Origin of the sequence: Thermomonas fusca, from assembly GCF_005862345.1 — a bacterium.
GTDB lineage: Bacteria > Pseudomonadota > Gammaproteobacteria > Xanthomonadales > Xanthomonadaceae > Thermomonas > Thermomonas fusca.
The window spans coordinates 669483-726942 of sequence record NZ_SROY01000002.1 but is presented as its reverse complement, the minus strand read 5'-3'; the positions used below and the strand labels follow the sequence as shown (position 1 = coordinate 726942).

At 67.7% G+C, this 57460-nt stretch carries 50 protein-coding genes (2 of these 50 only partly in view); 12 read left to right on the top strand and 38 right to left on the bottom strand.

Annotated features, from left to right (window positions below; all coding sequences use genetic code 11):
* From guaB to ndk, 12 genes are all read right to left on the bottom strand, one after another.
* A protein-coding gene (gene guaB, locus E5S66_RS07540) for an IMP dehydrogenase (RefSeq protein WP_138348626.1) crosses the window boundary here: on the bottom strand, positions 1-1405 show its 5' portion. The gene continues 56 nt to the left of window position 1, outside the view; only the first 1405 of its 1461 coding nucleotides appear in the window; its start codon is at positions 1403-1405; its stop codon lies off the left edge, out of view.
* 195 nt (positions 1406-1600) lie between these two features.
* Positions 1601-2467, bottom strand: a complete 867-nt coding sequence (gene folD / locus E5S66_RS07535; RefSeq protein WP_138348625.1) for a bifunctional methylenetetrahydrofolate dehydrogenase/methenyltetrahydrofolate cyclohydrolase FolD — start codon at positions 2465-2467, stop codon at positions 1601-1603.
* 56 nt (positions 2468-2523) lie between these two features.
* On the bottom strand, positions 2524-3570 hold the full coding sequence (locus tag E5S66_RS07530) for a DUF2272 domain-containing protein (RefSeq protein ID WP_138348624.1): 1047 nt from the start codon (positions 3568-3570) through the stop codon (positions 2524-2526).
* Positions 3570-4700 carry a molybdopterin-synthase adenylyltransferase MoeB gene (moeB, locus tag E5S66_RS07525; RefSeq protein ID WP_138348623.1) on the bottom strand — a complete coding sequence of 377 codons (1131 nt, stop codon included), beginning with the start codon at positions 4698-4700 and terminating at the stop codon, positions 3570-3572. The genes E5S66_RS07530 and moeB overlap by 1 nt, the downstream gene beginning before the upstream one ends.
* A gap of 46 nt (positions 4701-4746) precedes the next feature.
* Positions 4747-5322: a molybdenum cofactor guanylyltransferase gene (gene mobA / locus E5S66_RS07520; RefSeq protein WP_138348622.1), complete on the bottom strand. Its 576-nt coding sequence runs from the start codon at positions 5320-5322 to the stop codon at positions 4747-4749.
* A complete protein-coding gene (der, locus tag E5S66_RS07515) occupies positions 5322-6722 on the bottom strand; it encodes a ribosome biogenesis GTPase Der (RefSeq protein WP_138348621.1) in 1401 nt (466 codons plus the stop codon). Before der ends, mobA begins: the two co-directional genes overlap by 1 nt.
* A gap of 137 nt (positions 6723-6859) precedes the next feature.
* Entirely contained in the window at positions 6860-8038 is a 1179-nt protein-coding gene (gene bamB, locus E5S66_RS07510; protein ID WP_138348620.1) for an outer membrane protein assembly factor BamB, read from the bottom strand.
* Positions 8038-8682 carry a YfgM family protein gene (locus E5S66_RS07505; protein WP_028838265.1) on the bottom strand — a complete coding sequence of 215 codons (645 nt, stop codon included), beginning with the start codon at positions 8680-8682 and terminating at the stop codon, positions 8038-8040. The genes bamB and E5S66_RS07505 overlap by 1 nt, the downstream gene beginning before the upstream one ends.
* Positions 8683-8754: 72 nt before the next feature.
* Positions 8755-9582, bottom strand: a complete 828-nt coding sequence (locus tag E5S66_RS07500; protein WP_138348619.1) for a helix-turn-helix domain-containing protein — start codon at positions 9580-9582, stop codon at positions 8755-8757.
* The gene (locus tag E5S66_RS07495) at positions 9579-10388 is read right to left on the bottom strand and encodes a tetratricopeptide repeat protein (RefSeq protein WP_138348618.1); all 810 of its coding nucleotides are present in this window, start codon (positions 10386-10388) and stop codon (positions 9579-9581) included. The genes E5S66_RS07500 and E5S66_RS07495 overlap by 4 nt, the downstream gene beginning before the upstream one ends.
* Positions 10378-11640, bottom strand: coding sequence for a dual-specificity RNA methyltransferase RlmN (rlmN, locus tag E5S66_RS07490; protein ID WP_138348617.1), 1263 nt, complete (start codon positions 11638-11640; stop codon positions 10378-10380). Before rlmN ends, E5S66_RS07495 begins: the two co-directional genes overlap by 11 nt.
* Before the next feature lie 9 nt (positions 11641-11649).
* The gene (gene ndk / locus E5S66_RS07485; protein WP_028838269.1) at positions 11650-12075 is read right to left on the bottom strand and encodes a nucleoside-diphosphate kinase; all 426 of its coding nucleotides are present in this window, start codon (positions 12073-12075) and stop codon (positions 11650-11652) included.
* 217 nt (positions 12076-12292) lie between these two features.
* Between ndk and E5S66_RS07480 the strand changes: the two genes are divergently transcribed.
* The 3 genes from E5S66_RS07480 to E5S66_RS07470 all read left to right on the top strand — a co-directional run bounded on the left by E5S66_RS07480 (position 12293) and on the right by E5S66_RS07470 (position 16631).
* Positions 12293-12919, top strand: a complete 627-nt coding sequence (locus tag E5S66_RS07480; RefSeq protein WP_138348616.1) for a TetR/AcrR family transcriptional regulator — start codon at positions 12293-12295, stop codon at positions 12917-12919.
* Between the two features lie 21 nt (positions 12920-12940).
* Complete coding sequence (locus E5S66_RS07475; protein ID WP_138348615.1) at positions 12941-15313, top strand: 3-hydroxyacyl-CoA dehydrogenase/enoyl-CoA hydratase family protein; 2373 nt, start codon at positions 12941-12943, stop codon at positions 15311-15313.
* 109 nt (positions 15314-15422) lie between these two features.
* Positions 15423-16631, top strand: coding sequence for an acetyl-CoA C-acyltransferase (locus tag E5S66_RS07470; protein ID WP_138348614.1), 1209 nt, complete (start codon positions 15423-15425; stop codon positions 16629-16631).
* Between the two features lie 72 nt (positions 16632-16703).
* On the opposite strand, the gene galU is transcribed toward E5S66_RS07470, so the two are convergent.
* From galU to cmk, 8 genes are all read right to left on the bottom strand, one after another.
* Entirely contained in the window at positions 16704-17615 is a 912-nt protein-coding gene (gene galU, locus E5S66_RS07465) for a UTP--glucose-1-phosphate uridylyltransferase GalU (protein WP_138348613.1), read from the bottom strand.
* 23 nt (positions 17616-17638) lie between these two features.
* Complete coding sequence (locus tag E5S66_RS07460) at positions 17639-19546, bottom strand: polysaccharide biosynthesis protein (RefSeq protein WP_138348612.1); 1908 nt, start codon at positions 19544-19546, stop codon at positions 17639-17641.
* Complete coding sequence (locus E5S66_RS07455) at positions 19546-20433, bottom strand: MraY family glycosyltransferase (RefSeq protein ID WP_212745328.1); 888 nt, start codon at positions 20431-20433, stop codon at positions 19546-19548. The genes E5S66_RS07460 and E5S66_RS07455 overlap by 1 nt, the downstream gene beginning before the upstream one ends.
* Positions 20434-20518: 85 nt before the next feature.
* The gene (gene lapB / locus E5S66_RS07450; RefSeq protein ID WP_138348610.1) at positions 20519-21697 is read right to left on the bottom strand and encodes a lipopolysaccharide assembly protein LapB; all 1179 of its coding nucleotides are present in this window, start codon (positions 21695-21697) and stop codon (positions 20519-20521) included.
* Between the two features lie 2 nt (positions 21698-21699).
* Positions 21700-21963, bottom strand: coding sequence for a lipopolysaccharide assembly protein LapA domain-containing protein (locus E5S66_RS07445; RefSeq protein WP_051246408.1), 264 nt, complete (start codon positions 21961-21963; stop codon positions 21700-21702).
* Positions 21964-22037: 74 nt separating this feature from the next.
* The gene (locus E5S66_RS07440; RefSeq protein ID WP_138348609.1) at positions 22038-22340 is read right to left on the bottom strand and encodes an integration host factor subunit beta; all 303 of its coding nucleotides are present in this window, start codon (positions 22338-22340) and stop codon (positions 22038-22040) included.
* A 77-nt stretch (positions 22341-22417) separates the two neighbouring features.
* The gene (rpsA, locus tag E5S66_RS07435; RefSeq protein WP_038052365.1) at positions 22418-24118 is read right to left on the bottom strand and encodes a 30S ribosomal protein S1; all 1701 of its coding nucleotides are present in this window, start codon (positions 24116-24118) and stop codon (positions 22418-22420) included.
* A gap of 166 nt (positions 24119-24284) precedes the next feature.
* The gene (cmk, locus tag E5S66_RS07430; RefSeq protein ID WP_138348722.1) at positions 24285-24965 is read right to left on the bottom strand and encodes a (d)CMP kinase; all 681 of its coding nucleotides are present in this window, start codon (positions 24963-24965) and stop codon (positions 24285-24287) included.
* A 136-nt stretch (positions 24966-25101) separates the two neighbouring features.
* Here cmk and ykgO point away from each other — a divergent pair, with 136 nt between their 5' ends.
* The 5 genes from ykgO to E5S66_RS07405 all read left to right on the top strand — a co-directional run bounded on the left by ykgO (position 25102) and on the right by E5S66_RS07405 (position 28863).
* Positions 25102-25227 (top strand): type B 50S ribosomal protein L36, encoded by a 126-nt coding sequence (gene ykgO, locus E5S66_RS07425; RefSeq protein WP_010342887.1) that lies wholly within the window; start codon positions 25102-25104, stop codon positions 25225-25227.
* Positions 25228-25342: 115 nt separating this feature from the next.
* A complete protein-coding gene (locus tag E5S66_RS07420; protein ID WP_138348608.1) occupies positions 25343-25672 on the top strand; it encodes a hypothetical protein in 330 nt (109 codons plus the stop codon).
* 50 nt (positions 25673-25722) lie between these two features.
* Entirely contained in the window at positions 25723-26769 is a 1047-nt protein-coding gene (locus E5S66_RS07415; protein ID WP_138348607.1) for an agmatine deiminase family protein, read from the top strand.
* A complete protein-coding gene (locus E5S66_RS07410) occupies positions 26769-27656 on the top strand; it encodes a carbon-nitrogen hydrolase (RefSeq protein WP_138348606.1) in 888 nt (295 codons plus the stop codon). Before E5S66_RS07415 ends, E5S66_RS07410 begins: the two co-directional genes overlap by 1 nt.
* Positions 27649-28863 carry a TraB/GumN family protein gene (locus E5S66_RS07405; RefSeq protein ID WP_138348605.1) on the top strand — a complete coding sequence of 405 codons (1215 nt, stop codon included), beginning with the start codon at positions 27649-27651 and terminating at the stop codon, positions 28861-28863. Before E5S66_RS07410 ends, E5S66_RS07405 begins: the two co-directional genes overlap by 8 nt.
* Before the next feature lie 6 nt (positions 28864-28869).
* Here E5S66_RS07405 and E5S66_RS07400 read toward each other — a convergent pair whose 3' ends face one another.
* From E5S66_RS07400 to E5S66_RS07385, 4 genes are all read right to left on the bottom strand, one after another.
* Entirely contained in the window at positions 28870-31575 is a 2706-nt protein-coding gene (locus E5S66_RS07400) for a bifunctional acetate--CoA ligase family protein/GNAT family N-acetyltransferase (protein ID WP_138348604.1), read from the bottom strand.
* Positions 31576-31680: 105 nt separating this feature from the next.
* A complete protein-coding gene (locus E5S66_RS07395; protein WP_138348603.1) occupies positions 31681-34752 on the bottom strand; it encodes an efflux RND transporter permease subunit in 3072 nt (1023 codons plus the stop codon).
* A gap of 4 nt (positions 34753-34756) precedes the next feature.
* Positions 34757-38254, bottom strand: a complete 3498-nt coding sequence (locus E5S66_RS07390; protein WP_425472182.1) for an efflux RND transporter permease subunit — start codon at positions 38252-38254, stop codon at positions 34757-34759.
* On the bottom strand, positions 38251-39396 hold the full coding sequence (locus tag E5S66_RS07385; RefSeq protein ID WP_138348602.1) for an efflux RND transporter periplasmic adaptor subunit: 1146 nt from the start codon (positions 39394-39396) through the stop codon (positions 38251-38253). Before E5S66_RS07385 ends, E5S66_RS07390 begins: the two co-directional genes overlap by 4 nt.
* 241 nt (positions 39397-39637) lie before the next feature.
* Here E5S66_RS07385 and E5S66_RS07380 point away from each other — a divergent pair, with 241 nt between their 5' ends.
* From E5S66_RS07380 to E5S66_RS07370, 3 genes are all read left to right on the top strand, one after another.
* Complete coding sequence (locus E5S66_RS07380; RefSeq protein WP_028838288.1) at positions 39638-40054, top strand: c-type cytochrome; 417 nt, start codon at positions 39638-39640, stop codon at positions 40052-40054.
* A gap of 8 nt (positions 40055-40062) precedes the next feature.
* A complete protein-coding gene (locus E5S66_RS07375; RefSeq protein WP_138348601.1) occupies positions 40063-40494 on the top strand; it encodes a c-type cytochrome in 432 nt (143 codons plus the stop codon).
* A 130-nt stretch (positions 40495-40624) separates the two neighbouring features.
* Positions 40625-40888 carry a DUF6522 family protein gene (locus tag E5S66_RS07370; protein ID WP_138348600.1) on the top strand — a complete coding sequence of 88 codons (264 nt, stop codon included), beginning with the start codon at positions 40625-40627 and terminating at the stop codon, positions 40886-40888.
* Between the two features lie 120 nt (positions 40889-41008).
* Here E5S66_RS07370 and nuoN read toward each other — a convergent pair whose 3' ends face one another.
* The 14 genes from nuoN to E5S66_RS07300 are packed head-to-tail and all read right to left on the bottom strand — an operon-like array spanning position 41009 to position 55799.
* Positions 41009-42472 carry an NADH-quinone oxidoreductase subunit NuoN gene (nuoN, locus tag E5S66_RS07365; RefSeq protein ID WP_138348599.1) on the bottom strand — a complete coding sequence of 488 codons (1464 nt, stop codon included), beginning with the start codon at positions 42470-42472 and terminating at the stop codon, positions 41009-41011.
* 4 nt (positions 42473-42476) lie between these two features.
* Positions 42477-43988, bottom strand: a complete 1512-nt coding sequence (locus E5S66_RS07360) for an NADH-quinone oxidoreductase subunit M (protein ID WP_138348598.1) — start codon at positions 43986-43988, stop codon at positions 42477-42479.
* Positions 43989-44019: 31 nt separating this feature from the next.
* Positions 44020-46092: an NADH-quinone oxidoreductase subunit L gene (nuoL, locus tag E5S66_RS07355; RefSeq protein WP_138348597.1), complete on the bottom strand. Its 2073-nt coding sequence runs from the start codon at positions 46090-46092 to the stop codon at positions 44020-44022.
* 4 nt (positions 46093-46096) lie between these two features.
* The gene (gene nuoK, locus E5S66_RS07350; RefSeq protein WP_028838294.1) at positions 46097-46408 is read right to left on the bottom strand and encodes an NADH-quinone oxidoreductase subunit NuoK; all 312 of its coding nucleotides are present in this window, start codon (positions 46406-46408) and stop codon (positions 46097-46099) included.
* Between the two features lie 8 nt (positions 46409-46416).
* Entirely contained in the window at positions 46417-47088 is a 672-nt protein-coding gene (locus E5S66_RS07345; protein WP_138348596.1) for an NADH-quinone oxidoreductase subunit J, read from the bottom strand.
* Complete coding sequence (gene nuoI / locus E5S66_RS07340; RefSeq protein WP_028838296.1) at positions 47072-47563, bottom strand: NADH-quinone oxidoreductase subunit NuoI; 492 nt, start codon at positions 47561-47563, stop codon at positions 47072-47074. The genes E5S66_RS07345 and nuoI overlap by 17 nt, the downstream gene beginning before the upstream one ends.
* Entirely contained in the window at positions 47560-48678 is a 1119-nt protein-coding gene (nuoH, locus tag E5S66_RS07335) for an NADH-quinone oxidoreductase subunit NuoH (RefSeq protein ID WP_138348595.1), read from the bottom strand. The genes nuoI and nuoH overlap by 4 nt, the downstream gene beginning before the upstream one ends.
* A complete protein-coding gene (nuoG, locus tag E5S66_RS07330; RefSeq protein ID WP_138348594.1) occupies positions 48675-50909 on the bottom strand; it encodes an NADH-quinone oxidoreductase subunit NuoG in 2235 nt (744 codons plus the stop codon). Before nuoG ends, nuoH begins: the two co-directional genes overlap by 4 nt.
* Positions 50906-52273 (bottom strand): NADH-quinone oxidoreductase subunit NuoF, encoded by a 1368-nt coding sequence (gene nuoF, locus E5S66_RS07325; protein WP_138348593.1) that lies wholly within the window; start codon positions 52271-52273, stop codon positions 50906-50908. Before nuoF ends, nuoG begins: the two co-directional genes overlap by 4 nt.
* Positions 52273-52800 carry an NADH-quinone oxidoreductase subunit NuoE gene (gene nuoE, locus E5S66_RS07320; protein ID WP_138348592.1) on the bottom strand — a complete coding sequence of 176 codons (528 nt, stop codon included), beginning with the start codon at positions 52798-52800 and terminating at the stop codon, positions 52273-52275. Before nuoE ends, nuoF begins: the two co-directional genes overlap by 1 nt.
* Positions 52797-54107, bottom strand: a complete 1311-nt coding sequence (locus E5S66_RS07315) for an NADH-quinone oxidoreductase subunit D (RefSeq protein WP_028838301.1) — start codon at positions 54105-54107, stop codon at positions 52797-52799. Before E5S66_RS07315 ends, nuoE begins: the two co-directional genes overlap by 4 nt.
* On the bottom strand, positions 54104-54859 hold the full coding sequence (locus E5S66_RS07310) for an NADH-quinone oxidoreductase subunit C (protein WP_138348591.1): 756 nt from the start codon (positions 54857-54859) through the stop codon (positions 54104-54106). The genes E5S66_RS07315 and E5S66_RS07310 overlap by 4 nt, the downstream gene beginning before the upstream one ends.
* Positions 54856-55446 (bottom strand): NuoB/complex I 20 kDa subunit family protein, encoded by a 591-nt coding sequence (locus tag E5S66_RS07305; RefSeq protein WP_051246416.1) that lies wholly within the window; start codon positions 55444-55446, stop codon positions 54856-54858. The genes E5S66_RS07310 and E5S66_RS07305 overlap by 4 nt, the downstream gene beginning before the upstream one ends.
* Positions 55443-55799 (bottom strand): NADH-quinone oxidoreductase subunit A, encoded by a 357-nt coding sequence (locus tag E5S66_RS07300; protein WP_028838303.1) that lies wholly within the window; start codon positions 55797-55799, stop codon positions 55443-55445. Before E5S66_RS07300 ends, E5S66_RS07305 begins: the two co-directional genes overlap by 4 nt.
* A gap of 334 nt (positions 55800-56133) precedes the next feature.
* Between E5S66_RS07300 and E5S66_RS07295 the strand changes: the two genes are divergently transcribed.
* A protein-coding gene (locus E5S66_RS07295; RefSeq protein WP_138348590.1) for a DEAD/DEAH box helicase crosses the window boundary here: on the top strand, positions 56134-57460 show its 5' portion. The gene runs 485 nt beyond the window's last position; the window shows 1327 of its 1812 coding nt (coding positions 1-1327); it begins with the start codon at positions 56134-56136; its stop codon lies off the right edge, out of view.

Sequence of the window (57460 nt, the reverse complement as noted above, 5' to 3'; positions counted from 1 at the left end):
TCTCGCGCTGGCCCGCACCGGTCACCTTGACGAATTGCGGCTGTGTGCGCATGTCCTCGATGGTGGCGCAACCCACGTAGCCCATGGTCGCGCGCAGGCCGCCCATCAGCTGGTGGACCACGCCCGACAGCGGACCGCGCACGGGGACGCGGCCCTCGATGCCCTCCGGCACCAGCTTGTCGGCGTCGGAGGCGTCCTGGAAGTAGCGGTCCTTCGAGCCCTTCTCCATCGCGCCCAGGCTGCCCATGCCGCGGTAGCTCTTGTAGCTGCGGCCCTGGAACAGCTCGATCTCGCCGGGCGACTCCTCGGTGCCGGCGAACAGGCCGCCGATCATCACGCTGGAGGCACCCGCGGCCAGCGCCTTGCCGATGTCGCCGGAATAGCGGATGCCGCCGTCGGCGATCAGCGGGATGCGGTCCTGCAGCGCGGTGGCGATCATGTCGATGGCGGTGATCTGCGGCACGCCCACGCCGGCGACGATGCGGGTGGTGCAGATCGAGCCGGGCCCGACGCCCACCTTCACCGCGTCCGCGCCCGCATCCATCAGCGCCAGCGCGGCGTCGCCGGTGACGATGTTGCCGCCCACCACCTGCACCTGCGGGAAGCGCTTCTTGACCCAGGCCACGCGTTCGATCACGCCCTGCGAATGGCCGTGCGCGGTATCCACCACCACCACGTCCACGCCGGCCGCCACCAGCGCTTCCACGCGCTGCTCGGTGTCGCCGCCCACGCCGACCGCGGCGCCGACCAGCAGCCTTTCGCTGGCGTCGTAGGCAGCGTTCGGGTTGTCGGACTTCTTCTGGATGTCCTTGACGGTGATCAGGCCGCGCAGCTCGAAATCGTCGTTGACCACCAGCACCTTTTCGATGCGGTGCCTGTGCAGCAGGCCCATCACTTCATCGTCGCTGGCGCCTTCCTTCACCGTGACCAGCTTTTCCTTCTTGGTCATGATGTGGCGGATCGGATCATCCAGCTTCTTCTCGAAGCGCATGTCGCGGCCGGTGACGATGCCGACCAGGTGGCCGGACTCGTCCACCACCGGCACGCCGGAAATGTTGCGGGCGCGGGTGAGTTTGAGCACCTCGCCGATGCTGGTGTCTGGGCCGACGGTGAACGGGTCGCGAATCACCCCGGCTTCGAAATTCTTCACCCACGCCACCTGCGCGGCCTGCGCCTGCGGGGTCATGTTCTTGTGGATGATCGAGATGCCGCCGAGCTGCGCCATCGCCACGGCAAGGCGCGCTTCACTCACGGTATCCATTGCCGCCGAGGCGATCGGCAGGCGGATGCGGAGGTCGCGGGTGAGGCGCGTTTCCAGCGAAACGTCCTTGGGGAGGACGACGGAATGCGCGGGGACGAGGGAAACGTCGTCGTACGTCAGTGCTTCAGCCAGGATGCGGAGCATCGGCAGACCCATGAGAAGTGGGGAAGCGCGTCATTGTAACCCTTTTTTCGCTTTCACTCCCGAAACCCGGGCCGCAGCCACTCGCAGGATCGGCCACGGGCCGACCTCGCAAGTCGCTCCCCGATACTCGCTTGGTTGCGAGGCCGGCCCGTGGCCGATCCTCCCAACCAGCAGCGCGCCGTGCAGGAAGAACCGTCAGTCCTTCGCGTCCGCCAGCTCCGCGGCTTCCAGCGTGTTCTGCATCAGCGTGGCGACCGTCATCGGCCCTACCCCGCCCGGCACGGGCGTGATCCAGCTGGCGCGCTTGGCCGCTTCGTCGTACCCCACGTCGCCGACCAGCCGGCCATCGTCCAGCCGGTTGATACCGACATCGATGACCACCGCGCCCGGCTTCACCCACTCGCCCGGAATCAAACCCGGCCGGCCCGCCGCCACCACCAGGATGTCCGCTTCGCCGACGTGGCGCTGCAGCACCTCCATCGGGGTGAACTTGTGGCAGCTGGTCACCGTGCAGCCCGCGATCAGCAGTTCCTGCCCCATCGGACGGCCGACGTGATTGGAGACACCAACAATCGTGGCGCTCTGCCCGCGCACCGGCCGGTCGGTCCATGCCAGCAAGGTGGTGATGCCGCGCGGCGTGCACGGACGCAGGCCGAACTGGCGCAGCGCCAGATGGCCGACGTTCTGCGGATGGAACCCGTCCACGTCCTTGTCGGGATGGATACGCTCGATCAGCGCGCTGGCATCGCGGATGCCCGGCAGCGGCAGCTGGATCAGGATGCCGTGCACCCGCGGGTCTGCATTGAGCTTGTCGATCAGCGCCACCAGCTCGGCTTCGCCGGTGCCCGCGGGCAGGTCGTAATCGAAGGCCTGGATACCGACCTTTTCCGCGGCGCGCTTCTTGTTGCGCACGTACACCGACGAGGCCGGGTCGCTGCCCACCAGCACCACCGCAAGGCCGGGCCGCGACTTGCCGGCCGCCAGGCGCGCATCCACCTGCGCCTTCAGGGTGTCGAGAAGCGCGTCGGCGATGCGCTTTCCATCGAGGATTCTTGCGGTCATTCGGTGCGGCTGCGTAACGGGCGGGTGCGCATTATCGCGCAGCCGGTCCGTGTGGCCTATTCCGAACCCTGCAGCGGCGCGTCCGGCTGCGGCGCCTGCGGCACCACCTGGCCCGGAGCCGGGCAGCGCGGCACGCCCGAGCCCACCACGCAGTTCACGCAGCAGGTGGGCGCCACCGGCGCGCTGGGCAGGAAGCTGGGTGGCTCCACCGGGCCGATCTTCGCCAGCTCAGCCTGCGGCTTGAGCTTGAGCACCGCGGCCCAGTCCTGGCGGTTGAAATTGCACGCGGCCGCCGTTTCCGGCGAGCATTCCACATCGCCATCGGAACGGCGCGGCACGCCCCACAGCTGGCCCTGCGCGTTGAGGTTGAAGATGCGCATGGTCACCGCCTGCTGCACGTTGCCGCCCACCGCATAGGCCTTGCCGTCGGCGATGGCGACAATGAGATCGCAGTGCATCGCCAGGCTGGTGGTGCTGCCGTCGATGGCCTTCAGCAGTCCATCGTGGCCGTACACGCGGCCGGTGCGCACGTAGCAGAGCATGTCGCCGGTTTCCAGCTTCGCCGACATCGGTTCCATGAAGCGGTACGGGCTCCCCGCGCCGTCCATTCGTGCCGCCCGCACGTAATCGAAATGGCTGGCCGAGCTGCGGAAGCCGGGCACGCCGGCACGCTGCATCACCCAGCTTATGAAAGCGGCCGACCACGGGTTGTCGATGACGAAGCCGCGACAACCAAGACCCGGGTACGCAAGGTTGAGCGCGGCGTGACCGCAATCGCTGGCACCGGGCTTGAACCCCATCGGCGACAGCAGGCCGCTGGCCTGCCAGTAGAACGCCACCCGCCGCCACGGCGAGCCGCCATCCTTCAGCCCGTTGGCTTCGGCCTCGTAGGCATTGAGGCTGGCCAGCCTGCCGTCGGCGTCGATGAACGGACGGTTCCAGCGCAGGTGTTCGTCGCAGGCGATGGCGGCGATCCGGGTGGCCACCTGCGGGTCGGACTGTCGCTGCGACAGCGTCGGGCACTGGTCGTTGGCAAACGCCTGCCCGGCGAACAACAACAGGCATGAGGCCAGCAGGCGACGCATCCATGCGAAATCGATCATCAGTCAGCTCCGGCGCACAGCGCCATGTAGTCGGGATAGCCAGTAAAAGCGCGATCCGGCGCGCAAACCGGACACTGCGGGTCGGCCTCCACGCGGAATTCGCGGAAACGCATCGCCAGCGCGTCGAACTGCAGCAGCCGGCCCGCCAGCGATTCGCCGATGCCGAGCAGCAGCTTGATCGCCTCGGTGGCCTGCAGCAGGCCGATCACGCCCGGCAGCACGCCCAGCACGCCGGTTTCGGCGCAGTTCGGCGCGGCCTCGGCCGGCGGCGGCTCCGGGAACAGGCAGCGGTAGCACGGCGCCTGCCCACGCCGGCGGCCGGCATCGAACACGCTGGCCTGGCCGTCGAAGCGGTGCACCGCGCCGTGCACCAACGGCTTGCCAAGATGCACGCAGGCGTCGTTGAGCAGGTAGCGCACCGGGAAGTTGTCGCCGCCGTCCAGCACCACGTCCACGCCTTCGAGCAGGCGTTCGACATTGCCCGCGGCAACCCGTTCGCGCACCGGCTCGATGCGCGTGCGCGGGTTGAGCGCGGACAGCGCGATGGCCGCGGACTCCACCTTCGGCATGCCGATGCGGGCGTCGGCGTGGAGGATCTGCCGCTGCAGGTTGCTGCGGTCCACCACGTCGTCGTCGGCGATCCGCAGGTGGCCGATGCCGGCGGCGGCCAAATAGAACGCCGCCGGCGCGCCCAGCCCGCCCGCGCCCACCAGCAGCACGCGCGCGGCCTCGAGCTTCCGCTGTCCCTCCAGGCCCACTTCCGGCAGGCGCAGGTGGCGCGAATAGCGTTCGCTGAAATCGGCGTCGATGTCGGGCTTGCGCATCGGCAGGCCGGCGGCCTCCCATGCGCGCGTTCCGCCTTCCACCGAGGCGAGGTTGCGATAGCCCTGCGCCTGCAGCGCCTGCACGCAGGCCAGCGAACGCACTCCGGCCTGGCACAGCAGCAGGATTTCGGCGTCGCGATCCGGCAGATGCGCATCCGGATCTTTCAGCAGGTCTTCGCGAACGATGCCCAGCGCGCCCTCGGCCATGCCCAGCGCACGCTCATGCTCGGCGCGCACGTCGACCAGCAGCGCACCCGACTGCAGGCGTGCATGGGCGGCGGGAGGGGAAAGACAGCCGTTGCTCATGCGGGAGATTATCGCCCGGGCGCTGCGGCCCGTCCTCGCGCGGCGTTCACTCGGGCGCGCAGCCGGCGGCCGCGAGATCGTCGGGCGTGTTGATGTTGCCGAAACGCAGCCCGGCAAACGCCACCACCGGCAGCGCCAGCACCGCCTGCATCGCCCGCACCGAATATTCACCGTCGGCCAACGCAGAGGCCAGCGCGGCGCGCAGCGCATCCAGGCGATACAGCGCCACCAGCGGCTGCAGGCCGTCGTCGTCGCGCGCCACCGCACCCTGCCCGCCCGCCTGCGCCAGCATCCGCGGCAGCGTGATGTCGGCATCGATGATGTCCACCGGCAGGGTGAACAGCCAGGGCGTGGTGCAGGCCGCCGCCAGCGCGTCCAGCCCGCCCAGCGGGCCAAGATCGGGCCGGCGATCCATCAGCGCCTGCAGGCCATGCCGCGCATGGCGCGGCAGGTCGCGGTTGGCGCTGACCAGCACCGCGCCACATTCGTCACTGAAGCGATGTGCGATGCGCAACACCTGCGGCACACCGTCGCGCTCGATCCAGGCCTTGTCGCGTCCGCCCAAGCGGCTGGCGCGGCCACCGGCCAGGATGCCGAGACTCAGCTCTTCCGCTGCCAGCATCAGCCGCCGCGCTTGACGTGCCGCATCAGCCGCCGCTTCTTCTCGATCTGGCGGTCGCTCAGCACATTCTTCTTGCCTTCGTAGGGATTGCTGTTTTCCCGGAACACGAAGCGAATGGGGGTTCCCACCAGCTTGAAGCGCTTGCGGAAGAAGTTTTCCAGGTAGCGCTGGTAGGTGGCGCTGAGCGTCTTCAGGCGGGTGCCATGCACCACGAAGGTCGGCGGCGTGTCGCCACCCGGATGGGCGAAGCGCAGCTTGGCGACGTGGCCGCGCACCACCGGCGGCGGGTTGGCGGTGTAGGCCGCCTCGATCGCGCGGGTCACGTCGGCGGTGCTGAACACATGCGTGGCCGACGCGTGCGCGCGGTGGATGGCCTTGAACAGTTCGCGCAGGCCGGAGCCGTGCAGCGCGGAAATGCGCACGCGCTCGGCCCAGTCCACGAAGCTCAGCTTGCGCGCCACCAGCGCCTCGGCCTGCTGGCGCTCGTAGTCGGTGCGGCCGTCCCATTTGTTGAGCACGATGACCAGCGCGCGCCCGGCATCCAGCACCGCGCCCAGCACGGTGGCGTCCTGGTCGGTGACGCCTTCGCTGGCATCCAGCATCAACACCGCCACCTGGCACTGCTCGATCGCCTGCAGGGTCTTGAAGGCGGAGAACTTCTCCACCGCCTCCTCCACCCGCGCGCGCCGGCGCAACCCGGCGGTATCGATCAGGCGGTACTTGCGGCCATCGCGCTCCAGGTCCACCGCGATCGAGTCGCGGGTAGTGCCGGGCACTTCCGAGGCGATCATCCGCTCCTCGCCGAGGATGCGGTTCACCAGCGTGGACTTGCCCACGTTCGGGCGGCCGACGAAGGCGATGCGGACGCGGGTCGGGTCGTCGTCCAGCGTCTCCGTGCTGCCGACTTCCGGCAGCAGCGCCGCCGTCCTTGCCAGCAGCAGGTCGATGCCGGTGCGGTGAGCGCTGGAGACCGGCAACACGTCGGCAAAGCCGTAGCGCGAAAATTCGGCCTGCGCCGTGCGCTGGTCGATGCCATCGGTCTTGTTGACGATCAGCAGGGTCGGCTTGGACAGCTTGCGCAACCAGCGCAGGATGTCGTCGTCCAGCGACGAGGCGCCTTCGCGGCCATCGACCACGAACAGGATCAGGTCGGCTTCTTCGGCGGCGGCGCGCGACTGCTTGGCGGTGGCGCCGGCCAGACCTTCGTCCTGCCCGCCGATGCCGCCGGTGTCGACCAGCACGAACGGCCGCCCTTCAAGCAGCCGGCACACGCCGTAGTTGCGGTCGCGGGTCACGCCCGGCTCGTCGTGCACCAGCGCATCGCGGGTGCGCGTCAACGCGTTGAACAGCGTGGACTTGCCGACATTGGGGCGCCCGACCAGGGCTACGAGGGGAAGCATGGATCAGACCTTTGGCGACGGATCTCCGTCGCATTGTTCGATAGGGCCCGGACAAGGCCCGGGCGAAACAACAGCGGCCCCGGCAGGGTAGCCGGGGCCGCGTGGATGTGCCAGCCGACGCAGGCTGGCGGAGCGAATCACTGCAGCGCGAACGCAGCCAGCTTGCCGTCCCTGCTCTGCACCACCAGGACGCCGTCGGCGACCACCGGCCTGCCGACGATGGCATCGCCCATCTTGCTGCGCGCGGCAAATGCACCGTCGTTGAGGCGCAGCCAGTGCAGCACGCCGTCGAGATCGCCGACCACCGCGTAGTCGCCCTGCACCGCCGGCGCGGACACGTTGCGGTTGGCCAGCTCCGACTGCTGCCACAGGCTGCCGCCGCTGTTCTTGTCCAGGCCGACCACCATGCCGCCCTTGTCGGTCACGATCACCGCCGAATTGCTGATGGCGGCACCACGCGCACCGCCGTGGTCGCTGGTCCACATCACCTGCCCGCTGGGGCCGTCGATGGCGACAGTGCGGCCCTTGTAGCTGCTGGCGAACAGGGTGGTGCCTTCCAGCACCGGCGCGGCATCGACGTCGGCCATGCGCTCGAGTTCGGTGCGGCCGTCGGCCTGGGCAACCGGCGTCGACCACAGCACGTTGCCATCGTTCATGTTCAGCGCGGTCAAGGTGCCGTTGTCGCCGCCCACAAACACGATGCCGGGGCCGAGGGTGATGCCGCCGGTGCCGCGCACGGTCAGTGCCGGCGACTCGACGCTGTGGAACCAGCGCCGCGCGCCGGTCCCGGCGTCGAACGCGGTAACCCGGCCGTCATTGGAATGCACGAACACCATGCCGCCGCCGATTGCCGGCGCGGACAGGACTTCGTTGCCGACCTTGGCCGTCCACTTCTCCTGGCCATCGGCGGCATTCAGCGCCACGACCTCACCTTCCAGGCCGCCAACCACCACCAGCCCGTCGCCGGCGCCGGGGCCGCCGCTCAGGCGCGCTTCCTTCGATTCGTGGTGCCAGAGCTGGGCGCCCGAGGAAAGCGTGTAGGCGCTGACGCCGCCATCCACCGCCGCGGCGTAGACGTTGCCGTCGAGCACCGCCGGCTGCTGGCCGATGCCCAGCCGATCCTCGCCCTTGCCGACCGACACCGACCACAGCTTGTTGACCTTGGCACTGGCGGTGAAATCGACCAGCTTGGCCGGCTCGCCGGTCTTGTCCTTGTTGCGTCCGCCGAACAGATTCTTGACCGAACTGCAGCCCGACAGCATCACCGTCGCCAGCGTGGCGGCAACCATTACGCGCAGGAAACCTCGCTTGTCCATCAACCGTTGCTCCCTGCATGCGGCGGAGTGCCGCCCGCCTCGATCAGTTTCATTGCGATCAGCCGGTGCTGCGGATCGGCCACGTCGACCAGCGCCAGCGCCTTGCGATAGGCCTCCTGCGCCTTGGCCTTGTCGCCCAGCGAGAACTGGGCGTCGCCGCGCACATCCAGCATCGCCGCATTGCGTTCGTCGTCCAGCAGCGCCAGCGCGTCCTTGGCCTTGCCGGCGTCGATCAGCAGCCGCGCAAGCCGCTGCCGCACCACCGGACGCAGGTCGGCATCGACCTTGTCCAATCCGCGCAGCGTCGCGATGGCGTCATCGCGCTTGCCGGCATCGACCTGCGCCTTGGCCAGCTGCAGCGCCGCCAGCGTGGCCAGCGTCGGGTTGTCCTTCTGCAGGCCGGCGACCACGCTCTTGCCCTTGTCCGCCGGGATCTTGCCGGCTTCGAGTGCCTCGCTGGCCTGTGCGTAGGTCGCACTGGCCTGCATGCCGCTTTGCAGCTGCTGGTCCTGCCACCACTGCCAGCCGGCGATCACCGCCAGGCCAAGCCCGACGCCACCGATCAGTCCAAGCGCATTGCTGCGCAGCCAGCTGCGTACTTTTTCGCTCTGTTCGTGCTCGTTGAGCAGTTCGTCAATCGCCATGCTGCCTCTCGCCCGTCATCCTGACGGGACGTTATGTTCTTCTGTTTCCGGGAAGCCTGCGCGGCGAAGCGTTCAGTTCGACGCGACAAGCGAACCGTCGGAGGATACCTCAAAGCGGGCGACGTTCGCGCGGGCGTTCGCCAGCGCATCGACCGGACGGCCGCGGCTTTCCAGCGCCACTGCCGAAGCGTTGCCGATGGTCATGCGCCGCACCTGGGACGCGGCATAGCGGCGTTCGGCGCCGGCCGGCAGGAGTTCCTTGGCCAGCGTGCTGCCGTCGTTGGCGACCACTTCGAGCCAGGTCTTGGCGCTGGTCCGCACCACGATTTCCGCGTCCGCGGCGAGCGCTTTTACCGCAGCCGGCTGCGCATTGGCGGCGACCGGGGTCATCGATGCCACCACCGTGCGCGGGGTGCGATCGGCTTCGGGCTCGGCCGGTGCGGCCGGATCGGCGGGTGCATCCAGCGCGGCCACGCCCTCGGCGGTACCAGCCAGATGCTGGCGGGTGGCGACCCAGACCGGGATCGCCAGCGAAAGCGTCAACACGATATAGACCAAGCGTCGACCGATCTGCTCGGCCCACCACTGTGCTTTCGGGATGTGGGTGCGGCTGACCAATTTGGTCGGCTCCACCTGCCCCACCATCAGCGCGTCCATCATCGGCGCGGTGGTGAGGCCGAGCAGGCGCGAATAGCTGCGTACCTGGCCGCGCACGAACACCGGGGCGCCGAGCCGGGACCAGTCCTCGTTCTCCAGCGAGCGCACCACCCGATGGGGCATGCGCAGGCGCGCGGCAACGTCATCGATGCTCAGGCCAGCGGCTTCGCGCGCCATGCGCAGGCGCTCGCCGCAGCCGGCGAGGGCCTCGTGGGCCTGGTCTGATTGTTGGCTCGAGGTCATTGCGCGCGCGGTGCCGTGGTAGAACCCGGGGAAATCGCCTGCAAACGTGAACGATAACTCGAAGCGGCCACGTTGTCGCCTGTTTTTTCTTCGACCTGCATCGCAATACGCAACGCCGAGGCATCGTTAGGCGCAACTGCGAGCCAGCGTTCGGCGAACGCCCGCGCCTCCAGGTATTTGCCCTGCGAAAGCTCGAGCGCGGCCATGCCCGCCAGCGCCTGGACATCGACCGCATCCAGCGCCAGCGCGGCCCGCCAGCTGGCTTCGGCGCGCGCCGGCTGCCCCGCCTTGCGCGCGCATTCGCCGGCATTGGCCAGCGCCCGCACCGGCGTGGGATAGGCCGGATCCGCCAGCGCGCGGTCGAACCATTGCAGCGATTCGGCCGCACGCGCGTTGGCGCAAAGCCAGCTGCCGTAATTGTTGGCATACACGCCATTGCCCGGGGCCGAGGCCGCCGCGGCCTGGAAATGCTTGCCGGCGGTCGCCGCCTCCCCGCGCGCATCAGCGATCAACCCCAACAGCGTGCCGGCGTCGCCGGAGGCCGGTTGCAGCTTCTGCGCCTTGCGCGCCATCGCCTCCGCGTCAGCCAGCTCACCGCGCTGGTAGAACAGTGATGCTGATGCCAGCAACATGGACGCATCGCCGCTGTCTTGGCCATGCTTGCCGCTGACGTCATAGCGCGGCGCGATCTGGGTGTAACCGCGGTGCTGGGCGCTGGGACGGATGAGCGTCAGGCGTTCAAGCTGGCTGCAACCGGTCAGCAGCAAGCCGCCGATCACGGCCAGGACGACGAACTCACGCCGCATCGCCTGCTCCCGCTGCTTGCAGCCGCTTGCGGTGTTCGGCCGAACGGCGGGTGCGATCCATCACCTGGCCCTTGAGCTGGCCGCAGGCGGCGTCGATGTCGTCGCCGCGGGTGCGCCGCACCGGCGCGATCATGCCGGCATTGTTGAGCAGCTTCTGGAACGCGCGGATCGCCTCGTCGCTGGGGCGCTGGAAGCCGGTGCCCGGGAACGGGTTGAACGGAATCAGGTTGATCTTGGCCGCACCCTTCATCTGCACCCGTCGGTCGAAATCGCGCAGCAGGCCGATCAGCGCGCGCGCATGCTCGGGCTGGTCGTTGACATCCTTCATCAGGGTGTACTCGAAGGTGACGGATTCGCCCTTCTTGCGCAGCGCGTAGCGCACGCAGGCGTCCAGCAGCTCGGCCAGCGGGTACTTCTTGTTGATCGGCATCAGCTGCGTGCGCAGTTCATCGAACGGCGCATGCAGGGACACCGCCAGCGACACGTCCGACTCCAGCGCCAGCCGGTCGATCTGCGGCACCATGCCCGCGGTCGACAAGGTGACGCGCTTGTTGGCCAGGCCATAACCGAGGTCATCGCGCATGATGCTCATCGCGCGCACGACGTTGTCGAAGTTCGCCAGCGGCTCGCCCATGCCCATCATCACCACGTTGGTGAGCCGGCGCTGCTGGTGCGGCACGTTGCCGAGGTGGCGCGCCGCCACCCAGACCTGACCGATGATCTCGGCGGTGGACAGGTTGCGGTTGAAGCCCTGGGTGGCGGTGGAGCAGAAGCCGCAGTTGAGCGCGCAACCCACCTGCGAGGACACGCACAGGGTGCCGCGCCCCTTGTCGGGGATGTAGACGGTTTCGATGGCGTTCTTCGCGTCCATGCCGAGCAGCCACTTGTGGGTGCCGTCGGTGGAGGCCTTGTCGAACACGACCTGCGGCGCGCGCACCACCGCGCGCTCTTCGAGCTTGGCGCGCAGCGCCTTGCCGAGGTCGGTCATGTCCGCGAAATCGGTGGCATAGCGGTGATGGATCCACTTCATCACCTGATGGGCGCGGAATTTCTTCTCGCCCAGGTCTTCCTCGAAGAAGCGCTCCAAGCGGGGGCGATCGAAATCGAAGATATTGGTTTTGCCGGCATCGGCGACAGCCGCTGCCCTGTTGGTGCGGCCATCCGCGCCGGTGTCCACCGGCGCGGAGGCAGGCGCGGCCCCATCGTCGCCCAGCAGGGCGATCTCGATGGCGGGGTTGCGCGCTTCGGTCATGGCGTTCGCTCAGCGCGTGTAGACGTCGGTCGCCGGGAAGAAGTAGGCGATCTCGATCGCCGCGTTCTCCAGCGAGTCCGAACCGTGCACCGCGTTGGCATCGATGCTGTCGGCGAAGTCGGCGCGGATGGTGCCGGCGGCGGCTTCCTTCGGATTGGTTGCGCCCATCAGCTCGCGGTTCTTCAGCACCGCGCCCTCGCCTTCCAGCGCCTGCACCATCACCGGGCCGGAGATCATGAACTCGACCAGCGCATTGAAGAATGGACGCTCGCGATGCACGGCGTAGAAGCCCTCGGCTTCGGCCTTGGACAGGTGCTTCATCTTGGCGGCAACGACCTTCAGGCCGGCCTTCTCGAAGCGGGAATAGATTTCGCCGATGACGTTCTTGGCAACGGCATCGGGCTTGATGATCGAAAGGGTGCGCTCCAGCGCCATGGGATTCTCCGGATGTGCGGGCGTCCATGCCGGATCGCCCGAGGATAACAGAAAAACCCGCGTACTGACGCGGGTTTGGCCGATATGGCTGCGGACGATTCTAACCGATCGGCGATCCCTTTCGCACTTGCAGGCGTGTATCACGGCGATGAACGGCAATTGACGTACGCCAGCGTACGGCGTACGCTCAAACAAGCGTTTGACTCGAGGTATCTGCATGGGTCTCCAGCACTTCTCGACCAAGGACCGGATCCTGTATGCGGCGGAGGAATTGTTCGCCCAGCAGGGCTTCGCCTCGACTTCGCTGCGCCAGGTCACCAGCCGTGCCGACGTCAACATCGCCGCGGTCAACTATCACTTCGGCAGCAAGGACAACCTGGTCAACGAGGTGTTCCGCCGGCGCATGGACGTGATGAGCGCGCAGCGCCTCGAAGCCTTGGCCAAGGCGGTGAACGCCACGCAAGGCCAGCTCGATCCAATCCTGGCCGCGTTCGTCGAGCCGGCGCTGGCGATGGCCCAGGACCGCCACGGCGGCGGCGCCTTCATCCGGGTGATCGCCCGGGCCTACGCCGAAAGCAACGACAGCCTGCGCAAGTTCCTGTCCGACCAGTACGGCCACGTCCTGCGCGAGTTCGCCAAGGCCATCGCCCCCTGCGTGCCCGCGCTGGGCAAGGAAGACCTGTACTGGCGCCTGGACTTCCTGTCCGGCGCGCTGACCTACGCGATGGCCGATTTCGGCCTGATCAAGCGCCCGGCCGGCGTTTCCGAATCCACCCATCGCCAGCGTGCCGCCAAGGCGCTGATCCGTTTCGCGTCGGCCGGCTTCCGCGCCGATGCCACCTGAATTTTCAAGGAGATAGGAACCATGTCTCACAAATTGCTTGTACGCCGCGCCGCGGTGCTGGGCGCTGGCGTGATGGGGGCACAGATCGCCGCCCACCTGACCAATGCCGGCGTCGATACCGTGCTGTTCGATCTGGCCGCGAAGGATGGCCACCCCGATGGCGTGGTGCTGAAAGCCATCGCCAACCTCGGCAAGCTGAGCCCGGCCCCGCTGGCCAGCAAAACGCTGGCGGAGGCAATCACGCCGGCCAATTACGACGGCGGGCTGGAGCAGCTGAAGGACTGCGACCTGATCATCGAGGCCATTGCCGAGCGGATGGACTGGAAGCAGGACCTGTACCGGAAGATCGCGCCGTTCGTGCCGGCGCACGCCGTGCTGGCCTCCAACACCTCCGGCCTGGGCATCAATGCGCTGGCCTCGGTGCTGCCGGAGGAAATGCGCCACCGCTTCTGCGGCGTGCACTTCTTCAACCCGCCGCGCTACATGCATCTGGCCGAGCTGATCCCGGCCACCACCACCGATGCCGCCGTGCTGGAAGGCCTGGAAACCTTCCTCACCACCCAGCTGGGCAAGGGCGTGGTGATTGCCAAGGACACCCCGAACTTCATCGGCAACCGCATCGGCGTGTTCTCGATCCTGTCGGTGATCCACCACACCGCCGCGTTCAAGCTCGGCTTCGACGAAGTGGACGCGCTCACCGGCCCGCTGCTGGGCCGGCCGAAGTCCGCCACCTATCGCACCTCCGACGTGGTCGGCCTGGACACCATGGCCCACGTCATCAAGACCATGGCCGACACCCTGCCCGATGACCCGTGGCACGGCTTCTTCCAGTCGCCGGCGTGGCTGTCCGCGCTGATCGGCAAGGGCGCGCTGGGCCAGAAGACCGGCGCCGGCATCTTCCGCAAGGTCGGCAAGGACATCGTCGTCCTCGACCTGGAAAAGCAGGACTACCGCGTCGCCGACCGCGCTGCCGCGCCGGAGGTGGTGGAAATCCTCAAGCTGAAGAACCCGGTGGAGAAGTTCGCCCGGCTGCGCGCCAGCGAGCATCCGCAGGCGCAGTTCCTGTGGGCCTGCTTCCGCGACCTGTTCCATTACAGCGCCTACCACCTGGCCGATATCGCCAATACCGCGCGCGACGTCGACCTGGCCATCCGCTGGGGTTACGGCTGGGCGCAGGGGCCGTTCGAAACCTGGCAGTCGGCAGACTGGCAGCAGGTGGCGGCGTGGATCGTTGATGACATCGCCGCCGGCAAGAGCATGAGCACGGCCGCGCTGCCGGCGTGGGTGCTCGATGGCCGCAGCGGCGTGCACGCGGCGGAAGGCAGCTACAGCCCCTCGCGCAACGCCGTGCAGCCGCGCTCCGCCCTGCCCGTCTACCAGCGCCAGCGCTTCCCCGATCCGCTGCTGGGCGAGAAGTTCGCGCCGGGCACCACCGTGTTCGAGAACGATGGCCTGCGGATGTGGCACGACGGCGACGACGTGGCCGTGGTCAGCTTCAAGACCAAGATGCACACCGTTTCCGATGCGGTACTGGACGGCCTGCAGGAAGCGGTGTCGCGCGCCGAGCGCGATTTCGCCGGCATGGTGATCTGGCAGCCGAAGGAGCCGTTCTCCGCCGGTGCGGATCTCGCCGGCGCGCTGGGCGCCCTGCAGGCGGGCAAACTCGCCGAATTCGAGGCGATGGTGGAGAACTTCCAGCGCACCAGCCAACGCATCAAGTATTCGCTGGTGCCGGTGGTGGCGGCGGTGCGCGGGCTCGCGCTGGGCGGCGGCTGCGAGTTCCAGATGCACAGCGCCCGGACCGTGGCGCACCTGGAAAGCTACATCGGCCTGGTCGAAGCCGGCGTCGGCCTGCTGCCGGCCGGCGGCGGGCTGAAGGAATTCGCGGTGCGTGCCTCCGATGCCGCTGGCCCCGGCGGCGACGTGTTCGCCGAGCTGAAAAAAGTGTTCGAGACCGTGGCGATGGCCAAGGTGTCGAATTCCGCCGTCAACGCCAAGGAGCTGGGCCTGCTGCGCGCCGGCGACAAGGTTGCCTTCAACGCCTTCGAGCTGCTGCACATCGCCAAGGCCGAGGCGCGCGGATTGGCCGAGGGCGGCTACCGCCCGCCGCTGCCGGCGAACCGCATCCAGGTGGCCGGCGATGTCGGCATCGCCACCTTCAAGATGCTGCTGGTCAACATGCTGGAAGGCCGCTTCGTCAGCGAGTACGACTACGAGATCGCCGAACGCATCGCCACCGTGCTGTGCGGCGGCAAGCTCGATCGCGGCGCGCTGGTGGACGAGGAATGGCTGCTCAGGCTGGAGCGCCAGCACTTCGTCGAGCTGGCCCAGCAGGAGAAGACCCAGGCGCGCATCGGCCACATGCTGAAGACCGGCAAGCCGCTGCGGAATTGAGCCCTTTATCCAGCCAGCGGCCGCCTGCGCCCCGCATCGCGCGGCCCAGGACACCAAGCATCGTCTCTTCCGCATCGCGGGGAGAAGGAAAGCCTTTCGGAGATTCCAAATGAGCAAGCAAATCCAGGACGCCTATATCGTCGCCGCTACCCGCACCCCGGTCGGCAAGGCGCCCAAGGGCATGTTCCGCAACACCCGCCCCGACGACATGCTGGCGCACGTACTGCGCAGCGTGGTGGCGCAGGCGCCGGGCATCGACGTCAACCGCATCGACGACGCCATCATCGGCTGCGCCATGCCGGAGGGCGAGCAAGGCATGAACGTGGCGCGCATCGGCGTGCTGCTGGCCGGCCTGCCCAATACCATCGCCGCGCAGACCATCAACCGCTTCTGCTCTTCCGGCCTGCAGGCGGTGGCGCTGGCGGCCGACCAGATCCGGCTGGGCCACGCCGACCTGATGCTGGCCGGCGGCACCGAGTCGATGAGCATGGTGCCGATGATGGGCCACAAGGTGGCGATGGCGCCGTCGGTGTTCGACAACGACCACGTCAACATCGCCTACGGCATGGGCATCACCGCCGAAAAGGTGGCCGAGGAATGGAAGATCTCGCGCGAGGCGCAGGACGCCTTCGCGCTGGGCTCGCACCAGAAGGCGCTGGCGGCGCAGGCGGCCGGCGAGTTCAGGGACGAGATCAGCCCCTACGAGATCGTCAGCCACCAGCCGGACCTGGCCGATGGCAGCCGCATCCTCACCCGCAACAAGCTGGCCGAGCACGATGAAGGCCCGCGCCCGGACACCACGCTGGAAGGGTTGGCGAAGCTGCGCCCGGTGTTCCGCAACGGTCAGTTCGGCGGCAGCGTGACCGCCGGCAATTCCTCGCAGATGAGCGACGGCGCCGGCGCGGTGCTGCTGGCCTCGGCGCAGGCGATCAAGGACTACGGCCTGACCCCGCTGGCGCGCTTCGTCAGCTTCAGCGTGGCCGGCGTGCGCCCGGAGGTGATGGGCATCGGCCCGATCGCGGCGATCCCGAAGGCGCTCAAGCAGGCCGGTCTGAACCAGGACCAGCTGGACTGGATCGAGCTCAACGAAGCCTTCGCCGCGCAGTCGCTGGCGGTGATCAACGACTGCGGGCTGGACCCGGCCAAGGTCAATCCGCTGGGCGGCGCGATTGCGCTGGGCCACCCGCTGGGCGCGACCGGTGCGGTCCGCACCGCGACCATCGTCCATGGCTTGCGTCGCCGTCAGCAGAAGTACGGCATGGTGACCATGTGCATCGGCACCGGCATGGGCGCGGCGGGGATTTTCGAGGCGCTCTGAGCGCAGCGGAAAAACGAAACGGCGCCGCAGGGCGCCGTTTTCGCATGGGACCAATGCTGGCAGCGGCGCGGGTCAGGTTTCGACCACGCCCATTTCGCCCAGCGCGTTCTGCATCAATTCTCGCGCCGCATCGCTGAGCTTCTCGTTATCCAGCGCATAGCGGATGGTGGCCTCGATCAGGCCGATGTGGGTGCCGCAGTCGAAGCGCGTACCGCGGAAGCGGAAGGCATCGACAGGTTCCACCTCCAGCAGCGCGGCGATGGCATCGGTCAGCTGGATCTCGCCGCCGGTGCCCTTCTGGGTGGTTTCCAGCAGATCGAAAATGGCCGGGGTGAGGATGTAGCGTCCGACCACGGCGAGGTTGCTGGGGGCCTGCTCGGGGCTCGGCTTCTCCACGATCTGGCGGATCCGGCCGCTCTGGCCATCGAAGGCATCGGTGGCCACGATGCCGTAGCTGCCGGTCTGCTCGCGCGGCACGTCCTGCACCGCCACCGCACTGCCTCCGCTGGCCTCGGCGTGGTCGGCCATCTGCTTGAGCGCGCCATCGCCCTGGCTCCAGATCAGGTCGTCCGGCAGCAGTACCGCGAAGGGCTCATCACCGACCACCGGCCGCGCGCACAGCACCGCATGCCCAAGACCCAAGGCTTCGGCCTGGGTGACGAACACCGCGCGCACGCCTTCCGGCAACACGTTGCGGATCAGCGCCAGTTGCTCCTGCTTGCCGGCCTTTTCCAGCTTCTGTTCGAGCTCGTAGGCCTTGTCGAAATAGTCGGCCACCGCGTGCTTGTAGCGGTTGGTGACGAAGATCAGGGTGTCGCAACCGGCGGCGATGGCCTCGTCGACGGCGTATTGGATCAGCGGCCGATCGACGATCGGCAGCATCTCCTTGGGAACAGTCTTGGTGGCGGGAAGAAAGCGGGTTCCCAGGCCTGCAACGGGGAACACCGCCTTGCGGATGCGGCGCACTGCATTCGGATTCGGCATCCGGCGATTCTACCGCGCGCGCGTCACCGCGACCTCGCGCGCCGGCCGGGAAACACCACCACGGTGGCTTGGCGGGCACCGATCTCTTCCTCGACCGGACTGAACTCCGGCACCGCTTCGCGCAGCGCATGCGCCAAGGCATCGAGATCGTAGGCGCGCACGCCTGCCCACAAGCCTTCCAGCGCAAGCGCCATCCGCTCCTGCATCACCGCGCGCGGCTCGGCCTGCAGGATGTCGGGATAGATGGTGCTGCTGTAGCGCTCGTCGGCGTGGAACAGCGTCTCGTGCAGGCGCTCGCCGGGGCGCAGGCCGATGTACTCGATCGCCACGTCCTTGCCCGGCTGCTTGCCGGCCAGGCGGATCATCTGCTCGGCCAGCACCCGGATCGGCACCGGCTCGCCCATGTCCAGCGTGTAGATCGCCTGCTGCGCGCCGATCGACGCTGCCTGCAGGATCAGCAGGCAGGCTTCGGGAATGGTCATGAAATAGCGGGTCACGTCCGGATCGGTCACGGTCACCGGGCCGCCGCGAAGGATCTGCTCGCGGAACAGCGGCACCACGCTGCCGGCCGAATCCAGCACGTTGCCGAAGCGCACCGTCACCATGCGGGTGGAGCGTGCATCCACCAGCGATTGGCAGGCCATTTCGGCCAGCCGCTTGGTGGCGCCCAGCACGTTCACCGGATCCACCGCCTTGTCCGTGGACACCAGCACGAAGGTGCCGACGTTCGCCTCGCGGCTGGCCTTGGCCACCACGTGCGTTGCCAGCGCGTTGTTGCGCACCGCCTCGCGCAGCTGGCCCTGCAGCAACGGCACCTGCTTGTAGGCGGCGGCATGGAACACGGCTTCGGGTTCCACCAGTTTCAACGCATGGGCGATGACTGCTTGGTCGCCGCAGTCGCCCAGCACCGGCACGCATTCGATGCCGGGGAAATCGCGGCGCAGCTCGGCAGCGATGGTCAGCAGCGCCAGCTCGTCGATCTCGACCAGCGCGATGCGCTTGGCGCCGTGGCGCGCACACTGGCGGCACAGTTCGGATCCGATCGAACCGCCAGCGCCGGTCACCAGCACCGAACGTCCACCCAACCAACCGCGGATCGCCTTCCAGTCCGGACTGCGCGGCTGCCGGCCGAGCAGGTCCTCGATCGCCACTTCCTTCAGCTGCCCGGGCAGCGAGCGTCCTTCCAGCATGTCCGCCAGGCGCGGCACGGTGCGGAACGGCACGTGGCTCTCCTCGCACAGCGCGATCACCCTGCGCATCACCGTGGCGTCGACCGACGGCATCGCGATCACCAGCAGCTGGGCGCCGGTTTCCTTGGCGATCCGCGCCACTTCCGGAATCCTGCCCAGCACCGGCAGGCCCTGCAGCCGGGTTCCGCGCAGCGACGCCGCATCGTCGAGGAAACCGATCGGGTCATAGCGTCCGAGCCGGCGCAGGTCGCGCACCAGCGCTTCGCCGGCCTGGCCCGCACCAAGGACCAGCACCCGTTCCGCACCGTCAACCGCCTGCTGCAGACTGTGGTCCTTCCATGCCCGGAAGATCAGCCGCGGCGCGCCCAGCAGCACCGTCAGCACGAACGGATACAACAGCAGCGCCGCGCGCGACACCAGGTCCAGCCTGCTGTAGAAGAACAGCCCGACGACCACCGCAAGCAGGCCCAATACGCTGGCCTTGAAGATGTTGAGCAGGTCGGGAACGCTGGCGAAACGCCACAGCCCGCGGTACAGACCGACCCGCCAGGACACCAGCCCCTGTGCGACCAGCACGATGATCACGGTATTGGAAAACGGCGCGAGGTCCAGCGGCGTCGGCTGCAGCGCGTAGCGCAGGTAGTGCAGGCCCTGCCAGCAGATCCACACCATCGCAAGATCGTGTCCAACCACCGCCAGGCGCGGCAGGCGGTACCTGAGGCGATCCTTCCATCCACTCATCAAACGGTTCCTTCGCTTGCGTTTCCAAGCCTGCGATGCAGGCCGCGCCATGCAACCATCGACAGACCGAAGAAGATCGCCGTGCCGACCCGGGCCCAACCCTCCGGCGCCCGGTAAAGGCCTAGCATGATCCCGATTGACAGCGCCGTCCATCCTGCATAGCCGAGCGTGACCCGCGGATGCCCGTGGCTTCGCGCCAAGCGCTGGTAGAGGTGCTGTAGATGCGGCCGCCACCACGCCTCGCCACGAAACATGCGCCCGGCGAGGGTCATCCCGGCATCAACCAGGCAGCTTGCGAGCGGCAGCAGCAGGATCGGCCACCATTCGGCAGAAAGACCAGAAAACCCGAGGACGACCAGCGCCGCCAGCAGATAACCCAGCGCGCCGCTGCCAACGTCGCCAAGGAAGATCCGCGCCTTCGGCAGGTTGAACGGCAGGAAGCCGCAGCAGGCGGCGGCCACAACCAGCGCCAACACCCGCCCCGGCCCATCCAGCACCCAGGCGAATGCCAGTGCGGCCAACAGCGCCTGGCTCGTGGCAAGTCCGTCGATCCCGTCGATGAAGTTCCACACGTTCACCAACACCGGCACCAGCAGCAGCGCGGCCATCGCCGCGGCCGCCGGTGCCCCCAGTTGCAACATGCCGGCTGAGAGGCTTGCGCCCGCCACGAGGTGCGCCAGCAGGCGCGGCCACGCCGGCAGCGGGCGATGGTCGTCCCACCAGCCGGCGCCTGCCACCAGCGCAAGGCCAACAGCAACCCAGATCCATGCGCCGCTGCCGACCCAGGCCAGCCAGCCGCAGGCGCAGAGCCCCGCAAGCGCGATACCGATGCCGCCGCCGCGCGGAGTGGGCAGATCATGACTGCGGCGTTCACCAGGCAAATCCATCAGGCCGCGGCTGCGCGCATGCGCGCGCGCCCAGGCGGTGGCGAAGCAGGAAATCGAGAAAGCCGCCGCCAGCAGCAGCGCCGGTTCAGACCACCGCATAGTTCAGCAGCGGCTTCACCGTGCCCCACTCCTTGCAGCTGGGGCATTGCCAGTGGTGGCTGCGCGCGCCGAAGCCGCAGCGGTTGCAGCGGTAGCTGGGGTTGCGCACCAGCAGCTGGTCGGTGACCAGCTTGAGGTCGTGCAGTGTCGCCTCGGCGTCGACCTGGTCGGCGAGGCTGAGGTCGATCAGTGCCGCTTCGCCGCGCACCGACGGGCGATCCTTGAGCTGTTCGGCAAGGAAGCGGCGGGCGGCGCTGACCCCCTCCTCCGTCTCCACCATCCGGGTCAGCGCCAGCACCGGGGCGATGCCACGGTAGTGCTCGCACATCTCGCTCAGGAAGGCGCGCGCGCCCGAACGTTCGCCGGCCCTGGTGTAGTTTTCCAGCAGCATCGGCAGGATCACCGGGAGGTATTCCGGGTCGTGTCGCGCCGCCCGCTCCAGCGCACGGATGGCGCCCTGCGGGTTGCCTGCCTCGGCCTCGATGCGGCCTTCGGCGATGCCGGCACGCACGGAGGTGGGATCGGCCGCATAGGCGCGCACCAGCGCCGCGCGCGCCGCCTCGATCTCGCCGTTGGCGCGATGACGATCGCCCAATTCGCACTCGAACTGCCCGATCAGCTTGCCCATCGGCTCGCCCGAGACTTCCTCGAAACGGGTGGCGTTGCCGATCGCCTTTTCCCAGTCGCGCTCCGACTGGTAGATGCCGATCAGGTGGCGCAGCGCCTGCGGGGCGCGCTGGTCAAGCTGGGCCAGGTCGTTGAACACGGTTTCGGCGCGATCCAGCAGCCCGGCGCGCATGTAGTCCTCGCCCAGCGCCGACAACGCCTGGATCTTGTGGGTGTCGCTCAGGTCACTGCGTTGCGCCAACGCCTGGTGCAGGCGGATCGCACGATCGACCTCGCCGCGCCGGCGGAACAGATGGCCCAGCGCAACCTGTGTTTCGAAGGTGTCCTTGTCCAGTTCGGCGACGTGCAGGAACAGCTCGATCGCCTTGTCCGGCTGCTCGTTGAGCAGGTAGTTCAGGCCGCGGAAATAGGTGGTGGACAGCTTGCTGACCTGGTTGCCGCTGTGCTGCTCGCCGCCGCGGCGGCCGACCACCCAGCCCAGCAGTGCGGCCAGCGGCACGAAGATGACGAACCACATCCATTGGTCTAGGAAATCCACGTTCAGCTCCCTGATTGCTTGGCCAATGCGCACGCGACTTCCGCGCGGCGCAACCGCTGGCGCAATGGCGCTACCACGCCTATCGCCAACAACATGCCGCCCACCAGCACGCCCAGCAGCAGTGCCACAAGGACGCCCAGCCCAAGGCTGGCGTGCAGCGTGGCGAACCCGAGATCCAACGCGATCGGCTGGGGATTCAGCGCGCCAACGACTCCGCCGGCCAGCAGGCAGGCGATGGCGGCAACAATTCGAATGAAAGACGCCACGGTCTGGTATCCGGTTGCGGCAGTCCCGCAAGCTTAACGGACTTGGGCCGTCGATCCGCCGCCCTGGCGCAGCGTCAGTCCTGGGCCGGCAGCGGCAGCACGCCGGTGACCCGCTCGCGCAGCTCCTTGCCCGGCTTGAAATGCGGCACGTGCTTGCCCGGCAGCGCAACGGCATCGCCGGTCTTCGGGTTGCGGCCGGTGCGTGGCGGCCGGTAGTGCAGCGAAAAACTGCCGAACCCGCGGATCTCGATCCGCTCGCCGGCGGCCAGCGCCCCACCCATCATCTGCAGCAGCGTCTTCACCGCCATGTCGACGTCGTCGGCCTTCAGGTGCGGCTGGCGCCGTGCAAGCAGTTCGATGAGTTCGGACTTGGTCATTTGCGAAGGTGTTCGGACGCCGAGAAAACGGCGGCCCGACCGAAGCCGGGCCGCCGCAGGTCAATCGGCCGGATGGATCAGTCGGCCTTGCTGTTCAGCTGCTCGCGCAGCAGCGCGCCCAGCTTGGTGGTGCCGCTGGCCGCATCGGAGTGGGCCTTGTTGTACTCGGCCAGCGCCTCGGCGGTTTCGGCTGCGTCCTTGTCCTTGATCGACAGCTGCAGGCTGCGGCCCTTGCGGTCCATGCCCACGAACTTGGCTTCGACTTCCTGACCGACCTTCAGCACCTGGCTGGCATCTTCGGTGCGTTCGTGGCTGATGTCGCGCACGGACACGTAGCCTTCCACGCCCTCGCCCAGGTCGATGACCGCACCCTTGGCGTCGACTTCCTTGACGGTGCCCTTGACCTTGGTGCCCTTCGGGTTGGCAGCCATGAACTGACCCAGCGGATCCTGTTCCATCTGCTTGACGCCGAGGCTGATGCGCTCGCGCTCCGGATCGACCGCCAGCACCACCGCCTCGAGCGTGTCGCCCTTCTTGTAGTTGCGGGCGATGTCTTCGCCGGTGGAGTTCCAGCTGATGTCGGACAGGTGGATCAGGCCATCGATGCCGCCGTCCAGGCCGATGAAGATGCCGAAATCGGTGATCGACTTGATCTGGCCTTCGACCTTGTCACCCTTCTTGTGGATGGCGGCGAAGGTTTCCCACGGGTTGCTGGTGACCTGCTTGATGCCCAGCGAGATGCGGCGACGCTCTTCGTCCACGTCCAGCACCATGACCTCGAGCTCGTCACCGACCTGCACCACCTTGGCCGGGTTGACGTTCTTGTTGGTCCAGTCCATCTCGGACACGTGCACCAGGCCTTCCACGCCCGGCTCGATCTCGACGAACGCGCCGTAATCGGTGACGTTGGAGACCTTGCCGAACACGCGGCAGTTGGACGGGTAACGGCGGGCGATGTTGTCCCACGGATCCTCGCCCAGCTGCTTCAGGCCCAGCGAAACGCGGTTGCGCTCGCGGTCGTACTTGAGCACGCGGACGTCGAGCTCGGCGCCCACTTCCACCACTTCGGACGGATGGCGCACGCGCTTCCACGCCATGTCGGTGATGTGCAGCAGGCCATCGATGCCGCCGAGGTCGACGAACGCGCCGTAGTCGGTCAGGTTCTTGACCACGCCCTTCAGCACGGCGCCCTCGACCAGCTTCTCCATCAGCTGCTCGCGCTCTTCCGAATGCTCGGTCTCGACCACCGCACGGCGGGAGACGACCACGTTGTTGCGCTTGCGATCGAGCTTGATGAGCTTGAATTCCAGCTCCTTGCCTTCCAGGTAGACCGGGTCGCGGACCGGGCGCACGTCGACCAGCGAGCCCGGCAGGAACGCACGGACGTCCTTGATGTCGACGGTGAAACCGCCCTTCACCTTGCCGCTGATGCGGCCGACGATGGTGGCGTTGGCTTCCAGCGCCTCTTCCAGCTCGTCCCACACCATGGCGCGCTTGGCCTTCTCGCGCGACAGCACGGTTTCGCCAAAACCATTCTCGAGCGAATCAAGGGCGACCTTGACCTCGTCGCCGATGCCGACGTCGATTTCACCGGCGTCGTTGCGGAACTGTTCGATCGGAACGATGCCCTCGGACTTCAGGCCGGCGTTGATGACCACGACGTCGTTGCGGACGTCGACCACGATGCCCTTGACGATGGCGCCGGGCTTGATCTTGGCCCAATTGGTCTGGCTGGCTTCAAACAGTTCGGCGAAGGATTCGGTAGCTACGGAATTCATGAAAAATCTCGGGTGGATACACAGGCGGCCCACAGCAACGGGGCGGCCCACCTTGGGTTGGTTGGCGTTCGCGCAGGAGGCGCTTTGCCATGTGTGATGGATGAAGGAAAACCGCAGGCACGGACGTGCCCGCGGGACTGTCTCTGCAGCGCTGGATCCGGGGCCGTCAGCCGATCGGTCGGGAGACGACGTCCAACACCCGGGCGACCACCACGTCGATGGGCAGGCCGGTGGTGTCGATGAGGACGGCATCGGTTGCCGGACGCAGCGGCGCCACCGCGCGACTGGCATCGCGGGCATCGCGGGCGAGGATCTCGCGCAGCAGACCGTCGATTGTGACCGAAACCCCTTTGTCTTTCAACTGCTTATAGCGCCTTTCCGCGCGTTCCTCGGCGCTGGCGGTCAAAAACACCTTGTGAGCGGCATCGGGAAAGATCACCGTCCCCATGTCGCGACCGTCGGCCACCAGCCCCGGCGGCTGGCGGAAGGCGCGTTGGCGCTCCTTCAGCGCCGAGCGGACCTCGGGGATGGCGGCGATGGCCGAGGCCGCCGCGCCGGCGGTTTCGGTGCGCAGCTCCAGGGTGGCGTCGACGCCGTTGACGATGACCCGCGGCTCGCCGTCGCCGTCGTCGCGGAAACCGACCTCGGTATCGAAGGTGCAGCGCACCAGCGCCGAGGCATCGGACAGGTCAAGGTCGGACCAGCCTGCGGCGATCCCGACGGCGCGGTACAGCGCCCCGGAATCCAGATAGTGCCAGCCCAGCCGGGTGGCGACGAGGCGGCTGATGGTGCCCTTGCCGGAGCCGGAAGGACCGTCGATGGTGAGAACCGGAACGGAGGAATTCATGGCCGGCATTATGGAACCAACCCGCCGGCGGCGCAGGCCGCGCGAAGGAAACATGCCAACCTGTTGAAAAGGCAGCCGAATACCCGTTAGAATGCGCGGCTTCGTTTCATCCCATTCCATTTGCCGAGGTTTCATCATGAAGGTCCTGTCCTCCCTGAAGTCGGCGAAGGCCCGTCACCGCGACTGCAAGGTGGTTCGCCGTCGTGGCAAGGTCTTCGTGATCTGCAAGTCCAACCCGCGTTTCAAGGCGCGCCAGCGCTGAGACCGGCGTGAAGGCGCCGCGCCCTGCGCGCGGCCCGACCCCGTGAAGGCCGCCGCAAGGCGGCCTTTTGCGTATCGGCATAGAATCCGGCCTCCAACCCCTCGGGAGCTCCGCCATGCGCCGCACGTCCCGCACCCTCGTCCTCGCCCTGCTCGCCACTGTCTCGGGTATCGCCTGTGCCGGCGATACGCTGCTGATCCAGCGCGTGCAGGAAGAAACCGGCAACCTGCCCACGCGCGGCCTGCGCATGGCGCAGGTAGAGGCGCGTTTCGGCGCACCGGCCGAACGGCTGGATCGGCGCGGCGGCCAGAAGCAGGCGTGGCCGGTCATCGACCGCTGGGTCTATCCCGCCTTCACCGTCTATTTCGAGAAAGGCCGGGTGATCGACGCGGTGGCCAACAAGGCCGGCGCGGACGAGATCGGCCCCAAGCCCGCCACCCGCTGACGCCATCCCTCCCCTTCCCGCGCCGCGGCGCGGGACTTTCCTGCAGAACGATGACCGAAATTTCCGTGCGCTTCCCCGCCGAGTGGGAACCCCAGTCGGCGATCCTGATCGCGTGGCCGCATGCCGGCACCGACTGGGCCGACCGCCTTGGCGACGTCGAGGACACCTACATCGCGCTGGTGCAGGCGATCACCCGCTTCCAGCCGGTGATGATCTGCGTGGCCGACGACGACGTCGAAACCTATGCCGACATCCGCCTGCGCTCCAACCGGGTGGACATGGCGCGGGTGCGGTTCGTGACCGTCGCCTACGACGACACCTGGCTGCGCGATTCCGGGCCGGTTTCGCTGCGCGAGGGCGACGGCTTCCGCCTGCTCGATTTCCGCTTCACCGCCTGGGGCGGCAAGTTCGAAGCGGGCCGCGATGACCTGCTGGTGGAAACGCTGGCCGCGCAGGGCGTGTTCGGCGATACGCCGCGCCAGCGCATCGATTTCGCGCTGGAAGGCGGCGGCATCGAAACCGACGGCCACGGCACCCTGCTCACCACCTGGCGCTGCCTGCACGAACGCCATCCCGATGCCGGCCGCGAGGAACTGACCGCGCAGCTGTCGGCGTGGCTGCACCAGGACCGCGTGCTGTGGCTGGACCACGGTGCGCTGGAGGGCGATGACACCGACGCCCATATCGACACCCTGGCCCGCTTCGCCCCAGGCGATGCGATCGTCTTCCAGGCCTGCGATGACCAGGCGGATTCGCACTACGCCGACCTCAAGGCGATGGCCGACGAGATCGCCGCGCTGCGCACCCGCAACGGCAAGCCGTACCGCCTGTTCCCGCTGCCGTGGGCCCAGCCGGTCCTCGACATCGGCGAAGACGGCCAGCCGCGCCGACTTGCCGCCAGCTACGCCAACTTCCTGATCGTCAACGGTGCGGTTTTGATGCCGGCTTACGGCGATGCGGCCGACAATGCGGCGGCCGCGGTGCTGGCGCAGGCGTTCCCCGGCCGCGAAATCGTGCAGGTGCCCTGCCGCCCGCTGATCTGGCAGAACGGCAGCCTGCACTGCATCACCATGCAATTGCCGGAGGGTCTGGTCTGATGTCCAGGTACAGCAAGCTTCCCGTCGCGCTGGTGCAGGAGCGCAACCATGGCGACGCCGAGGCCAACCTCGCGGTGATCGAAACCCGCGTGGCCGAGGCTGCAAAATCGGGGGCGAAACTCGTCCTGCTGCAGGAACTGCACAACGGTGCGTACTTCTGCCAGCACGAATCCGTCTGCGAATTCGACCTGGCCGAACCGATTCCCGGCCCCTCGACCGCGCGCCTGTCGGCGCTGGCGAAGCAGCACGGCGTGGTGCTGGTCAGCTCGCTGTTCGAGAAGCGCGCCACCGGGCTGTACCACAACACCGCGGTGGTCTTTGATGCCGACGGTTCGATTGCCGGCAAGTACCGCAAGATGCACATCCCGGACGATCCGGGGTTCTACGAGAAGTTCTACTTCACCCCGGGCGACCTCGGCTTCAATCCCATCGATACCAGCGTCGGCCGCCTCGGCGTGCTGGTGTGCTGGGACCAGTGGTATCCGGAAGGCGCGCGCCTGATGGCGCTGGCCGGCGCCGAGCTGCTGCTGTATCCCACCGCGATCGGCTGGGACCCGGACGATGCGCAGGACGAGAAGACCCGCCAGCGCGATGCCTGGGTGCTCAGCCACCGCGGCCATGCCGTGGCCAACGGCCTGCCGGTGCTGTCGTGCAACCGCGTTGGCCATGAAGCGTCGCCGCTGGACGCATCCGGCATCGATTTCTGGGGCAACAGCCACGTGCTGGGACCGCAGGGCGAGTTCATCGCCGAAGCCGGTACCGAGCCAACCCTCCTGCTGGCCGAGGTGGACATGCAGCGCAGCGAGCACGTGCGCCGGATCTGGCCGTTCCTGCGCGACCGCCGCATCGACGCCTACGGCGACCTGACGAAGCGCTACCGTGACTGAGGCCGCCGCGCAGGACAGCACCAGCTATGCCGGCCAGCCCGTCGTCGAGCTGGAGCGCGACGGTGTCCGCTACACCCTGCTGGGCACCGCCCACGTCTCCAGGGCCAGCATCGACGCGGTCAACGCCGCCATCGACAGCGGCCGCTTCGACGCGGTGGCGGTGGAGCTGGACGAGCAGCGCCACAAGGCGCTGACCCAGCCCGACGCGCTGGCGCAGCTGGACCTTGTCAAGGTGATCCGCGAGAAGAAGGTGGCGCCGTTCGCCGCCAACCTTGCGCTGGCGGCCTACCAGCGCCGGCTGGCCGAACAGCTGGGCATCGAGCCGGGTGCGGAACTGAAGGCCGCGGCCACCGAGGCGGTGGCACGCGGGCTGTCGCTGCAGCTGATCGACCGCGACGTGGGCATCACCTTCCGCCGCATCCTGCAGGGCCTGAGCTGGTGGGACCGCGCCAAGCTGATCGGCAGCGTCGCCGCCGGACTGTTCGACCGCGAGGATGTCTCCGAAGCCGACATCGAGCGACTGAAGGAAGGCGACATGCTGGAGTCCAGCTTCGGCGAGTTCGCCCGCGAAACGCCGACGCTGTACGCCAGCCTGATCGACGAGCGCGACCGCTACATGGCGGCGAAGCTGCGCGAGCGCGGCGACGGTGCGAAGCACGTCCTCGCCGTGGTCGGCGCCGGCCACCTCAAGGGCATGGCGAAATACCTCGCCGAAGAGCAGCGTGCGCCGCAGGCGCTGACCGAGGAACTGGTGCAGGTCCGGCAGAAGCGCAACATCCCTTGGATCACCCTCACCCTGATGGTGCTGATCTGCGGCGGCATCGCCTGGGGTTATTTCCACGGCGGCCGCGACCTGGGCCGCGACCTGCTGCTGCAATGGGTGGCCTGGACCGGCGGACTGGCGGCGCTGGGCGCGCTGCTGGCGCGCGGGCATGTGCTGAGCATCCTCGCCGCCGCCATCGCCGCACCGCTGAAGCCGTTCCGCCCCGGCCTGCCGCCGGGGATGTTCAGCGCACTGGCGGAAGTGCACCTGCGCAAGCCGGCCTACCCCGACTTCCTGGCCCTGCGCGACGACGCGCAGACGCTGGCGGGCTGGTACCGCAACCGGGTGTGCCGGGTGGTGCTGGTGTTCCTGCTGAGCAACATCGGCAGCGCGATCGGCGTGTGGATTTCCGGCGCCAGCATCCTCGGCCGGCTGATCCACTAGCCGGCTTCAGACCTGCGCGCTGGCCACGTCCAGCGCCACGTCCATCAGCATCATGTCGTCCGGATCCACGTTGACCCGGAAGCCCAGCTGGCGGCACATCCGCAGCATCGTCGCGTTCTCGCGCAGCACCTGGCCTTCCACCGTCTTCAGGCCGACGCTGCGCGCGTATTCGACCATCATCCGCATCAGCTGCCAGCCGATGCCGTAGCCCTTCAGGTCCGAGCGCACCAGGATGCTGTACTCGCCCTTCTCGAAATTGGCGTCGGCCAGCAGGTGGACCACGCCCAACAGCTGGCCGGTATCGGTGCCCAGCGCCACCAGCGCGATCGCCCGCGCGTAATCGAGCTGGGTCAGGCGGGCGATGAATTCGTGGCTGAAGTGGCGCACGGTGGAGAAGAACCGCAGCCGCAGGTCCTCGTCGCTGATGCGGCCGAAGAACTCGCGGAACAGGGCTTCATCCTCGGGCCGCACCGGGCGCACGAACATGCGCTCGTCGTGGGCGAGGTCGACCTCGCGCTCCCATTCGGACGGATACGGGCGGATCACCATCCGCGAATGCCACGGGCCGCGGTTCGGGCTTTCGTCGGCGGGGGCGATGGCCACGTGCGCATCCACCGCCACCACTCCATCGCGATCGGCCAGCAGCGGGTTGATGTCCAGTTCGCGCACCTGGGGGATGTCGGCGGCCAGCTGCGCCAGCTTCACCAGCACCAGTGCCACCGCGCGCTCGTCGGCGGCGGGCACGTCGCGATAGGCCTTGAGAATGCGCGAAACGCGGGTGCGCGCGATCAGCTCATGGGCCAGCCGCAGGTCCAGCGGCGGCAGCGCCAGCGCCTTGTCGTCGATGACCTCCACCGCGGTGCCGCCGCGGCCGAACACCACCACCGGGCCGAAGGTCGGATCATCCGCCAGGCCGACGATCAGCTCGCGCGCCTTCGGCTTCAGAACCATCGGTTGCACGGTCACGCCGTCGATGCGCGCCTGCGGCCGCAGTGCGCGCGTGCGCGCCAGGATCACCTCGGCGGCTTCGCGCACGGCGGCACCGCTGGTCAGGTTCAGGCGCACGCCGTCGACATCGGACTTGTGGACGATGTCCGGCGACAGGATCTTCAGCGCGACCGGCGTGCCGGCGGCCAACAGCGGCGCGGCCACCTGCTCGGCATGCGCGGGATCCGTGGCCAGCGCGACCGGGGTGGCCGGAATGGCGTAGGCGCGCAGCAGCGCGGCGACCTCCAGCGGATCCAGCCAGCGCCGGCCCGCGGCCAGCGCGCCGTCCACCACCGCGCGCGCGGCGGCGGTGTCCACTTCGAAATCCTCCGGCAGGCTGGGCGGCGTTTCCATCAATGCGCGCTGCGCCTCGCGATGGCGCACCAGGTACATGTAGCCGCGTACCGCGTCGGCTTCGCTGGAATAGGTCGGCACCCCCGCCGCATCCAGCCGCGCAGTGGCGTCGTGACCGGCACCAACCCAAACGCCCAGCACCGGCTTGCCGATGGAGCCGCGCGGGCGGGCAGCCAACACGCCGGCGACGGCCTCTGCGGTGTCCTGCGACGACGACAGCGCGGTGGGCACATGCATGGCCAGCACCGCGTCGTTCTCCGGGCTGGCCAGCAGCGCCTCCAGCGAAGCGGCGTAGCGCGCGGCGTCGGCATCGCCGATCACGTCGATCGGATTGGCCCGCGACCAGGTCGGCGGCAGCAGCGCCTCCAGCCGCTCGCGGGTGGGATCGTCGATGCTCGCCAGGGTGCCGCCCATGTCCACCAGCCGGTCGACAGCCAGCACGCCGATGCCGCCGCCGTTGGTGAGGATGGCCAGCCGTCGCCCCGGCGTGCTGCGCAGGTGACCCAGCGTTTCCGCCGCGGCGAACAGCTCGTCCAGCGCCATCACCCGCAGCAGCCCGGCACGCCGGAACGCGGCGTCGTACACGCCATCGGAACCCGCCAGCGCACCGGTATGGGTGGCGGCGGCGCGCGCGCCCTGCGCATGCCGGCCGGACTTCACCACCACCACCGGCTTGGCACGCGCCGCCGCACGCGCGGCCGACATGAACTTGCGCGCGTCCTGGATCGATTCGATGTACAGCAAAATTGCGCGGGTCTTCGGATCCTGCGCGAACCAGTCGAGCAGGTCGCCGCCGTCCACGTCCAGCGCGTCGCCCAGCGACACAACCGCCGAGAACCCGACCCCGCGCGCCTTGCCCCATTCCACCAGCCCCGAGGCGATCGCCCCGGACTGCGACACCAGCGCCAGGTCGCCGGCCAGCGGTGCACCGGCGGCGAAGCTGGCGTTGAGTCGGGCATGCGGCGCCATCACGCCCAGGCAGTTGGGCCCGACGATGCGCAGGCCGTGCGCGCGCGCTGCGGCCTCGGTCTGTTCCAGCAGCGAGCCGGGGCCACGCCCCAACCCGGCGGTGACGATGATGGCCGCACGCGCGCCAACCGCGGCAGCATCGGCGATCACCCGCGGCACCGTGGCCGCCGGCGAGGACACCACCACCAGCTCGGGCGCGAACCCCAGATCGGCCAGCCGGGCCACCGCCCGTATTCCGTCGATCTGCGGATAGCGCGGATTGACCACGCCCAGCGGCCCGGCGAAGCCACCTTCGCGCAGGTTGCGCAGGATGGCGCGACCGACCGAGCGTTCGCGCGGACTGGCGCCAACCAGCGCCAGCGAGCGCGGCCGGAACACCGCGTCCAGTGCGTAGGTACTCATCCCGGAACCGTCTCCCGCGTCGCGTTGCGACACACGATAACGCGTCCGGCGTCCACGCTCCGGTTGCCGCAACGGCCGCGAGGGGGAGATGCCCCTCGGCGGCACTCAGCCCGCCGCCGGCGCCCGCCGCTGCGCGCGGCTCATCCGCGCCCGCTCCAGCAGCCGCGAGCTGCCGGTGCGCAGATCGTCCAGCAGCGCGTAGATGGTGGGCAGGAACAGCAGGCTGACCACGGTGGAGAACGCCAGCCCGCCCGCGATCGCGCGCGCCATCGGGTAGTACGGCGGCATGCCGTCGGCGGTCTTGGTGGACAGCGCGATCGGGATCATCGCCAGGATCGCGGTGCCCATCGTCATCATGATCGGGCGCAGCCGCTCGCGGCTGCCTTCGACCAGCGCGTCGATGCGCGGCAGGCCGCGGCGGCGCAGGTTGTTGATGTGCTCGATCATCACGATGCCGTTGTTCACCACCACGCCCATCAGCACCAGGATGCCGATCACCGCCATGATGTTCATCTCGGTGCCGGTGAGCCAGAACAGCCAGTACACGCCGAAGATCGAGAACAGCACGCAGCTCATGATCGCCAGCGGGAACAGCAGCGATTCGAACACCGCCGCCATGATCACCAGCATCAGCACCAGCGCGATGCCGATCGCGCGGATCATCTGGTCCATGCCGTCGAAGTTGATGTTGAAGCCGGCGCCGTCGAAGGTATAGCTGTAGCCCGGCGGGAACTGCACGTTCTTCAGGGTGTCCTCGATCGACTTGCGGGCGTCCTGCATGGAAGCGCCCTGCGCCAGCCCGGCCTGCACCTGCAGCATGGTCTGCCGGCTCTGGCGCTGGATCTGGGTGGCGGCAGGCGTGGTGTCCACGTCCACCATCGCCAGCAGCGGCACCTCGGTGCCGTTCGGCGCGCGCACCAGGAAGGTGGACAGGTCCTCCAGGCTGTAGCTGTCCGAGCCGGCGAAACGCACGTTGACCGGAATCTCGACGTCCTCGCGATGGAAATCACGCAGCGACGAGCCGCGCAGCGCCATGCCGACGAACTGCGCCACCTGCTGCGCGCTGAAGCCATAGGCCGCCGCGCGCTCGCGGTTCACCTGCACCTTCAGCTCGGTGTTGGCATCGCCGGTGTCCACGCGCACGTCGCGCAGCTTCGGATTGCGCGCCAGGATCGGCACGATGTCGTCGGCAAGCTCCTTCAGGGTCTGGGTGGAATCGCCGATCAGGCTGAAGGTGATGCCCTGCCCGTCGCCGCTGCCCATGCCACCGGGCCAGCCGATGCCGAGCTTGGCGCGCGCGGACTTGGGCAACCCCTTGCGCACTTCCTCGGAAATCTTCTTGTTCTGTTCGGCGTCGTCGATGGTCAGGAACAGGCGGGTCTGCGCCCAGCCCTGTTCGCTGTAGCGGCTGTACACGCGGTCGATCTTGAAGTCCTTGCGGTGCGCATTGACGAACTGCTCGACCCGCGCGACTTCCTTGCCCATCTCCTCCTTGGAATAGGAGCCCTTCCACTGGTAGAAGATGTTGATCTCGGTGGGATCGCTGTCGTCGCCGCTACCGGTGGTGTTCATCATCGGATACACGCTGACCAGCGAGATCGCCAGGATCCCGGCCACGCTCCAGCCGCGATGCAGCAGGGTCCAGCGCAGCAGGCGGGCATAGCGCGCCTGCATCCCGGTGATGAACGGCGACTTCAGCGCCGGCGGGGTCTTCATCCGCGCCGACAGCATCGGGATCAGGCTGATCGCCACCAGCCACGAGGCCAGCAGCGACACCGAAATGGTCACCGCCAACTGGCTCAGGTAGATGGTGATGATGTTCTTCTCGCCGAACAGCATCGGCAGGAACACCACGCAGTGGCAAAGCGTGCCGGCCGACAGCGCGATGGCCACGTGGCGGGTGCCGATGATCGACGCCAGCCACGGTTTGCCGGGGTACTTCTCGCGCTCCTGGTAGATGCTCTCGACCACCACGACGGCGTTGTCCACCAGCATGCCCACCGCCAGCAGCAGGCCCATCATCGAGATGATGTTGAGGGTGATCCCGGCGAAATACATGAAGCCCAGGGTCATCGTGAAACAGATCGGGATCGCCGTGGACACCATCAGGGTGGATGGCCAGTGGCGCAGGAAGGCATACAACACCACCACCGACAGCAGCAGGCCGATGCCGCCGGCCTCCGCCAGCGCCAGCAGCGAGCTGGTCACGGCCTGGCCCTGGTCGTCGGTGACCTCGATCTTCACCCCGCGCATCGCCGGGTCCTGCTCCAGCAGCGTGATCTCCTTGCGCACCATCCGCGACAGGTCGACCAGGTTCGCCGCGCGTTCCTTGTAGATGTCCACGCCCACGCTCGGCTTGCCGTCCATCTGCCGCACGTAGTTCATGCGCTGCGGCTGCAGGTCGACGTCGGCGATGTCGGACAGGCGGGTGCCCTTCTTGTCGATGCGCAGGTCGCGCAGCTGCTGCAGTCGCTGCAGCTCGCCCAGCGGCTGCACGCGCAGGCGCCGCCCGGCCTCGGTGATCTCGCCGGCGGATACCGCGAAGTTGGCCGCCTGCAGCTTCTGCACCAGCTCGTTCAGCACCACGCCGTGCGCGGTCAGGCGGTCCTTGTCCAGCGCCACCAGCACTTCCTGCTTGGCCACGCCTTCCACTTCCACCCGGGCCACCCCGGGCAGGCGCTCGAGCCGCTGCTTGATGCTGCGTTCGATCAGGTCGGCGCGGGCGGTCAGGTCGATGCTGCTGGTCAGGCGCAGGCTCAGCGCCTCGCGGTCGGAGGTGCTCCAGCGCTGCACGAAGTAGCGGCGGAAATCGTCCGGCAGCTGGTCGCGGATCGCGTCGATGCGCTCGCGCGCCTCGGAGGCGGCGATGGCGATGTCGCGGCTCCAGTCGCTGAAGCGCACCTGGATCGAGCCGCCGTCGGCGTTTGCCCGCGAGTTCATCGTTTCGATGCCCGGCATCGTCGCCAGCGCCTCCTCGACCGGGCGCACCAGGTTGCGCTCCACCTCTTCCGGGGTGGAGCCGGGGTACGGCAGCGACACGAAGAAGAACGGGATGGTGGCTTCCGGCTCGGCCTCCAGCGGCAGGCGGAAGGAAGCGATCAGGCCGATCGCCACCATCGACACGAACAGCATGATCGTGGTGATGGGGCGACGGATGGAGAGCTCGGTGATGTTCATCCGATCAGGCCTTCGCGCCGCCATTCAGCGGGTCGTGTTCGTGCGAGATCAGCTCGGCCGCCTGCTCCGCCACGGCGCGCACGCGCCGGCCGCGTTCCGCGTAGAACTCGTCCGGTTTGCGGTCCAGCAGGTCATAGACCACCGGGATCACCAGCAGGGTCAGCAGGGTCGACACCAGCAGGCCGCCGATCACCGTGATCGCCATCGGGCTGCGCACTTCCGCACCATCGCCGAAGGCCAGCGCCAGCGGCAGGAAGCCGAACACCGCGCACAGCGTGGTCATCATGATCGGACGCAGGCGCGAGCGTGCACCCTCCACCAGCGCGGTGCGTTTGGCCACGCCCTCCTCGCGCAGCTGGTTGACCTTGTCGATCAGGATGATCGCGTTCTTCACCACCAGCCCCACCAGCAGGATCAGGCCGATGAATACCACCACCGAGGCCGGCGAACCGGTCATCAGCAGCGCCGCTACCGCGCCCACCAGCGCCAGCGGGATGGTGAACAGGATGACGAACGGATGCAGCAGCGATTCGAACTGCGAGGCCATCACCAGGTAGACCAGGAAGATCGCCAGCCCGAACGCGAACAGCAGTGAGCGGATCGACTCATCCAGTTCCTGGCCCTGCCCGCCGATGCGCATGTCGATATCGGTGCCCAGCGGGCTCGACGCCACCATGTCGTTCACCTCGCGGATTGCACCGCCAAGGTCGATGTCGCGCAGGTTGGCGGAGACGATGGCGACGCGGCGCTGGTCGGCGCGGTGGATCTCGCTGGGCCCGGTGGTGGCCACCACGTCGGCCACGGACGCCAGCTCCACCGGCGTTCCGCTGCCCGGGTTGACGATCAGCCGGCGCAGGTCATCCACCGAGCTGCGGTCGGATTCCTGCGCGCGCACAAGCACGTCGATCTTGCGGTCGCGGAAGCTGTAGCGGGTCGCCACGTTGCCCTTGACCTTGTTCACCACCACGTCGGCGATCTGCCGCGTGGTCAGGCCGAGCGCGGCGGCGCGGTCCTGGTCGAAGCGGATCTGGATTTCCGGGAAGCCCTGCTCCACCGTCGACTTGACGTCGGCGTAGTGCGGGTTGGCGCGCAGCATCCCGGCCAGCCGGTTGCCGGCCTTGCGGATGGTTTCCAGGTCCGCGCCCTCCACCTCGATCTCCAGCGGCGGCGACAGGCTGAACAGCTCGGGACGGCTGAAATCCACCTGCACGCCGGGGTAGTCCTGCATGGTCTTGCGCAGCGCCTCGGTCAACGGGCCTTCCGCGTCGTTGCTTTCCATCACCACCGACAGCTTGCCGATGTTCTCGCCGCTTTCGGTCGGGCTGGCATCCAGCCGGGTGCCGGTGCCCGAGACGCCGTACAGCACGCGCACGCCGGCATCCTTCGCATGCAGCGCCTGCACGTCGCGGACGAGCGCGTCGGTCTTGGCCAGCGGCGTTCCCGGCGGCAGCTTGGCGGTCATGTCGAAGCGGTCCTGCGCGAACTGCGGGATCAGGTCGGTGCCCAGCAGCGGCACCGCCGCCATCGTCAGCGCGAACGCCAGCGCGGCCACCAGCAGCACCGGGGTGGGCCGCTGCAGGGATTTCGGCAGCACCTGCATGTAGGCACGTTCTGCGCGACCGTAGGGCGCCATCGCCAGATCGCTGAGCTTGCGCATCACCGGGCCGACCACCGACACCACCCCGCGCCAGGCGCGCACCACCAACCACGCCACGCTGAAGAAGCCATAGCGGAACAGCGCGCCGACGCCACGTCCGGCATACGCCGCCGGCTTCTGCCAGCGCTTCTGCGGCTGCCAGTGCGCGGTCGCCGCCTCTTCCGGGAAGCCCAGCGGCGGGCGGCCCTTCAGGGCGCTCAGCATCGGGATCAGGGTCATCGCCACCACCAGCGAGACGCCGATGGCGATCGCCACCGTCAGCGCCTGGTCGCGGAACAGCTGGCCGGCGATGCCCTGCACGAACACCAGCGGCAGGAACACCGCGATCGTGGTCAGGGTGGATGCCACCACCGCCATGCTGACCTCGCGGGTGCCGGTGATCGCCGCCTCGAGGATGCCGAGCCCGCGCTCGCGCGCCTTTGCGATTGATTCCAGCACCACGATGGAGTCATCCACCACCAGGCCGGTGGCCAGCGCCAGGCCACCCAGCGACATCACGTTGAGCGACAGGCCAAGCTGGCTCATGAAGAAGAAGGTGGCGATGATCGACACTGGCAGCGACAGGCTGATGACGAAGGTGCTCCAGCCATCGCGCAGGAACAGGAAGATGATCAGCACCGACAGCAGGCCGCCGATCACACCGTCCACCTTGACGTCGCGGATCGCGTTGCGGATGAAGATCGATTGGTCCTCGATGTTGGTCAGTTCGATGTCGGCGGGCAGCTTCTCGCGGATGGCCTTGAGCCTGGTTTCCAGCGCATCGGCGGTGGACACGGTATTGGCATCGCCTTCCTTGTAGATCGCCAGCTCGACCGCCTCGCGCCCGTTGAGCCGGATGATCGCCTCGCGCTCCCTGTAGCCCTGGCGCACCGTGGCCACGTCCTTAAGCCGCAGCGGCGAGGTCCCCGCCTGGGTGTTGCCACCCTGCGACAGCGCGGCCATCACCCGCGCATCGCCGCTGGCGGCGGCCAGGCGCATCGCCTGTTCGTTGCCGGCATTGCCGGCCGCGGCGCTGCGCGTGGTCAGCAGCATGTTCGCCATTTCTTCGACGGTGGCGAACTGGTTGACGGTGCGCACGAGGTAGCGCTGCGAGCCTTCCTCCAGCCGCCCGCCGGAAACGTTCACGTTCTCCTGCGCCAGCCGGTTGATCACGTTGTCCAACGTAAGGCCGAACTGCGCCAGCTTGCGCTGGTCGATGTCCACCTGCACTTCGTCCTCCAGGCCGCCGCCCACCTTCACCGCGGCCACGCCCTCGACCGGCTCGAGCTTGCGCTTGAGGTCGTCGTCGGCGAAGCGGCGCAGTTCCATCAGCTGGCGGATGTCCTCGACGCTGCCGGCACCCTGCCGCTTCGGCGACAGCGCCAGCCGCATGATCGGCTGGGTGGAAGGATTGAAGCGCAGCAGCACCGGCGGCTTGGCGTCCTGCGGGAACTGCAGCGCCTCCATCTTGTCGCGCACGTCCAGGCTGGCCTGGTCCATGTTCGTGCCCCAGGCGAATTCCATCACCACGTCGGATTGGCCGGTACGCGACACCGATTTCAGCTTGCGCAGGCCCTTGACCACGCCCAGCGCCTCTTCGGCGGGCTGCGAGATCAGGGTCTCGATTTCCGCCGGCGCCGCGCCCTCGTAGTCGGTGCGCACGGTCAGGGTGGGATAGCTGAGGTCAGGCAACAGGTTGACCTTGAGGCTGCCCAGCGCAATCAGCCCGAACAGCACCAGGGTCAGCGTCATCATCGCGATGGTGACGCGCCGGCGGGTGGCGAACTCCACCAGGCTGAAGCCGGCCGCGAGCGCGTGGTGCGGGTCCTGCGCGGGCTCCGGCCGGGGGCTCGAAGGCGAACTCACTTGGCGGTCGCCTTTGCGGGCGCCGGGACTGCAGGCGCGGCCTTGTCGCCGATCACCTGCACCGCGCTCCCTTCGCGCAAGGCCGACTTGCCGGCCACCACCACCGGATCGCCCGCGCGCAGGCCGCCGCGCACCTCCACCCATTCGCCATCCACGTAACCCAGCTTGAGTTCCGAACGCACGGCCTTGCCGGCCTTGACCGTGAATACGGCCGGCGCGCCGCCGTCTTCCAGCAGCGCGGTGCGCGGGATCACCAGCGCGTCGGCGCGCTGGTCGTAGTTGATGCGGATGCGCGCGAACATGCCCGGCTGCAGCAGGCCGCCGCCGTCGAACGCACAGATCACCCGGAAGGTGCCGCTGCCGGCATCCACCACCGGCGAAACCCGATCGATGCGGCCATCAAAAGTCTTGCCCGGCAGCGCGTCCACGGTGAGCTGCACCGCCTGGCCGGCCTTCAGGGTTGCGATCTCGCGCTCCGGCACGTTGAGCGTGGCTTCGAGCCTGGAGACGTCGACGATGGTGAAGATCGGCGTGTTGATCTGCACCAGGTTGCCCTGCTTGATGCTGCGCGACGCCACCACGCCGGAGATCGGCGCGCTCACCGTGCCGTAGGACAGTTCCAGCTTCGCCATCCGCAGCTGCGCGCGCGCGTTTTCCAGGTTGTAACGCAGCTGGTCCACGTCGTTCACGCTGACCATCTTCTGATCCAGCAACTGCGCGGAGCGCCGGTAGTTGGCCTCCAGCTTGCGCACTTCCGCATCGGCCTGGGCGACCTGCAGGTTGGCGCGGTCGCGGTCGATCCGCACCAGCGCCTGGCCGGCCCTCACCTGCTGGCCGATGTCGGCATAGACCTGCAGCGCGATGCCCGAGGTCTTCGCCACCACCTGCGCCTCCGCGCGCGCTTCCAGCGGCGCGGTGCCGGCATAACTGGCGGAAATCGAGCGGGTGGAGGCTTTGATCACTTCCACCGGGATGGCTTCCGGCCCCTTGCTGGCCTGATCCTTGCCGTCCGGCCCCTTGCCGCCCTCGGCGCCGCCCCCCTTGCAGGCGGCAAGCGCCAGGGCAACGGCCAGCAGACTGAGCCTGGCAAACGGAAGCAGGCGGCTGGAATGGAAAGCGGGAACCGGGATCGATGGGCGCATGGGGGAATGGCTGATGGGTAGTGTTGTAGTCAAGTATGTCACCGACCCCGCAACCTGTGCTATCCGTCGAAGGTCATGCATGCCAATGGCATGGTTTTCGACCGTGCCGAACCATTCGCTGCGGCGATGCGGATGAGTCGCATGTGAAGTCCGCGGCATTCGCCGCTATACTCGAATGAACGGGCGCCCAACACCGGCGCCCGCCTCCTTTTACCGATCCACAGTCCGGAACAGCCAGATGATGCGACCGCTGCCGATTGCCGCAAGCCTTGCTCTGCTCCTGACGGCCTTTGCCGTCACTGCGCAGGATCCGCCCGCACCAGCCGCCGCTGATGCTGCCGCGCCCACCGCCGAAGCTGCGCCCGCTGCAGCCGCCCCCGCCCCGGCTGCGCCCACCGCGCCCGCCACCGGCGACGCCACCCGCGGCAAGGGCCTGACCTACACCTGCCGCGGCTGCCATGGCCTCACCGGCTACAAGAACGCCTATCCCAGCTACCACGTGCCCAAGATCGGCGGCCAGTCGGAAACCTACCTGCGCAACGCCCTGACCGAATACGGCACCGGCAAGCGCAAACACCCGACGATGCAGGCGCAGGCGGAGAGCTTCTCCCAGCAGGACATCGCCGACATCGCCGCCTACCTGTCCAGCCTGAAGTGAGCCGCGCCATGACCAAGACCTCCATGACCCTGCTCACCCTCGCCTGCGCGCTGGCCCTGTCGGCCTGCGGCGGCAAGTCCGAAGGCGGCCACGCCGCAGCGGGTGAAGCCAAATCCAGCTCCGCCGGCCTGCCCGACGGCAACATCGATGCCGGCCGCGAGTTCGCCGCCAAGGGCGGCGAAGGCATCGCCCCCTGCGCGTCCTGCCACGGCGCCGACGGCAACGCCCCGATCGACGGCATGTACCCGAAGCTGGGCGGCCAGTACGCCGACTATCTTGCGCAGTCGCTGCAGGGCTACCGCGGCGGCACCCGCGCAGGTTCCACCGCCGACGTGATGGCCGCTCAGGCCAAGAACCTGAGCGATCAGCAGATCGCCGACCTTGCCGCCTACTACGCCAGCGTGCCGGGCAGCCTGCGGGACCTGCAGAACGTCAACTGAGCGCCTGCTGCATCCGCGCATTCCGGAAGGGGCCGCAAGGCCCCTTTCGTTTGCCGATCGGTTGACCGGGGTCATGGCACCGAGTACGCGCAGACGGCGGAATAAGCCGGTTACCGAACGGCAGCACGCCATGGGCAAATCCATCCCGCTCGACCTCAATCCCACGCTCGAAATCGAGATCGACGCGGCGCCGATCGCCGCTGCGCTGGGCCTGGAACAGGAAGCCTTCCTGCGCCTGCTGGAGCAGCGCAAAATCGACCGGCTGTGCGAGCGCGGCACCGGCGAGGACGCCGGCCTGTATCGCGCCAGCTTCTACCACGGGCCCAAACGCGCGCGCGTGGTGGTGGACCGGCAGGGGCGCTTCGTTGGCGACGTGGAGCAGCGCTCGCGCTGATCGCAGCCGGGCGGCGGGCGCTGTGGAAGCGTGATTCCCGCAAACGAAAAGCCCGCCAGATGGCGGGCTTTTGCGTTTTCCCCGCGCGCCATCGCGGCGACGCCGGCGCGGCCGCTGGTCTCAGGCGAAAGCCGCCTGGCACCACGCCATCAGCGGGTTCCAGAACACGCCCAGGACCAGCAGGCCCAGCGCGTTGACGCCGAATACCAGCCGCAGCGCGCGGTCGTCGCGCGGCAGCACCGGCTCGCCCACCGGCTCGTCGAAGTACATGACCTTGATCACGCGCAGGTAATAGAACGCGCCAATCACCGCGAACACCACGCCGACGATGGCCAGCCACAGCATGCCGCCATTGATCGCGGCACGCAGCACCGCCAGCTTGGCCCAGAAGCCCAGGAACGGCGGGATGCCGGCCAGCGACGCCATCACGCACAGCACCATGCCGGCGCTCCACGGATCGCGCGCGTTAAGGCCCTTGAAGTCGTCGATGTTGTCGGCCTCGAAGCCGCGACGCGCCAGCAGCACGATCGCGCCGAACGCTGCGGTGGCCATCAGCGCATAGCTGATCGCATAGAACATCGCCGCCGCGTAGCCTTCCGCGCCGCCGCCGGCCAGGCCGAGGAACAGGAAGCCGACGTGCGAGATGGTCGAATACGCCAGCATGCGCTTGAGGTTGGTCTGCATCAGCGCGATCACGTTGCCCACCACCAGCGACAGCGCGGCCAGCACCGCCAGCATCGGTTGCCAGTGTTCGGCCAGCGGCGCGGCACCGAAGCCCAGCAGGCGCACCACCATGGCGAACGCGGCCAGCTTGGGCGCCGAACCGATGAACAGGGTGATCGGGGTCGGCGCACCGTGGTAGACGTCGGGCAGCCACATGTGGAACGGCGCGGCGCCGAACTTGAACGAGATGCCGGCGACCATGAACGCCACGCCGGTCAGCAGCAGCATCGGCTGCGCCACGCCCGGGGCGGCTTCGCGGATCGCCGCAAGGTCCAGGCTGCCGGTGGCGCCATAGACCAGCGACATGCCGTACAGCAGCAGACCGGAGGCCAGCGCACCCAGCACGAAATACTTCATCGCCGCTTCCGAAGCCAGCTTGTTGTCGCGGTCGATGGCGACCAGCGCATAGGAGCTCAGCGCCAGCAGCTCCAGGCCCAGATAGACCATGATCAGGCTGCCGGCCGAGGTCAGCAGCATCATGCCCAGCACCGCGAACAGCATCAGCACCGACACTTCGCCCTTGTACAGCCCGCGCTCGCGCAGGTAGGGCCAGACGAACAGCAGCGCGATCGCCGACACCACGCAGGTGGTGACCTTCAGCACGTCGGCCATGGTGTCCCGCACGAACATGCCGTTGAGCACCGTGGTGTCGTCGCCGACGCCCACGCCGGCTGCGATCAGCCCGCCCACCAGCACCAGGGTGGCGATGGAGAGCACGTGGGTGACCACGCGCTGGCTGTCCTTCAGGAACAGGTCCAGCATCAGGAGCGCGAACGCGGCGCCCACCAGCACCAGTTCGGGAATCAACGGCAGCAGTTCGGTGGCTGCCGGCATGGCGAGAGTGGCCTGCATCGTCGTCATGTCCTTACAGTTTCGTAGCGGCGAGCTGGGCCGCCAGTTGCGCGATGGACGGTTCCATCAGGTCGGTCAGCGGCTTGGGGTTGATGCCCAGCGCCAGCGTGAAGGCGGCAAACACGCCCAGCACGATCCATTCGCGCGCGTTGATGTCCTTCAGTTCGGCCACGTGCGCGTTGCCCACGTCGCCCCAGATGATCCGCTTGGTCAGCCACAGCGAATAGCCGGCGCCGATGATCAGGGTCAGCGCGGCGGCCAGGCCGATCAGCGGGTTGTGCTGGAACGAAGCCAGGATCACCACGAATTCACCGACGAAGCCGCTGGTGCCGGGCAGGCCGGCGTTGGCCATGGCGAAAAACACCCAGAACAGCGCGAACCACGGCATCACCTTCGCCACGCCGCCGTAGTCCTTGATCATGCGGGTGTGCATGCGGTCATACAGCACGCCGACGCAGGAGAAGAACGCGGCGGAGATGAAGCCGTGCGAGATCATCTGCACCATTGCGCCCTGCAGGCCGAAGCGGGCGGTGTCCGCCAGGCCCTGGTCGCGCACCAGCGAGAACGCGATGAAGATGCCAAGAGTCACGAAACCCATGTGCGCGACCGACGAATAGGCGATCAACTTCTTCATGTCCTGCTGCACCAGCGCCACCAAGCCCACGTAGACGATCGCGATGAGGCTGAACGTGATCATCAGCCAGGCGAACTCGTGGCCGGCATCGGGGACGATCGGCAGGGTGAAGCGCAGGAAGCCGTAGCCGCCGATCTTCAGCATGATCGCAGCCAGCACCACCGAGCCGCCGGTGGGCGCCTCGACGTGCGCGTCCGGCAGCCAGGTGTGGACCGGGAACATCGGCACCTTGATCGCGAACGCGCCGAAGAAGGCGAAGAACAGCCAGGTCTGCTCGGTCATGGTCAGCGGCAGCGCCGCCATGTCGGCGATCTGCCAGCTGCCGCCCTTCAGGTACAGGTACACCAGCCCGATCAGCATGAACACCGAGCCGAGGAAGGTGTACAGGAAGAACTTCAGCGCGGCATAGATCCGGCGCGGCCCGCCCCACACGCCGATCACGATGAACATCGGGATCAGCATGGCCTCGAAGAACACGTAGAACAGCATCGAGTCCAGCGCGCAGAACGCGCCGATCATCACGCCTTCCAGAATCATCAGGCTGGCGAAGTACTGCGACACCCGCTTGCCCACCGAGCCCCACGCGCCCACCAGCACCAGCACGCCGACCAGCGCGGTCAGGCCGATCAGCGGCACCGACAGGCCGTCCACGCCGAGGTGGTACTGGATGTCGTAGGCGGGGATCCATGCGCGCTGTTCTACGAACTGCATCGACGCGGTTGTCATGTCGAAGCCGGTGAACAGCGGCACGCACAGGGCAAGCGTCAGCAGCGCGAAGCCGAGCGCGACCCAGCGCGCCAGCTCCGGCCGCTTGTTGCCGGCCAGCAGGGAGAACACGCCGCCGAGGATCGGCAGCCAGATCAGAAGACTAAGCAGGGGCCAGTGGGTCACGCTTGCGGTTTCCATCTCGTCGGTTGCCGGCTTACTGCCAGTAGTACCGGGCCATCGCCAGCAGCGCGACCAGGCCCAGGATCATTGCGAACGCATAGTGGTAGAGGTAGCCGGTCTGCACCTTGCGCAGCGACGCCGCCACCGTGCCGATCAGGCTGACGCTGCCGTTCACGGCGCCATCGATCACCCTGTTGTCGAACAGGCTGGAGAACCTGCCCAGCTTGAGGCTGCCGCCGGCGAGGCCGCCGATCCACAGGTCGTCCATGTAGTACTTGCGCTCCAGCAGGCGGATCGGCGCGGCCAGCGCGCGCACGATGCCCGTGCGCAGCTCCGGCTTGACCAGGTACAGCAGCGTGGCCAGCGCGAAGCCCGCCAGCGCCAGCCAGAACGCCGGCGCCATGAAACCGTGCAGCGCGAACGCCACCGGGCCGTGGAACTCCTCGGCCAGCGCCGCCATGACGTCGTTTTCGGCCAGCACCTGGATGGTGCCTTCGAAGAACGGCACCTGCTTGGCATGGCCCAGCACGTCGGTGCCGAACAGCATCGGTCCGACGGTGAGGAAGCCGATCAGCACCGACGGAATCGCCAGCAGCACAAGCGGCAGGGTCACCACCCACGGCGACTCGTGCGGCACGTGCGCACCGTGGTGGCCGTGACCGTCATCGTGATGGGCGTCGTGGTGCGCGTCATGGCCATGCCCGTGGGCATCCTTGAAGCGTTCCTTGCCGAAGAAGGTCAGGTACAGCAGGCGGAAGCTGTAGAAGCTGGTCACGAACGCGCCCAGCAACACCGCCCAGTTGGCGTACTGCGCGATCCAACCGCCGTTCTCGTGGGCGTGGTGCGCGGCGGCCTCGATGATGCTGTCCTTCGAGTAGAAGCCGCTGAAGAACGGCGTGCCGACCAGCGCCAGCGTGCCCAGCCACATGGTGATGTGGGTGATCGGCATGTACTTGCGCAGGCCGCCCATCTTGCGCATGTCCTGCTCGTGGTGCATGCCGATGATGACCGAGCCGGCGCCCAGGAACAGCAGCGCCTTGAAGAAGGCGTGGGTCATCAAGTGGTAGACCGCCGCCGAGTACGCGGACACGCCCAGCGCCACCGTCATGTAGCCGAGCTGCGACAGCGTGGAATACGCCACCACCCGCTTGATGTCGTTCTGCACCATGCCGATCAGGCCGGTCCAGAACGCGGTGGTCGCACCGATGAACAGGACGAAGTTGAGCGCGGTCTCGGACAGCTCGAACAGCGGCGACATGCGCGCCACCATGAAGATGCCGGCGGTCACCATGGTCGCGGCGTGGATCAGCGCCGAAATAGGGGTCGGGCCTTCCATCGAGTCCGGCAGCCACACGTGCAGCGGCACCTGCGCCGACTTGCCCATCGCGCCGATGAACAGGCAGATGCAGATGACCGTCGCGATCGACCAGGCCTGGCCCGGCAGGATTTCCACGCTCATGCCGCGGATCGCGTCGGCGTTGGCGAACGCCTGCGCGTAGTCGAGCGAGCCGATCCAGTACAGCACGCCGGCAATGCCCAGCAGGAAGCCGAAGTCGCCGACGCGGTTGACCAGGAACGCCTTGAGGTTGGCGAAGATCGCGGTCGGCTTCTTGTACCAGAAGCCGATCAGCAGGTAGGACACCAGGCCCACCGCTTCCCAGCCGAAGAACAGCTGCATGAAGTTGTTGCTCATCACCAGCATCAGCATGCTGAAGGTGAACAGCGAGATGTAGCTGAAGAAGCGCTGGTAGCCGTCATCCTCGGCCATGTAGCCGATGGTGTAGATGTGCACCAGCAGCGACACGAAGGTGACCACCACCATCATCATCGCGGTCAGCTTGTCGACCATGAAGCCGACGTTGACGGAGATGTCGCCCACCTGCATCCAGGTGTAGAGGTTCTCGTTGAAGGTGGCCGCGCCCTGCAGCAGCTGCCACAGCACGTGCACAGACAACGCGCAGCTGGCCGCCACGCCGAGGATGGTGGCGGTATGCGCGCCGGCGCGGCCGATCCGGCGGCCGAACAGGCCAGCCAGCAGACTGCCGATCAGCGGCAGCAACACGACCAGCACCAGTTGGGTCTTGGAGATGAGGATTGCCGGATCCATCAGGTCAGCCCTTCAACGTATCGATGTCCGCCACGTCGATGCTGCGGCGGTTGCGGAACAGGGTCACCAGGATCGCCAGGCCGATCGCGGCCTCGGCAGCGGCAACGGTGAGGATGAAGAACACGAACACCTGCCCGGCGGCGTCGCCCAGCGAGCGCGAGAAAGCGACGAAGTTGATGTTCACCGAGAGCAGCATCAGCTCCAGCGAGATCAGCAGCATGATCACGTTCTTGCGGTTCAGGAAGATGCCGGCGACGCTGATGCAGAAGATCACCGCGCCCAGCGTCAAGTAGTGGCCCAGGGTCAGGGCGGACATCAGGTTGCTCATTGCGCGCCCTCCTCCGGCTTGGCGTGCGCAGCCGGCACTTCCGCCTGCATCTTCACCATCCGCAAACGGTCGGCGACGCGCACGCGCACCTGCTCGGATGGGTTCTGGTGGCGGGCGCCCGGGCGCCTGCGCAGGGTCAGCATCACCGCTGCCACGACCGCGACGGTCAGGATCACCGCCGCGACTTCGAACGGCAGCATGAATTCGGTGAACAGGGCGCGCGCCAGCCAGGTGGTGTTGGGCACGTCCACGGCCACCGCGGCGTTGTCCGCCAGCGGCGCCTCGGCGGCGCTGCGCACCCCGATCAGGGCCAGCATCTGCACCAGCATCACCACCGCCACCACCAGCCCGACCGGCAGGTAGCGGACATAGCCCTGGCGGGCCGGTGCCTTGTCCATGTCCAGCATCATCACCACGAACAGGAACAGCACCATCACCGCGCCGACGTACACCAGCACCAGCGCGATGCCGAGGAACTCGGCCCCGCCGATGATCCAGGTGCAGGCCACGGAGAAGAACGTAAGCACCAGCCACAGCACGGCGTGGACCGGGTTGCGCGCGGTGATCGCAGCCAGCGCTGCGGCCGCGGCGACGGCCGCGAAACCGAGGAAGGCAAGGGTTTGCAGATCGAAGTCCATGCTCGGGTCGGCCTCAACGGTACGGGGCATCGGCGCCACGGCGCTCGGCGATCTCCGCCTCCAGGCGGTCGCCGATGGCCAGCAGCTTCGGCTTGGTCAGGATGTTCTGGCCGCGCTGGTCGAAGTGGTACTCGTGCACATGCGTCTCGACGATGGAGTCGGTGGGGCAGGACTCCTCGCAGAAACCGCAGAAGATGCACTTGAACAGGTCGATCTCGTAGCGGGTGGTACGGCGGGTGCCGTCGTCCTCGCGCGGGCCGGCCTCGATGGTGATCGCCAGCGCCGGACACACCGCCTCGCACAGCTTGCAGGCGATGCAACGTTCCTCGCCGTTGGCGTAGCGACGCAGCGCATGCACGCCACGGAAGCGCGGCGACTGCGGGGTCTTTTCCATCGGGTACATCAGCGTGTACTTGGGACGGAACAGGTATTTCAGGGTCAGCCACATGCCGCTGACCAGTTCCAGCAGCAGCAGGCTCTTGAAGTAGGAAACCACCTTGCTCATGCCGCCGCTCCCATCATGCCGTCGCCGATCACGCCGAAGTACACCAGCAGCGCGGTCACGAAGATCCAGGCGATGGTGATCGGGATGAACACCTTCCAACCCAGCCGCATGATCTGGTCATAGCGGTAGCGCGGGAACGTGGCGCGGAACCAGATGAAGCAGCTGGCGAAGAAGAACACCTTGAGCATCAGCCACGGCCAGCCGCCCTGCCAGATCCAGTTGACTAGCCAGTGCACGTTGCCGAGGTCGAGCCAGCCGCCGATCGGGCTCAGCCAGCCGCCGAGGAAGAAGATCGAGGTCAGGAAGCTGATCAGGATCATGTTCGCGTATTCGGCCAGGAAGAACAGCGCGAACTGCGAGCCGGAATACTCCACCATGTGGCCGGCGACGATTTCCGATTCGCCTTCCACCACGTCGAACGGCGAGCGGTTGGTTTCGGCCACGCCGGAGACGAAATACACCACGAACAGCGGCGCCAGCGGGATCCAGAACCAGCCCACGAAACCCTTGCCGGCCTGCGCCATCACGATGTCGGAAAGGTTCAGGCTGCCCGCCGCGATCAGCACGCCGACCAGCGAGAAGCCCATCGCGATCTCGTAGCTGATCATCTGCGCCGAGGCGCGCATGGCGCCGAGGAAGGCGTATTTCGAGTTCGAGGCCCAGCCGGCGATGATCACGCCGTAGATGCCCAGCGAGGTCATCGCCAACAGGTACAGCAGACCGGCATTGGCGTTGGACAGCACCATCTGCGCATCGAACGGCACGATCGCCCACGCCGCGCAGGCCGGCACCAATGCCAGCAGCGGCGCCAGCCGGTACAGCACCGGATGCGCCACGGTGGGCTGCACGACTTCCTTGAACAGCAGCTTGAACACGTCGGCGAACGCCTGCAGCACGCCCCAGCCCACGTACATGGGCCCGTGGCGGACGTGCATCCAGCCAATCAGCTTGCGCTCCCACACCACGTAGAAGGCGACCGCGATGATCACCGGCATCAGGATGACGAGGATCTTCAGCACGATCCACACCAGCATGCCGACGGTGCCGAAGGACAGCAGCAGCTCGCGCAGGGGATCGATGGCGTGTTGCATCAGGGGATTGCCGGCGATGTTCATGCGCGCGCGACCTCCAGCTTGGCGGCAGCCAGTAGCGGCGCGGTTGCCCCGTAGCCGGATTCCACCCACACGCTGCCCGGCGCAACGCGCGGGTCAAGCGCCACTTGCAGGGTTGCCGTGCCGGCGGCGGTGGCGCACTTGGCCATGACGCCCTCGGCCAGCCCCAGCGCGGCGGCGTCGGCGGGATTCAGCGCGGCCCGCGGGCCGGTGGTGAGCGGATGCGCCTGCAGCGCGTCGCAGCGGCGGATCACCGCGTCGACGCGGTAGATCGCGGCCGAGGCCGCCACTTCCAGGCCATTGCCGGCCATCGACGCGGGCGCGCCCTTGGCCACCTGCACCGCCTTCGGCGCCAGCCCGGCACGCAGGCCGGCCAGATCGGTGAACTCGAAGCCCGGCAACGCCAGATCGCCACCCAGCGCACGCAGCACGCGCCAGCCGGAATGCGCCAGCCCGGGCAGCTTGCCGGCGGCGACCGCTTGCTGCTGAATGCCATCGAGGTTGGTCAGGGTGGCGTCGATTTCCGGCAGCGCCCCGATCGGCAGGATCACGTCGGCGACGGCGCGGGTCGACTGGCAGGCGAACTGGCTGAACGCCACCACCTGCGCGCCACCCAGGGCCTTCAGCGCGAGCTGCTGGTCGGCGAAGTCCAGCCCCGGCTCGATGCCGTAGATCACATAAGCCTTGCGCGGCTCACGCAGCATCGACTGCGCATCGCGTGCGGTCGGCAGCACGCCGAGGCGGGACAGCCCCAGCGCGTTGGCGCCCTGCGGGATGCGGCACAGCCTGGCGTTCCTGGCTGCTGCGAAGTCGGCGGCGGCCTTGCGGATGGCGGCGGCATGCGGGCCGTTCTCGGCCACGCCGCCCACGATCACCGCGATGTTGCCGGCATCGCCGACATCCACGCCGGCCAGCGCCGCGGCCAGCTGCGACGGCGGCACGATGGCCTTGGACGCGATGCTGAAGGTGAAATCGAAATCCACCGGGTTGACCACGTGGATCTTCGCGCCCTTCTTGAAGGCCTTGCGGATGCGCTGATGCAGCAGCGGCACTTCATGGCGGACGTTGGAGCCGACGATGATGATGGCGTCGGCCGATTCGATCTCGGCCACCGGCATGCCGAACGCTTCCGCGGCGGCGCCGTCGGACAGGTCGAGCTGGCCGATGCGGTGGTCGAGGTTGCCGCTGCCCAGCCCCGACGCCATGCGCGCCAGCAGCGCGCCCTCCTCGTTCGAGGTGGCCGGGTGGGCCAGCACGCCGAGCGCGTCGCCGGCGTTGTCGCGCAGTATCTGCGAGGCCATCGCCAGCGCTTCTTCCCAGCTGGCTTCGCGGAAGCCTTCCCCGTCGCGGATCAGCGGCACGCTGGCACGGTCGGCGGCGGCCAGGCCTTCATGCGCGTAGCGGTCGCGGTCGGACAGCCAGCACTCGTTCACCGCCTCGTTGTCGCGCGGCACGCTGCGCAGCAGGTCGCCGCGGCGGACGTGGTGGAACAGGTTGCTGCCCAGCGCGTCGTGGTAGCCCAGCGACGGCCGCGCGGTCAGCTCCCAGGGGCGCGCCTTGAAGCGGAACACCTTGTTGGTCAGTGCGCCCACCGGGCAGACGTCGATGACGTTGCCGGACAGCTCGGTGGTCAGCGGCTTGCCGTCGTAGGTGCCGATCTGCAGGTTCTCGCCGCGGTACATGCCGCCCAGCTCGTAGGTGCCGGCGATTTCCGCGGTCACCCGGATGCAGCGCGTGCAGTGGATGCAGCGGGTCATCTCGCTGGCGACCAGCGGCCCCAGATCCTCGTCCGCCACCGCGCGCTTGCGCTCGACGAAGCGGTTGACCGAGCGACCGTAGCCCAGCGACAGATCCTGCAGTTCGCACTCGCCGCCCTGGTCGCAGACCGGGCAATCCAGCGGATGATTGATGAGCAGGAACTCCATCACGTTGCGCTGCGCCTTCAGCGCTTTTTCATTGCGCGTGAAGACCTTCATGCCGTCCATCACCGGCGTGGCGCAGGCCGGCGATGGCTTGGGCGCAGCGCGGCCGCCGACTTCCGTATCCACCAGGCACATGCGGCAGTTGGCGGCGATCGGCAGCTTCTCGTGGTAGCAGAAACGCGGGATCGGGACGCCGGCCTTGTCGGCGGCCTGGATGATCATCGAGCCCTTGGGCGCGGCCATTTCGACGCCGTCGATGAAGACGGTGACGTGGTCCGGCGGCAGGTTCGGATTGACGGGTTGTGCGCTCACGCAACCACCTTCTCGGCCTTGACCAGCGTGCCTGCGCGTTCGTCGTCGACGTAGAAGCGCTTGTTCACGATGGCGTATTCGAATTCGTGCCAGAAATGACGCAGGAAGCCCTGCACCGGCCACGCCGCGGCTTCGCCGAAGGCGCAGATGGTGTGGCCTTCGATCTGCCCGGCGGCGGCGCGCAGCATGTGCAGGTCGTCCATCGTGGCGTCGAGGTTGGCGATGCGGGTCAGCATCCGGTGCATCCAGCCGGTACCCTCGCGGCACGGGGTGCACTGGCCGCAGCTTTCGGCCTTGTAGAACTGGCTGATGCGCTGGCAGGCGCGGACCATGCAGGTGGTCTCGTCCATCACCACCACCGCGCCGGAACCGAGGCCGGAACCGGCCTTCTGGATCGCGTCGTAGTCCATGGTCAGCTGCATCATCGTCTCGCCCGGCAGCACCGGCATCGACGAACCGCCGGGAATTACCGCCTTGATGCGGTGGCCGTTGCGGATGCCGCCGCACATCTCAAGCAATTCCGCGAACGGGGTGCCCAGACGAATTTCGTGGTTGCCCGGGTTGGCCACGTGGCCGGAGACCGAGAAGATCTTGCAGCCGCCGTTGTTGGGCTTGCCCAGACTCATGAACCATTCGGCGCCGTTGCGCACGATCGCCGGCACCGAGGCGTAGGTCTCGGTGTTGTTGATCGTGGTGGGCTTGCCGTACAGGCCGAAGTTGGCCGGGAACGGCGGCTTGTAGCGCGGCTGGCCCTTCTTGCCTTCCAGCGATTCCATCAGCGCGGTTTCTTCGCCGCAGATGTAGGCGCCCGCGCCCAGCGCGTTGTGGATGTCGATGTCGATGCCGCTGCCGAGGATGTCCTTGCCCAGCCAGCCGTGCTTGTAGGCTTCCGCCAGCGCCTCTTCGATGTGCTCGAAGGGCTCGTGGTGGAACTCGCCGCGCATGTAGTTGTAGGCCACCTTGGTATTGGTGGCGTAGCAGGCGATGGCCAGGCCTTCCAGCACCGAATGCGGGTTGTAGCGCAGGATGTCGCGGTCCTTGCAGGTGCCCGGCTCGGATTCATCCGAGTTGCACAGGATGTACTTCTCGCCATCGTGCTTGGGCATGAAGCTCCACTTCAGGCCGGTCGGGAAGCCCGCGCCGCCGCGGCCGCGCAGGCCCGAGGCCTTGACCAGCTCGATGATGTCGGCCGGCGGGATCTTCTCGGTCAGCACCTTGCGCAGCGCCTGGTAGCCACCGGTCTTGAGGTAGTTTTCGTACGACCACGGCTTGTCGAAATGCAGCGTGGTGTAGACGGCCTGGTGTTCCTTCGGCGCCGGGCCAACCGGGCCGTAACCTTCCGAATAGTGCGAATGTCCGCCCATTACTTCAGCCCGTCCAGCAGCTCGTCCACCTGCGCCAGGTCGAGCTTCTCGTGGTAATGCCCGTTGATGACCACCACCGGCGCCCCGCAGCAGGCGGCCACGCACTCTTCCTCGCGCTTGAGATAGATGCGGCCGTCGGCGGAGGACTCACCCAGCTTGCAGCCCAGCTTCTGCTCGGCATGCGCCACCAGCGCCTCGGCGCCGTTGAGCCAGCAGCTGATGTTGGTGCAGAACGCCACGTTGTTGCGGGCGACCGGCTTGGTCTCGAACATCGAATAGAAGGTGGCGACCTCGTAGGCCCACACCGGCGGCAGGTCCAGGTACTTGGCCACCGCGGCGATCAGCTCGTCGGTCAGCCAGCCGCCGTTCTGTTCCTGCGCGCCGAACAGGCCCTGCAGCACGGCGGAGCGCTTGCGCTCCGGCGGGAACTTGGTCAACCAGTGGTCGATATGCGCGCGCGTCGCGTCCGACAGTGCCACCATCGGATCGACGTTGCGGCAGGCTTCGAAATTGCCCGTCGCTTTCATCGGTCAACCTCACCAAACACGATGTCATAGGTGCCGATCATCGCCACCACGTCGGACAGCATGTGCCCCTTCGTGATTTCGTCCATCGACGAGAGATGGGCAAAGCCCGGCGCGCGCAGGTGTACGCGGAACGGCTTGTTGGCGCCGTCGCTGACCAGATAGCAGCCGAACTCGCCCTTGGGCGCTTCCACCGCGGCGTAAGTCTCGCCGGCAGGCACGCAATAGCCTTCGGTGAACAGCTTGAAGTGGTGGATCAGCGCTTCCATGCTCTGCTTCATGTCCGTGCGCGACGGCGGCGCCACCTTGTAGTTGTCCAGCATCACCGGGCCGGGGTTGGCCCGCAGCCAGGCAACGCACTGGGCGATGATCCGGTTGGACTGGCGCATTTCGGCCATCCGCACCAGGTAGCGGTCGTAGCAGTCGCCGTTCACGCCCACCGGGATGTCGAAATCCACTTCCGCGTACTTGGCGTAGGGCTGCTTCTTGCGCAGGTCCCACTCGATGCCGGAGCCGCGCAGCATCGCGCCGCTCATGCCCCAGGCCTTGGCCTGTTCCGGGCTGACCACGCCGATGTCGACGGTGCGCTGCTTCCAGATGCGGTTGTCGGTGAGCAGCGTTTCGTATTCGTCCATCCGCGCCGGGAAGTCGCGGGTGAACTGCTCGAGGAAGTCCAGCAGCGAGCCTTCACGCCACTCGTTGAAGCGCTTGAGCTTCGCGCCCTTGCGCCACGGCGACTCCTTGTACTTCGGCATCCTGTCCGGCAGGTCGCGGTAGACGCCGCCGGGGCGGTAGTACGCCGCGTGCATGCGTGCGCCGGAGACCGCCTCGTAGCAGTCCATCAGCTCCTCGCGCTCGCGGAAGGCGTACAGGAACACCGCCATCGCGCCGAGGTCGAGCCCGTTCGACCCCAGCCACATCAGGTGGTTGAGGATGCGGGTGATCTCGTCGAACATCGTGCGGATCCACTGCGCGCGTTCCGGCGCCTCGATCCCCATCAGGTTCTCGATGGCGCGCACGTAGGCGTGCTCGTTGCACATCATCGACACGTAATCCAGCCGATCCATGTACGGGATCGACTGGTTGAACGGCTTGGACTCGGCCAGCTTCTCGGTGCCGCGATGCAGCAGGCCGACGTGCGGGTCGCAACGACGCACGATTTCGCCATCCATTTCCAGGATCAGGCGCAGCACGCCGTGCGCGGCCGGGTGCTGGGGGCCGAAGTTCAGCGTGTAGTTGCGGATTTCCTGCGCCGCCTCCGCCGGGTTGCTGGCGAAAGTGTCGCTGCCGGGATGCAGGACGGCGCTCATCGGCGGGCCTCACGCTGCAGGATGCGGTTGTCGCGCTCGGCCTCGGCGGTCGCGAAGCGGGCGTCGTCGCGGATCACGCGGGCCACACCCACGCGCGGCTCCACGCTGGTGACGGGCTCATACACCACGCGCTTCTTCTCCTCGTCGTAGCGCACTTCAACGTTGCCGATCAGCGGGAAGTCCTTGCGGAACGGATGTCCCACGAAACCGTAGTCGGTCAGGATCCGGCGCAGGTCGGGATGGCCGTCGAACACCACGCCGAACAGGTCGAACGCCTCGCGCTCGAACCAGTTGGCGCCGGGCCACAGGCCGGTCACCGAGGCGACCACCGGCACACCGTCGTCCGGCGCGAAGACGCGCACGCGCACGCGCAGGTTGCGGGCGATCGAGAGCAGGTGCAGCACCACGCCGAAGCGGCGCTCGCCGCGCTCATCGGCGGCCGCGGTGGTGCCGGCTTCGTGGCTGGGCGTCTCGCCCCAGTTGAAACGACCCGGGCCCTGCCCTTCCACGCCGCGGCTGAAGCCTTCCGAGGACACGCCCACGGTGTCCCACTCGTCGCTGCCGTAGCCGAGGTAGTCGATGCCGCAAAGATCGATGAACGTCTCGAAGCCGAACTCGTCCCGCAGCGCCTTGCAGGCGGCGTGGTAGTCGGCCGCAGCCACCTCGAGGGTGACCTCGCCACGCGGCAGCGCAACCTGCACGGCGGTCGCACCGAAACGCGCGGCCAGCTGTTCGGACAGTTGCATGCTCATGCGCGCGCGCCCTCGGGCTTGGGCGTCCGCGAGTACGGGTTCTGTTCCATCCGGCGAATCTTCTTCTGCAGCTGCAGGATGCCGTACACCAGCGCCTCGGCGGTCGGCGGGCAACCCGGCACGTACACGTCGACCGGCACCACGCGGTCGCAGCCGCGGACCACCGAATAGGAGTAATGGTAGTAGCCGCCGCCGTTGGCGCAGCTGCCCATCGAGATCACCCATTTCGGGTCGGGCATCTGGTCGTAGACCTTGCGCAGCGCCGGGGCCATCTTGTTGACCAGGGTGCCGGCGACGATCATCACGTCGGACTGGCGCGGCGACGGGCGGAACACCACGCCGTAGCGGTCCATGTCCAGACGCGCCGCGCCGGCCTGCATCATCTCGACCGCGCAGCATGCCAGGCCGAAGGTCACCGGCCACATCGAGCCGGTGCGCGCCCAGTTCCACAGCGCGTCCAGGCTGGTGGTGACGTAGCCGTTCTGCAGCAGCGGGTTGTCGCCTTCCGGACGCAGGATGTCATCCAGCCGCCCTTCCGGCAGCGGATTGCTGGCGGCTTCCAGTACTGATCGGACGATATTGCTCATTCCCACTCCAGCGCGCCGCGCTTCCACACGTACACGAAGCCGATCACCAGCAGCGTGAGGAACACGCCCATCTCGATCAGGCCGAACACCCCCAGCTCGCGGAACACCACGGCCCAGGGGAAGACGAAGGCGATTTCCAGGTCGAACACGATGAACAGGATCGCGACCAGGTAGTAGCGCACGTCGAACGGCATGCGCGCGTTCTCGAAGGCGCCGAAGCCGCACTCGTAGGGCGAGAGCTTTTCGCTCGACGGCCGCTTGGGGCCGAGGACGTTGCCGACGATGATCAGGGCGATGCCGATCCCGGTGGCAACGATCAAAAACAGCAGGATGGGCAGGTATTGGGACAGCACGCTTGCCTCTTCTCGTTGTTCATGGGTTTGCAGCCACGACGGCAGCTCACCAACAGCCGCGCATTCTACCCGCCGGGGCATGACCGCGGCCAGACCTTCACTGGGGAAATACACGCGAAATGCCAACGATTTTGCATTCGGATGCACGGCCGCGGCACTTGCCAAGAATCGTTCGCATCCCGCTCAGGACAAATGACCCGGATCGAATTCGGCACGACCCATCCGCGCATTTGCGGCGCCGGCCCGGCGATCGCGCGGATTGGAGCCCGAACTCACCATGTGACGCGTACAATGCGTGCCCCCTTTCCCTTCGGCGATCCCGCCCCAAGGCACCATGAGCGCCGATAACGCGACCCCGTTGTTCACCGACCTCGGCCTGCCCGAGACCCTGCTGGCCGCTTTGCGCGATGTCGGCTACGAGTCACCCTCGCCGATCCAGGCCGCGACCATCCCGCCCCTGCTGCAAGGCCGCGACGTGCTGGGCCAGGCCCAGACCGGCACCGGCAAGACCGCCGCGTTCGCCCTGCCGGCGCTGTCGCGGCTGGACGTCGCGGCCGGCAAGCCGCAGGTGCTGGTGCTGGCCCCGACCCGCGAGTTGGCCATTCAGGTCGCCGAGGCGTTCCAGACCTACGCCAAGCACATCCCCGGCTTCCAGATCCTGCCGATCTACGGTGGCCAGGGCTACGGACCGCAGCTGCACGCGCTCAAGCGCGGCGTGCATGTCGTCGTCGGCACCCCGGGCCGCGTCATCGATCATCTGGATCGCGGCACGCTGGATCTGTCCGAGCTGCGGATGCTGGTGCTGGACGAGGCCGACGAAATGCTGCGGATGGGCTTCATCGACGATGTCGAAGCCATCCTCAAGAAGACCCCGGCCAGCCGCCAGGTGGCGCTGTTCTCGGCCACCATGCCGGCGCAGATCAAGCGCATCGCCCAGACCTACCTGAAGGACCCGGTGGAAATCGCCATCAAGGCGCTGACCACCACCGCCGCGAGCATCCGCCAGCGCTACTGGATGGTCAGCGGCGTCAACAAGCTGGACGCGCTGACCCGGATCATGGAGGCCGAGCCGTTCGACGCCATGATCATCTTCGCCCGCACCAAGCTGGGCACCGACGAGCTGGCCGAAAAGCTGGCGGCGCGCGGCTTCCGCGCGGCGGCAATCAATGGCGACGTGGAGCAGAAGACCCGCGAGCGCACCATCGCGCGCCTGAAGGAAGGCCAGATCGACGTGCTGGTGGCCACCGATGTGGCCGCGCGCGGGCTGGACGTGGAGCGCATCAGCCACGTGCTGAACTACGACATCCCCTACGACACCGAGAGCTACGTCCACCGCATCGGCCGCACCGGCCGGGCCGGCCGCAGCGGCGAGGCGATCCTGTTCGTGGCCCCGCGCGAGCGCGGCATGCTGGGGGCGATCGAGCGCGCTACCCGGCAGAAGATCGAGCAGATGAACCTGCCCAGCGTGGACGCGGTGAACGAGCGTCGCGTGGCCAAGTTCCTGGACAAGATCGACGGCGCGCTGCAGAGCGACGACCTGTCGCTGTTCCGCGACCTGGTCGAGCGCTACGAGCAGGAAAAGAACGTGCCGGCGGTGGAAATCGCCGCGGCGCTGGCCAAGCTGGTGCAGGGCAAGACGCCGCTGCTGCTGCCCAAGCCTG

Coding starts and splice junctions, on each gene's coding strand:
- E5S66_RS07410 (WP_138348606.1), top strand. CDS start 26,769: ATGTCCAGGTACAGCAAGCTTCCCGTCGCGCTGGTGCAGGAGCGCAAC.
- E5S66_RS07505 (WP_028838265.1), bottom strand. CDS start 8,682: ATGGCGATTGACGAACTGCTCAACGAGCACGAACAGAGCGAAAAAGTA.
- E5S66_RS07440 (WP_138348609.1), bottom strand. CDS start 22,340: ATGACCAAGTCCGAACTCATCGAACTGCTTGCACGGCGCCAGCCGCAC.
- nuoF (WP_138348593.1), bottom strand. CDS start 52,273: ATGGGCGGACATTCGCACTATTCGGAAGGTTACGGCCCGGTTGGCCCG.
- nuoN (WP_138348599.1), bottom strand. CDS start 42,472: ATGACGACGATGCAGGCCACTCTCGCCATGCCGGCAGCCACCGAACTG.
- galU (WP_138348613.1), bottom strand. CDS start 17,615: ATGCCGAATCCGAATGCAGTGCGCCGCATCCGCAAGGCGGTGTTCCCC.
- E5S66_RS07420 (WP_138348608.1), top strand. CDS start 25,343: ATGCGCCGCACGTCCCGCACCCTCGTCCTCGCCCTGCTCGCCACTGTC.
- folD (WP_138348625.1), bottom strand. CDS start 2,467: ATGACCGCAAGAATCCTCGATGGAAAGCGCATCGCCGACGCGCTTCTC.
- E5S66_RS07380 (WP_028838288.1), top strand. CDS start 39,638: ATGCGACCGCTGCCGATTGCCGCAAGCCTTGCTCTGCTCCTGACGGCC.
- mobA (WP_138348622.1), bottom strand. CDS start 5,322: ATGCTGGCAGCGGAAGAGCTGAGTCTCGGCATCCTGGCCGGTGGCCGC.
- ykgO (WP_010342887.1), top strand. CDS start 25,102: ATGAAGGTCCTGTCCTCCCTGAAGTCGGCGAAGGCCCGTCACCGCGAC.
- E5S66_RS07455 (WP_212745328.1), bottom strand. CDS start 20,433: ATGGATTTGCCTGGTGAACGCCGCAGTCATGATCTGCCCACTCCGCGC.
- E5S66_RS07475 (WP_138348615.1), top strand. CDS start 12,941: ATGTCTCACAAATTGCTTGTACGCCGCGCCGCGGTGCTGGGCGCTGGC.
- E5S66_RS07305 (WP_051246416.1), bottom strand. CDS start 55,446: ATGAGCAATATCGTCCGATCAGTACTGGAAGCCGCCAGCAATCCGCTG.
- E5S66_RS07500 (WP_138348619.1), bottom strand. CDS start 9,582: ATGACCTCGAGCCAACAATCAGACCAGGCCCACGAGGCCCTCGCCGGC.
- nuoE (WP_138348592.1), bottom strand. CDS start 52,800: ATGAAAGCGACGGGCAATTTCGAAGCCTGCCGCAACGTCGATCCGATG.
- E5S66_RS07345 (WP_138348596.1), bottom strand. CDS start 47,088: ATGCCCCGTACCGTTGAGGCCGACCCGAGCATGGACTTCGATCTGCAA.
- E5S66_RS07480 (WP_138348616.1), top strand. CDS start 12,293: ATGGGTCTCCAGCACTTCTCGACCAAGGACCGGATCCTGTATGCGGCG.
- E5S66_RS07385 (WP_138348602.1), bottom strand. CDS start 39,396: ATGCGCCCATCGATCCCGGTTCCCGCTTTCCATTCCAGCCGCCTGCTT.
- nuoL (WP_138348597.1), bottom strand. CDS start 46,092: ATGGATCCGGCAATCCTCATCTCCAAGACCCAACTGGTGCTGGTCGTG.
- nuoI (WP_028838296.1), bottom strand. CDS start 47,563: ATGAGCAAGGTGGTTTCCTACTTCAAGAGCCTGCTGCTGCTGGAACTG.
- der (WP_138348621.1), bottom strand. CDS start 6,722: ATGCTTCCCCTCGTAGCCCTGGTCGGGCGCCCCAATGTCGGCAAGTCC.
- nuoH (WP_138348595.1), bottom strand. CDS start 48,678: ATGAACATCGCCGGCAATCCCCTGATGCAACACGCCATCGATCCCCTG.
- E5S66_RS07470 (WP_138348614.1), top strand. CDS start 15,423: ATGAGCAAGCAAATCCAGGACGCCTATATCGTCGCCGCTACCCGCACC.
- E5S66_RS07400 (WP_138348604.1), bottom strand. CDS start 31,575: ATGAGTACCTACGCACTGGACGCGGTGTTCCGGCCGCGCTCGCTGGCG.
- moeB (WP_138348623.1), bottom strand. CDS start 4,700: ATGAGCAACGGCTGTCTTTCCCCTCCCGCCGCCCATGCACGCCTGCAG.
- E5S66_RS07495 (WP_138348618.1), bottom strand. CDS start 10,388: ATGCGGCGTGAGTTCGTCGTCCTGGCCGTGATCGGCGGCTTGCTGCTG.
- rlmN (WP_138348617.1), bottom strand. CDS start 11,640: ATGACCGAAGCGCGCAACCCCGCCATCGAGATCGCCCTGCTGGGCGAC.
- E5S66_RS07415 (WP_138348607.1), top strand. CDS start 25,723: ATGACCGAAATTTCCGTGCGCTTCCCCGCCGAGTGGGAACCCCAGTCG.
- E5S66_RS07530 (WP_138348624.1), bottom strand. CDS start 3,570: ATGATCGATTTCGCATGGATGCGTCGCCTGCTGGCCTCATGCCTGTTG.
- E5S66_RS07460 (WP_138348612.1), bottom strand. CDS start 19,546: ATGAGTGGATGGAAGGATCGCCTCAGGTACCGCCTGCCGCGCCTGGCG.
- E5S66_RS07375 (WP_138348601.1), top strand. CDS start 40,063: ATGACCAAGACCTCCATGACCCTGCTCACCCTCGCCTGCGCGCTGGCC.
- ndk (WP_028838269.1), bottom strand. CDS start 12,075: ATGGCGCTGGAGCGCACCCTTTCGATCATCAAGCCCGATGCCGTTGCC.
- nuoK (WP_028838294.1), bottom strand. CDS start 46,408: ATGTCCGCCCTGACCCTGGGCCACTACTTGACGCTGGGCGCGGTGATC.
- E5S66_RS07315 (WP_028838301.1), bottom strand. CDS start 54,107: ATGAGCGCCGTCCTGCATCCCGGCAGCGACACTTTCGCCAGCAACCCG.
- E5S66_RS07370 (WP_138348600.1), top strand. CDS start 40,625: ATGGGCAAATCCATCCCGCTCGACCTCAATCCCACGCTCGAAATCGAG.
- E5S66_RS07310 (WP_138348591.1), bottom strand. CDS start 54,859: ATGAGCATGCAACTGTCCGAACAGCTGGCCGCGCGTTTCGGTGCGACC.
- E5S66_RS07395 (WP_138348603.1), bottom strand. CDS start 34,752: ATGAACATCACCGAGCTCTCCATCCGTCGCCCCATCACCACGATCATG.
- rpsA (WP_038052365.1), bottom strand. CDS start 24,118: ATGAATTCCGTAGCTACCGAATCCTTCGCCGAACTGTTTGAAGCCAGC.
- bamB (WP_138348620.1), bottom strand. CDS start 8,038: ATGGACAAGCGAGGTTTCCTGCGCGTAATGGTTGCCGCCACGCTGGCG.
- cmk (WP_138348722.1), bottom strand. CDS start 24,965: ATGAATTCCTCCGTTCCGGTTCTCACCATCGACGGTCCTTCCGGCTCC.